Annotated in this window: 55 protein-coding genes and 1 other RNA gene (1 of these 56 running past the window's edge); 21 read left to right on the top strand and 35 right to left on the bottom strand. The window is 66.6% G+C overall.

The genetic code is table 11. The features are described 5' to 3' along the window. From AC1DT6_RS29160 to rnpB, 4 genes are all read left to right on the top strand, one after another. On the top strand, window positions 1–508 hold the end of the coding sequence (locus AC1DT6_RS29160) for a glycerate kinase type-2 family protein (RefSeq protein ID WP_441629210.1). 824 nt of this gene lie to the left of the window's left edge; the window shows 508 of its 1,332 coding nt (coding positions 825–1,332); its start codon lies beyond the left edge, outside the window; the stop codon is at window positions 506–508. Window positions 509–557: 49 nt separating this feature from the next. Then, window positions 558–1,592: a dihydroorotase gene (gene pyrC / locus AC1DT6_RS29155; protein ID WP_447429197.1), complete on the top strand. Its 1,035-nt coding sequence runs from the start codon at window positions 558–560 to the stop codon at window positions 1,590–1,592. A 95-nt stretch (window positions 1,593–1,687) separates the two neighbouring features. After that, window positions 1,688–2,512: a DUF3025 domain-containing protein gene (locus AC1DT6_RS29150; protein WP_477103884.1), complete on the top strand. Its 825-nt coding sequence runs from the start codon at window positions 1,688–1,690 to the stop codon at window positions 2,510–2,512. Between the two features lie 66 nt (window positions 2,513–2,578). Next, window positions 2,579–2,922, top strand: an RNA gene (rnpB, locus tag AC1DT6_RS29145) — RNase P RNA component class A. 70 nt (window positions 2,923–2,992) lie between these two features. Here rnpB and AC1DT6_RS29140 read toward each other — a convergent pair. Continuing rightward, window positions 2,993–3,415: an OsmC family protein gene (locus tag AC1DT6_RS29140; RefSeq protein WP_441629166.1), complete on the bottom strand. Its 423-nt coding sequence runs from the start codon at window positions 3,413–3,415 to the stop codon at window positions 2,993–2,995. A 737-nt stretch (window positions 3,416–4,152) separates the two neighbouring features. Between AC1DT6_RS29140 and rplM the strand changes: the two genes are divergently transcribed. The 5 genes from rplM to erpA all read left to right on the top strand — a co-directional run bounded on the left by rplM (window position 4,153) and on the right by erpA (window position 6,913). Further along, a complete protein-coding gene (gene rplM / locus AC1DT6_RS29135) occupies window positions 4,153–4,581 on the top strand; it encodes a 50S ribosomal protein L13 (RefSeq protein WP_017226025.1) in 429 nt (142 codons plus the stop codon). Window positions 4,582–4,592: 11 nt separating this feature from the next. After that, window positions 4,593–4,985, top strand: coding sequence for a 30S ribosomal protein S9 (gene rpsI, locus AC1DT6_RS29130; protein ID WP_045237843.1), 393 nt, complete (start codon window positions 4,593–4,595; stop codon window positions 4,983–4,985). 260 nt (window positions 4,986–5,245) lie between these two features. Beyond that, a complete protein-coding gene (locus AC1DT6_RS29125) occupies window positions 5,246–5,986 on the top strand; it encodes a DUF6776 family protein (RefSeq protein ID WP_441629164.1) in 741 nt (246 codons plus the stop codon). A gap of 35 nt (window positions 5,987–6,021) precedes the next feature. Then, window positions 6,022–6,435, top strand: coding sequence for a bactofilin family protein (locus AC1DT6_RS29120; RefSeq protein WP_045237844.1), 414 nt, complete (start codon window positions 6,022–6,024; stop codon window positions 6,433–6,435). A 109-nt stretch (window positions 6,436–6,544) separates the two neighbouring features. Next, window positions 6,545–6,913, top strand: a complete 369-nt coding sequence (gene erpA, locus AC1DT6_RS29115) for an iron-sulfur cluster insertion protein ErpA (protein ID WP_017225530.1) — start codon at window positions 6,545–6,547, stop codon at window positions 6,911–6,913. Window positions 6,914–6,996: 83 nt separating this feature from the next. Here the strand turns inward: erpA and AC1DT6_RS29110 are convergent, their stop codons facing one another. Next, a complete protein-coding gene (locus AC1DT6_RS29110; protein WP_441629162.1) occupies window positions 6,997–7,794 on the bottom strand; it encodes a phytanoyl-CoA dioxygenase family protein in 798 nt (265 codons plus the stop codon). Window positions 7,795–7,886: 92 nt separating this feature from the next. Between AC1DT6_RS29110 and AC1DT6_RS29105 the strand changes: the two genes are divergently transcribed. Beyond that, window positions 7,887–8,798, top strand: a complete 912-nt coding sequence (locus AC1DT6_RS29105; protein ID WP_276290161.1) for a LysR family transcriptional regulator — start codon at window positions 7,887–7,889, stop codon at window positions 8,796–8,798. Window positions 8,799–8,817: 19 nt separating this feature from the next. On the opposite strand, the gene AC1DT6_RS29100 is transcribed toward AC1DT6_RS29105, so the two are convergent. Continuing rightward, window positions 8,818–9,960, bottom strand: coding sequence for an anhydro-N-acetylmuramic acid kinase (locus AC1DT6_RS29100; protein ID WP_441629158.1), 1,143 nt, complete (start codon window positions 9,958–9,960; stop codon window positions 8,818–8,820). A gap of 16 nt (window positions 9,961–9,976) precedes the next feature. Next, a complete protein-coding gene (locus AC1DT6_RS29095; protein WP_276290159.1) occupies window positions 9,977–11,353 on the bottom strand; it encodes a M23 family metallopeptidase in 1,377 nt (458 codons plus the stop codon). Between the two features lie 228 nt (window positions 11,354–11,581). Between AC1DT6_RS29095 and tyrS the strand changes: the two genes are divergently transcribed. The 5 genes from tyrS to AC1DT6_RS29070 all read left to right on the top strand — a co-directional run bounded on the left by tyrS (window position 11,582) and on the right by AC1DT6_RS29070 (window position 15,364). Beyond that, window positions 11,582–12,823 carry a tyrosine--tRNA ligase gene (gene tyrS, locus AC1DT6_RS29090; RefSeq protein ID WP_276290158.1) on the top strand — a complete coding sequence of 414 codons (1,242 nt, stop codon included), beginning with the start codon at window positions 11,582–11,584 and terminating at the stop codon, window positions 12,821–12,823. A gap of 19 nt (window positions 12,824–12,842) precedes the next feature. Beyond that, a complete protein-coding gene (gene dtd / locus AC1DT6_RS29085) occupies window positions 12,843–13,313 on the top strand; it encodes a D-aminoacyl-tRNA deacylase (RefSeq protein ID WP_477103878.1) in 471 nt (156 codons plus the stop codon). 31 nt (window positions 13,314–13,344) lie between these two features. After that, on the top strand, window positions 13,345–13,905 hold the full coding sequence (locus tag AC1DT6_RS29080; RefSeq protein ID WP_441629152.1) for a dihydrofolate reductase family protein: 561 nt from the start codon (window positions 13,345–13,347) through the stop codon (window positions 13,903–13,905). A gap of 47 nt (window positions 13,906–13,952) precedes the next feature. Then, window positions 13,953–14,612, top strand: coding sequence for a YbhB/YbcL family Raf kinase inhibitor-like protein (locus AC1DT6_RS29075; RefSeq protein WP_441629150.1), 660 nt, complete (start codon window positions 13,953–13,955; stop codon window positions 14,610–14,612). A gap of 77 nt (window positions 14,613–14,689) precedes the next feature. Beyond that, window positions 14,690–15,364, top strand: a complete 675-nt coding sequence (locus tag AC1DT6_RS29070; protein WP_477103877.1) for a histidine phosphatase family protein — start codon at window positions 14,690–14,692, stop codon at window positions 15,362–15,364. Between the two features lie 19 nt (window positions 15,365–15,383). Here AC1DT6_RS29070 and AC1DT6_RS29065 read toward each other — a convergent pair whose 3' ends face one another. The 16 genes from AC1DT6_RS29065 to AC1DT6_RS28990 all read right to left on the bottom strand — a co-directional run bounded on the left by AC1DT6_RS29065 (window position 15,384) and on the right by AC1DT6_RS28990 (window position 30,493). Then, window positions 15,384–16,109, bottom strand: a complete 726-nt coding sequence (locus tag AC1DT6_RS29065; protein WP_477115149.1) for a queuosine precursor transporter — start codon at window positions 16,107–16,109, stop codon at window positions 15,384–15,386. A gap of 118 nt (window positions 16,110–16,227) precedes the next feature. Beyond that, window positions 16,228–16,812 (bottom strand): BPSL1445 family SYLF domain-containing lipoprotein, encoded by a 585-nt coding sequence (locus AC1DT6_RS29060; protein WP_441629144.1) that lies wholly within the window; start codon window positions 16,810–16,812, stop codon window positions 16,228–16,230. 311 nt (window positions 16,813–17,123) lie between these two features. Further along, complete coding sequence (gene ruvB, locus AC1DT6_RS29055; RefSeq protein WP_045237856.1) at window positions 17,124–18,191, bottom strand: Holliday junction branch migration DNA helicase RuvB; 1,068 nt, start codon at window positions 18,189–18,191, stop codon at window positions 17,124–17,126. A gap of 127 nt (window positions 18,192–18,318) precedes the next feature. Further along, window positions 18,319–18,900 carry a Holliday junction branch migration protein RuvA gene (ruvA, locus tag AC1DT6_RS29050; RefSeq protein ID WP_045237857.1) on the bottom strand — a complete coding sequence of 194 codons (582 nt, stop codon included), beginning with the start codon at window positions 18,898–18,900 and terminating at the stop codon, window positions 18,319–18,321. Between the two features lie 158 nt (window positions 18,901–19,058). Further along, window positions 19,059–20,234 (bottom strand): glycerophosphodiester phosphodiesterase, encoded by a 1,176-nt coding sequence (locus AC1DT6_RS29045; protein ID WP_441629141.1) that lies wholly within the window; start codon window positions 20,232–20,234, stop codon window positions 19,059–19,061. A gap of 59 nt (window positions 20,235–20,293) precedes the next feature. Continuing rightward, the gene (gene ruvC / locus AC1DT6_RS29040; protein WP_045237859.1) at window positions 20,294–20,839 is read right to left on the bottom strand and encodes a crossover junction endodeoxyribonuclease RuvC; all 546 of its coding nucleotides are present in this window, start codon (window positions 20,837–20,839) and stop codon (window positions 20,294–20,296) included. A 429-nt stretch (window positions 20,840–21,268) separates the two neighbouring features. Next, a complete protein-coding gene (purH, locus tag AC1DT6_RS29035; protein WP_477103876.1) occupies window positions 21,269–22,843 on the bottom strand; it encodes a bifunctional phosphoribosylaminoimidazolecarboxamide formyltransferase/IMP cyclohydrolase in 1,575 nt (524 codons plus the stop codon). Window positions 22,844–22,859: 16 nt separating this feature from the next. Further along, on the bottom strand, window positions 22,860–23,093 hold the full coding sequence (locus AC1DT6_RS29030; protein WP_477115148.1) for a Fis family transcriptional regulator: 234 nt from the start codon (window positions 23,091–23,093) through the stop codon (window positions 22,860–22,862). Continuing rightward, window positions 23,090–24,166 (bottom strand): tRNA dihydrouridine synthase DusB, encoded by a 1,077-nt coding sequence (dusB, locus tag AC1DT6_RS29025; protein ID WP_035867993.1) that lies wholly within the window; start codon window positions 24,164–24,166, stop codon window positions 23,090–23,092. The genes AC1DT6_RS29030 and dusB overlap by 4 nt, the downstream gene beginning before the upstream one ends. A 199-nt stretch (window positions 24,167–24,365) precedes the next feature. After that, complete coding sequence (locus AC1DT6_RS29020; RefSeq protein ID WP_441629135.1) at window positions 24,366–25,634, bottom strand: UbiH/UbiF/VisC/COQ6 family ubiquinone biosynthesis hydroxylase; 1,269 nt, start codon at window positions 25,632–25,634, stop codon at window positions 24,366–24,368. Next, window positions 25,615–26,124, bottom strand: a complete 510-nt coding sequence (locus tag AC1DT6_RS29015) for a hypothetical protein (protein ID WP_441629133.1) — start codon at window positions 26,122–26,124, stop codon at window positions 25,615–25,617. Before AC1DT6_RS29015 ends, AC1DT6_RS29020 begins: the two co-directional genes overlap by 20 nt. Beyond that, window positions 26,121–27,503 (bottom strand): aminopeptidase P N-terminal domain-containing protein, encoded by a 1,383-nt coding sequence (locus tag AC1DT6_RS29010; RefSeq protein ID WP_477103875.1) that lies wholly within the window; start codon window positions 27,501–27,503, stop codon window positions 26,121–26,123. The genes AC1DT6_RS29015 and AC1DT6_RS29010 overlap by 4 nt, the downstream gene beginning before the upstream one ends. Window positions 27,504–27,585: 82 nt before the next feature. Beyond that, window positions 27,586–28,326: an N-acetylmuramate alpha-1-phosphate uridylyltransferase MurU gene (gene murU / locus AC1DT6_RS29005; RefSeq protein ID WP_477103874.1), complete on the bottom strand. Its 741-nt coding sequence runs from the start codon at window positions 28,324–28,326 to the stop codon at window positions 27,586–27,588. 17 nt (window positions 28,327–28,343) lie between these two features. Beyond that, window positions 28,344–28,682: an AzlD domain-containing protein gene (locus AC1DT6_RS29000; protein WP_441629127.1), complete on the bottom strand. Its 339-nt coding sequence runs from the start codon at window positions 28,680–28,682 to the stop codon at window positions 28,344–28,346. Next, window positions 28,679–29,353 (bottom strand): AzlC family ABC transporter permease, encoded by a 675-nt coding sequence (locus AC1DT6_RS28995; RefSeq protein ID WP_276289810.1) that lies wholly within the window; start codon window positions 29,351–29,353, stop codon window positions 28,679–28,681. The genes AC1DT6_RS29000 and AC1DT6_RS28995 overlap by 4 nt, the downstream gene beginning before the upstream one ends. Before the next feature lie 105 nt (window positions 29,354–29,458). After that, entirely contained in the window at window positions 29,459–30,493 is a 1,035-nt protein-coding gene (locus AC1DT6_RS28990; RefSeq protein WP_441629125.1) for an aminoglycoside phosphotransferase family protein, read from the bottom strand. A gap of 156 nt (window positions 30,494–30,649) precedes the next feature. Here AC1DT6_RS28990 and AC1DT6_RS28985 point away from each other — a divergent pair, with 156 nt between their 5' ends. The 5 genes from AC1DT6_RS28985 to trpS all read left to right on the top strand — a co-directional run bounded on the left by AC1DT6_RS28985 (window position 30,650) and on the right by trpS (window position 37,656). Further along, entirely contained in the window at window positions 30,650–33,058 is a 2,409-nt protein-coding gene (locus AC1DT6_RS28985; protein WP_477115147.1) for an LPS-assembly protein LptD, read from the top strand. Window positions 33,059–33,067: 9 nt separating this feature from the next. Next, window positions 33,068–34,564: a peptidylprolyl isomerase gene (locus AC1DT6_RS28980; protein ID WP_477103883.1), complete on the top strand. Its 1,497-nt coding sequence runs from the start codon at window positions 33,068–33,070 to the stop codon at window positions 34,562–34,564. A 27-nt stretch (window positions 34,565–34,591) separates the two neighbouring features. Continuing rightward, the gene (gene pdxA / locus AC1DT6_RS28975) at window positions 34,592–35,641 is read left to right on the top strand and encodes a 4-hydroxythreonine-4-phosphate dehydrogenase PdxA (protein WP_477103873.1); all 1,050 of its coding nucleotides are present in this window, start codon (window positions 34,592–34,594) and stop codon (window positions 35,639–35,641) included. A gap of 20 nt (window positions 35,642–35,661) precedes the next feature. Further along, window positions 35,662–36,480 carry a 16S rRNA (adenine(1518)-N(6)/adenine(1519)-N(6))-dimethyltransferase RsmA gene (gene rsmA, locus AC1DT6_RS28970; RefSeq protein ID WP_441629119.1) on the top strand — a complete coding sequence of 273 codons (819 nt, stop codon included), beginning with the start codon at window positions 35,662–35,664 and terminating at the stop codon, window positions 36,478–36,480. 153 nt (window positions 36,481–36,633) lie between these two features. Next, on the top strand, window positions 36,634–37,656 hold the full coding sequence (trpS, locus tag AC1DT6_RS28965; protein WP_441629117.1) for a tryptophan--tRNA ligase: 1,023 nt from the start codon (window positions 36,634–36,636) through the stop codon (window positions 37,654–37,656). 96 nt (window positions 37,657–37,752) lie between these two features. Here trpS and AC1DT6_RS28960 read toward each other — a convergent pair whose 3' ends face one another. The 15 genes from AC1DT6_RS28960 to AC1DT6_RS28890 all read right to left on the bottom strand — a co-directional run bounded on the left by AC1DT6_RS28960 (window position 37,753) and on the right by AC1DT6_RS28890 (window position 54,017). Then, the gene (locus AC1DT6_RS28960; RefSeq protein WP_441629203.1) at window positions 37,753–38,622 is read right to left on the bottom strand and encodes a DMT family transporter; all 870 of its coding nucleotides are present in this window, start codon (window positions 38,620–38,622) and stop codon (window positions 37,753–37,755) included. Between the two features lie 40 nt (window positions 38,623–38,662). Next, window positions 38,663–39,070 (bottom strand): lactoylglutathione lyase, encoded by a 408-nt coding sequence (gene gloA, locus AC1DT6_RS28955; RefSeq protein WP_035868018.1) that lies wholly within the window; start codon window positions 39,068–39,070, stop codon window positions 38,663–38,665. A 184-nt stretch (window positions 39,071–39,254) separates the two neighbouring features. Beyond that, window positions 39,255–40,136, bottom strand: coding sequence for a M48 family metallopeptidase (locus tag AC1DT6_RS28950; RefSeq protein WP_477103872.1), 882 nt, complete (start codon window positions 40,134–40,136; stop codon window positions 39,255–39,257). Beyond that, window positions 40,133–40,885, bottom strand: a complete 753-nt coding sequence (locus AC1DT6_RS28945; RefSeq protein ID WP_441629113.1) for a lysophospholipid acyltransferase family protein — start codon at window positions 40,883–40,885, stop codon at window positions 40,133–40,135. Before AC1DT6_RS28945 ends, AC1DT6_RS28950 begins: the two co-directional genes overlap by 4 nt. 17 nt (window positions 40,886–40,902) lie before the next feature. Further along, on the bottom strand, window positions 40,903–41,481 hold the full coding sequence (gene gmhB, locus AC1DT6_RS28940; protein ID WP_441629111.1) for a D-glycero-beta-D-manno-heptose 1,7-bisphosphate 7-phosphatase: 579 nt from the start codon (window positions 41,479–41,481) through the stop codon (window positions 40,903–40,905). Between the two features lie 29 nt (window positions 41,482–41,510). Then, entirely contained in the window at window positions 41,511–43,643 is a 2,133-nt protein-coding gene (gene glyS, locus AC1DT6_RS28935; RefSeq protein ID WP_477103871.1) for a glycine--tRNA ligase subunit beta, read from the bottom strand. Window positions 43,644–43,679: 36 nt separating this feature from the next. Continuing rightward, the gene (locus AC1DT6_RS28930; RefSeq protein WP_441629107.1) at window positions 43,680–44,327 is read right to left on the bottom strand and encodes a hypothetical protein; all 648 of its coding nucleotides are present in this window, start codon (window positions 44,325–44,327) and stop codon (window positions 43,680–43,682) included. Then, window positions 44,324–45,283: a glycine--tRNA ligase subunit alpha gene (glyQ, locus tag AC1DT6_RS28925; RefSeq protein ID WP_035868032.1), complete on the bottom strand. Its 960-nt coding sequence runs from the start codon at window positions 45,281–45,283 to the stop codon at window positions 44,324–44,326. Before glyQ ends, AC1DT6_RS28930 begins: the two co-directional genes overlap by 4 nt. Before the next feature lie 473 nt (window positions 45,284–45,756). Next, window positions 45,757–47,349 carry an apolipoprotein N-acyltransferase gene (gene lnt / locus AC1DT6_RS28920; RefSeq protein ID WP_477103870.1) on the bottom strand — a complete coding sequence of 531 codons (1,593 nt, stop codon included), beginning with the start codon at window positions 47,347–47,349 and terminating at the stop codon, window positions 45,757–45,759. After that, a complete protein-coding gene (locus tag AC1DT6_RS28915) occupies window positions 47,346–48,218 on the bottom strand; it encodes an HlyC/CorC family transporter (protein WP_035868036.1) in 873 nt (290 codons plus the stop codon). Before AC1DT6_RS28915 ends, lnt begins: the two co-directional genes overlap by 4 nt. A gap of 299 nt (window positions 48,219–48,517) precedes the next feature. After that, window positions 48,518–49,267: an rRNA maturation RNase YbeY gene (gene ybeY, locus AC1DT6_RS28910; protein ID WP_477115146.1), complete on the bottom strand. Its 750-nt coding sequence runs from the start codon at window positions 49,265–49,267 to the stop codon at window positions 48,518–48,520. 14 nt (window positions 49,268–49,281) lie between these two features. Continuing rightward, complete coding sequence (locus tag AC1DT6_RS28905) at window positions 49,282–50,280, bottom strand: PhoH family protein (protein WP_477103869.1); 999 nt, start codon at window positions 50,278–50,280, stop codon at window positions 49,282–49,284. A 69-nt stretch (window positions 50,281–50,349) separates the two neighbouring features. Further along, a complete protein-coding gene (gene miaB / locus AC1DT6_RS28900) occupies window positions 50,350–51,702 on the bottom strand; it encodes a tRNA (N6-isopentenyl adenosine(37)-C2)-methylthiotransferase MiaB (protein WP_035868040.1) in 1,353 nt (450 codons plus the stop codon). 96 nt (window positions 51,703–51,798) lie between these two features. Beyond that, window positions 51,799–52,173: a hypothetical protein gene (locus AC1DT6_RS28895; protein WP_441637326.1), complete on the bottom strand. Its 375-nt coding sequence runs from the start codon at window positions 52,171–52,173 to the stop codon at window positions 51,799–51,801. A 155-nt stretch (window positions 52,174–52,328) separates the two neighbouring features. Next, a complete protein-coding gene (locus AC1DT6_RS28890; protein ID WP_477103868.1) occupies window positions 52,329–54,017 on the bottom strand; it encodes a ClcB-like voltage-gated chloride channel protein in 1,689 nt (562 codons plus the stop codon). A 310-nt stretch (window positions 54,018–54,327) separates the two neighbouring features. Between AC1DT6_RS28890 and AC1DT6_RS28885 the strand changes: the two genes are divergently transcribed. Then, window positions 54,328–55,487, top strand: a 1,160-nt coding sequence (locus AC1DT6_RS28885; protein ID WP_477115145.1) for a DEAD/DEAH box helicase, incomplete at its 3' end; no start/stop codon positions are given.

Genomic DNA, 55,487 nt, shown 5'->3' with positions numbered 1-55,487 from the left:
GGCCGCTGCGGATCACTTCCGCGCGCAGGGTATCCAGCCGGTGGTGCTGGGCGACACGGTGACGGGCGAGGCACAGGAAGTGGCGCGTGTGTATGCTGCGCTGGTCCGCGAGATTCGCGCGTACAATGCGCCGTTCGCGGTCCCGCTGGCACTGATTTCCGGCGGTGAATGCACCGTCACGCTGCCGCAGGGCGGTGGCGGGGCGGCCGCAAAGCCCCGTGGCGGGCGTTGCTCGGAGTTCCTGCTGTCGCTGGCGCTGGAACTGGACGGCGCCGATAATGTGTACGCCATCGCGGCCGACACCGACGGCATTGACGGCTCCGAGGACAATGCCGGCGCGTTGCTGGACCCGTCCACGCTAGACCGCGCGCAGGCCGCCGGCGCCCCGGCGCGTGCCCGGCTCGACGCGCATGACGCCTGGGGCTTCTTCGAGTCCGCGGGCGATCTCGTGGTGACCGGCCCCACGCGCACCAATGTGAATGACTACCGCGCCATCCTGATTCTGTAATCCCAAGAAAAGAGCCAGCCGCAACCGGCGGCCGGTTCCCCCCGAAGCCATGACCCAGACTCTCACCATCACCCGCCCGGACGACTGGCACCTCCACCTGCGCGACGGCACGGCCCTGGCGGCCGTCCTGCCCGATACCGCGCGCCAGTTTGCCCGCGCCATCATCATGCCCAACCTGAAGCCGCCCGTGACCACGGTGGCGCAGGCCGCGGCCTACCGCGACCGCATCCTGGCCGCGCTGCCGGCGGGGCTGGCGTTCGAGCCGCTGATGACGCTGTACCTGACGGACAAGACCAGCGCCGAGGAGATCGTCGCGGCCAAGGCCAGCGGCTTCGTGCACGGGGTCAAGCTCTATCCCGCGGGCGCCACCACCAATAGCGACGCCGGCGTGACCGACCTGCGCCACTGCGCCGCCGCGCTCGAAGCCATGCAGCGCGTTGGCCTGCCGCTGCTGGTGCACGGCGAAGTGACCGACCCGGCAATCGATATCTTCGATCGCGAAGCCGTCTTTATCGACCAGGTGATGACGCCGCTGCGCCGCGATTTCCCCGCCCTGAAAGTGGTCTTCGAGCACATCACCACCAAGGACGCCGCCGAGTACGTGCGCGACGCCGAAGGCCCGGTCGCCGCCACCATCACCGCGCATCACCTGCTGTACAACCGCAACGCCATCTTCACCGGCGGCATCCGCCCGCACTATTACTGCCTGCCGGTGCTCAAACGCGAGACCCATCGCGAGGCCCTGGTTGCCGCGGCGGTATCGGGCAGCCCGCGCTTCTTCCTCGGTACCGACAGCGCCCCCCACGCACGCGGCCTGAAGGAACATGCCTGCGGCTGCGCCGGTTGCTATACCGGGCTGCACGCCATGGAGTTGTACGCGGAAGCCTTTGAGGCGGCCGGCGCGCTGGACAAGCTGGAAGCTTTCGCGAGCTTCAATGGCCCGGCCTTCTACAGCCTGCCGCGCAACAGCGGCACGCTCACCCTGAGCCGCGAGGACTGGCAACTGCCGGCCGAACTGCCCTACGGCGATACCACCCTGGTCCCGCTGCGTGGCGGTGAAACACTGCGCTGGAAAGCCCGCTAAGCCACGCTGGCGAAGCGGAAGCGGATGCTGTAGTGGATGTGAAGAACCAGGGCCGGGCTACGTCGGCTTCACATGATGCGGCCGCCGGGACCCGGCTGGCCGCGGCGGTGGCGGAGGTCGACTGGGCCCGGCCATGGTTTCGCCCCTTCGCCGCGCACGGCACGGCACTTGCCTCGGCGCTGCAGGGCGGCGCCGACTTGCGCGCTGCCCTCAGCGAAATGGCCACGCGGCTCGCGTTGCGCAATGCCCGCGGCGTGCCCTTGCGCTTCGTGCCGCAAGCGGAGCTGCCGGCAGGCACCGCCTACGAGGCGCATATCTTCGCCACCGGTACCGTGCCGACGCGCGACAACCTGCACGACTTCTTCAATGCCCTGATCTGGCTGCATTTTCCCCGGTCCAAGCGCGTGCTGAACCGGCTGCAGGCCCACGCCATCGCCGCGACCGGCGTGCAGAGCCGCCGTGGGAGCCTGCGCGATGCCGCCACCTTGTTCGACGAAAACGCCATCCTCTTCCTGAGTGCCGATAGCGGCCTGGAATCCGTGCTGCGCGGCTTTGGCTGGGAACATCTGTTCGTGGCGCGGCGATCGGTCTGGGTGGGTGGCGGCGACGCGGACTGCGACGGCGCCAGCTGCAGCGTGGTGCCGTTCGGTCACGCCCTGCTGGAAAAACTGGTGCGGCCTTACAAAGCCCTGACCGCGCACGCCTGGCCGCTGGCGGTTCCGCCGGAAGCCGGCGCCGCGCTGCCCGGCTCGCTGGACGATTCCGTGTGCGCCTCGCTCGAGGCCGCCGAACTGCACAGTGGCCGCTTTGCGCCATTACCGGTGCTGGGCATCCCCGGCTGGTGCGAAGCCAATTGCGATCCGGCCTTTTACGCGGATACCAGCGTGTTCCGCAGGGGGCGCCGCGCCCAGGCCGCCTAGCGGGCAAGGCGCGCGGGTGGCGGTTTTGCGGGCCAGGCGGCCAATCGGTGTTAGACTGCGGGCCGCAAAGCAGGCCAGACAATCGCTGCTTGCACCCGCAAGGTGTGCAAGGGGAGGAAAGTCCGGACTCCACAGGGCAGGGTGTTGGCTAATAGCCATCCACGGCAACGTGCGGAATAGGGCCACAGAGACGAGTCTTGCCGCCGGGTTCGCCCGGTGGGAAGGGTGAAACGCGGTAACCTCCACCTGGAGCAATCCCAAATAGGCAGGCATTGAGGCGGCCCGCTGAGCCTGCGGGTAGGGAGCTTGAGCCGGTCGGTAACGGCCGGCCTAGAGGAATGATTGTCACGTGCCGGCAACCGCAAGGAAGCCGGTGCGCACAGAATCCGGCTTATCGGCCTGCTTTGCTTCTCGAATTTCCCGGCGTGGCCAGCCGCCCATCCGCATGGGCGCGCGCTGGCCGGGCCTGCCGTGCGGGGCTTATGCCTCGACGATCTCCATCGTATGCGTGATTTCCGCCGTCTTGGCCAGCATGATCGAGGCCGAGCAATACTTGTCGTGCGACAGCTGGATGGCGCGCTCGACGGTGGCGGGGTTCAGGTTCTTGCCGCTGACCGTGAAGTGGAAGTTGATCCGGGTGAACACCTTGGGATCCTCGCCGGCACGCTCGGCTTCGAGCTTCACGCTGCAGCCGCGCACGTCTTGCCTGCCACGCTTCAGGATCAGCACCACGTCATAGGCGGTGCAACCCCCGGTACCCAGCAATACCATTTCCATCGGACGCGGCGCCAGGTTGTGGCCACCGCCTTCGGGCGCGCCGTCCATGGCCACGATATGGCCACTGCCCGTCTCGGCCACGAAGCTCATGCCGTCGGTGCCCATCCAAGTCACTTTGCATTCCATTTTGTTCGTTCCTGCGCTCTGGTGAGTGCGTATCCGATCACGAACACGCGATTTCGAAACTTGCTTTTTTGAGTATAGGGCACTTGTCCGGAAGTGCCGTAATTCGGCTATTTTGCCGAAAACTGAAGTTTTCCTCTAAGATGACAGTACGATGACAGTGTACGTTTCATCTAAGCATTTGATTTTATTGTATAAAAAGTAAAATCCTGTGCTCTGACAATTTTTTACAATGCGAAATGACATTTCGCACTGCAAATTCCCTTGCGCTGCGAAGGCGCTCGTGTATAATTTGAATCATTGAACGACGGCGCACACGGCGCCGCAGAGTGCGAAAGCGAACCGCACCACGAGCCAGCCCCGTCGATCTCCCAGTGTCTCCTCCACCCTCCTCCTTTGGTGGATTCAAACCCAAGCTCGATAGCTTGGGTTTTTTTTATTCTGCGCCCGCCGGCGCAAGCGCGCCGGCCCAGCCAAGTGCTCGTTGCGCTGCTTCTGGCCGTCGCCATCGGTTTGGCGACGAACCACCGGCGGCAGGGATGGCACCATCTTGACGCAATCCCCCAACTTTGCTTGTACTTGTGCCTGATTCCGCAGTATACTCGTCGGCTTTTCCGTCATGCCCGCGGGAAAGAATTCAGGGAGAGCCTGCACACACAAGCAGGAAGGTCAGATCCTAAGGGTCGACCGACGACGCAAGTCATGTTTCGGGCAGGTTCTACAAAGTCTCAGGAAAAATCATGAAGACCTTTTCCGCAAAGCCTGCAGAGGTTAAGCGCGACTGGTACGTGATTGACGCGACGGACAAAGTCCTCGGCCGTGTTGCCAGCGAAGTGGCACGCCGACTGCGCGGCAAGCACAAGCCGGAATTTACTCCGCACGTCGACACGGGTGATTACATCATCATCGTCAACGCAGCCAAGCTGCGTGTCACGGGTACCAAAGAAACCGACAAGAAGTATTATCGTCACTCGGGCTACCCGGGCGGCATTTACGAAACGACGTTTGGCAAGATGCAGCAGCGTTTCCCGGGCCGCGCCCTGGAAAAAGCTGTCAAGGGCATGTTGCCGAAGGGCCCGCTGGGCTATGCAATGATCAAGAAGCTGAAGGTTTACGCCGAAGCTGATCATCCGCATGAAGCACAGCAGCCTAAGGCGCTGGAAATCTAAGGGGGCCATCCATGATCGGAAATTGGAATTACGGTACTGGCCGCCGCAAGAGCGCCGTGGCTCGCGTCTTCATCAAGTCGGGCAAGGGCGATATCATCGTCAACGGCAAGCCCATCAGTGAATATTTCGCTCGCGAAACCTCGCTGATGATCGTGCGCCAGCCGCTCGAACTGACTGCCAACGTAGAGACCTTCGACATCAAGGTCAACGTGACCGGCGGCGGTGAAACGGGTCAAGCCGGCGCAGTGCGCCACGGCATCACCCGTGCACTGATCGACTACGATGCCACTTTGAAGCCGACGCTGTCCAAGGCCGGTTTCGTCACGCGCGATGCGCGTGAAGTGGAACGTAAGAAGGTTGGTTTCCACAAGGCGCGTCGTCGGAAGCAATTCTCGAAGCGTTAATGTGTGTTCGGCGGATCCGGTGCAACCGGATCTGGCTGCGCAAGAAAAACCGCACGGTTCGCCGTGCGGTTTTTTTTTTGCCGTGCCTGGCTACAAGACGCGGGAGTTGCGCTCAATGACGGGTTTTAACCACCTTTTACAAATACTTTGCATCTCCCCGGATACAATCCCTGCTCCTGTCGCCCGGAGAACCCGCCGATGAACCGTTGGCCAGACAACCCGCACCGCGCCGGCCTGCCTGCGCTGTGCACCCGTGGCGAATGAAGTACCGTTTGCCGCGCCCGCGCCGGAGTTCGCTGTCCAGGCGCCTGGCGGTACGTTCGCATCTGCCGTGGCCGATGCGCGCGCTGGCCGCGGTCCTGGTTGTCGTTGTGGGGGCGCTTGTCGCAGGGTGGGCGTATGACGCCGGCCGGCGGCTGACGGGCGCGGCACCGGACATCACGGCGGAGAACGCGGCGCTGCGGCAGCAGGTGGCGTCGATGGCGGCGCAGCGTGAACGCTTGCAGGCGGTGGCCAATACGGCCGAAGCACAGCTGCAGATGGCGCGTGCCGCCCAGGAAGGCCTGGCCCAGCAGTTGAAGGCGGCGGAAGGCGAGGTCGCCCAGGTCAAGGAGGATCTGGCCTTCTTCGAAAGCCTGTTGCCGGCCAGCGGCAATACCTCCGGCATCCATGTCCGGAGTTTTCGCGTCAGTCTCGATGAGGCCGACGCACTGAAAATGCATTATCGCTTGCTGATAATGCAGGGTGGATCCAAGGCTTTTTCATCCTTGCCTGAATTCCGGGGTGAGTTACAGTTGGTCGTTTCGCTGATGCGGGATGGCAATCCGGTCACTTTGAGCCTGCCCGAAGCCGGGACCAGCGCGCTGCCGGGCTTGCGCCTGACGCATTACCAGCGGATCGAAGGTGCTTTCGCGCTGCCCGCCGGTGCCGTGGCGCGGGCGGTGACAGTACGAATTTTGCAAAACGGTCAGTTGCGCGCGACCCAGACGGCAATGCCGTGAGGCTTGCGCTGGGCCAGCAACGAGAAGAGGGACCTATGTTGTTTTCCAAGAAGAAAGGCCTGGCGATCGATACCCTGATTGGCCAGCACAGCGTGATCGAGGGCGACCTGACATTTTCGGGTGGTCTGCGCCTGGATGGACGGGTGCGCGGCAATGTGACGGCTGCCGCCGATCAGACCAGCATGCTGGTCATCAGCGAAAAAGGCGTGGTTGAGGGCGAAGTCCGCGTCGGCCACCTGATCCTGAACGGTACCGTCACCGGCCCGGTGCACGCCACCGAACTGCTGGAGTTGCAACCGCATGCGCGCGTGCAAGGTGAAGTGCACTACGCTGCGCTCGAAATGCACCAGGGCGCGTTAGTGGAGGGACGTCTGGTGCCGCTGGGCGGCGGCGAACCCAAGGCACTCCCCAACCTGCTCCTCGCCTCGGGTGCGCAGGAATCCGCCTGATACCGCATCTCCGGTCAGTCCGGGCAGCAGAACCCCTTGAATTCACAGGGTTTCGGCACGATCTTGCCAGAGCGCTTAAAATACAGGCGTATCTAAATAGGAGAACCCCATGAACGCAGTCGCAGAGGCACCCGTTACCGAGGACATGCCGGCCCCGTTCGTCTTTACCGACAGCGCTGCCGACAAGGTCAAGCAGTTGATCGAGGAAGAGGGCAATGCCGATCTGAAACTGCGCGTGTTCGTGCAGGGCGGCGGTTGTTCCGGCTTCCAGTACGGCTTCACCTTCGATGAAGAGGTGAACGAGGACGACACTACGCTGGACAAGAACGGCGTCACGCTGTTGATCGATTCGATGAGCTACCAGTACCTGGTGGGCGCGGAGATCGATTACAAGGAAGACATCAACGGCGCCCAGTTCGTGATCAAGAACCCCAACGCAAGCACCACCTGCGGCTGCGGCTCTTCGTTCTCGGTGTAAGGCTCGCCAGCGCGCCGCGGATTCGGCGGCAATAGAAAAGCGCACCTCGGTGCGCTTTTTTGTTGCTCAGGACCGCCGACGGCTTATTGATCTCGGCGCCACACAACCGGAAACCAGTCCTCGCGCATCCGCTCGCCGCTGCGCAGTCCGATTCCGGGGAAGGGCGGCGAGGTGCGCCCCGGCCGCTCCAGGTAGCGCACGTCGTCGCCCAGGAAACGGGCCGAGAAGGCGCGGCGGCGCCCCGTGCCGGCATTGCCCGCGGCGCCATGCACCGTGCGGAAGTCGAATACCACGGCATCTCCCGGCTCCAGTTCCGGCATCAGGATGGCGTGGCTGCCGTCGTCCACGTCCGGCATCTCCATGAACTGGTCGTCGCCGGCATAGAAATTCTCATTGCTGGCCCAGCGCTTTGGCCGCACCAGCTTGGGCCAGCGGTGCGAGCCCAGCACCACGCGCAAGGTGTTGGCCGTGGTGACCGGGTCCAGCGGGATCCAGTAGCTCGCGGTCTGCAATCCGTCCACGCAGTAATAAGGCAGGTCCTGGTGCCAGGGCGTGGGCTTGGCCGTGCCGGGTTCCTTGACCAGGATGTGCTCGTGGAACACTTGGACCGCCTCGGCCTGCATGATCTGCCCGGCGATCGCGGCGGCCGGGGAGTGCTCGATGAATCGGGCGAAGGGCGCGATGCGCTGCCAGTTACAGTAATCCTCGAAGAAACGGCCGCGTTCGCCGGTACCCACGTTCTCGATGGCGAAGGGGCCGGGCTCGGCGAGATTCTGCTCGAACCCTTCACGCAGCGAAGTCACCCAATCGGCGAAGGCGCCGCGCAGTACCAGGGCGCCGTCGCGCTGGTATGTCTCGATGTCGTCTGCAGTGATTTGCATGATGGTCCCTTGGGTGGCTGGTCCGGGACGAGTATCGGGCCAGGGCATCAATAGGAAAAGAATATATTTCCTATGTTGTAGTATAGGAAATCATGATCGCGTTCTCCTTCCGCCAGCTTGAGTACTTCGTCGCCGCCGCAGAGCACGGCAGCATCAGCGCCGCGGCTCGCGCCCGTCACGTATCGCAGCCCTCGGTGTCACAGGCGGTGGCCCAGCTCGAAGAGGTGCTGGGCGAAACCTTGTTCCGGCGTCAGGTGAGCCGCGGGCTGGAATTGACGCCGGCGGGACAGCGGTTGCTCGGGCGCGCGCGCGATATCCTGGCGCTGGCGGCCGGCCTGGCCACGGAGGGCGCCGGAGAGGCGGCGCGTGGCCTGAGCGGGCAGCTTTCTCTGACGTGTTTCCAGGACCTCGGCGCCTATTACGCGCCCCGGCTGCTGGCCGGATTCCGCCGCCTGCATCCGCACGTTGCCGTCACGCTGTTCGAAGCCGACCTGGCCACGGTGCACCGCGCGCTCACTGCCGGAAAGGCGGAACTGGCGCTGACCTACGATCTGGGTTTCGACCAGCGCATCCCGCGCTGGATACTGGCCCGGCTGGAGCCCTACGCGTTGCTGCCCGCCGGCCATGCGCTGGCCGGGCAGCCGAGCGTGAGCCTGAAGGACCTGGCGGGCGAGCGGCTGATCCTGGAGGACATCGCGCAGACACGCGAGTACTTCCTCTCGCTGTTCTGGGCACATGGCCTGCGGCCGCAACTGCACCAGTACACCCAGACCTTCGAGATGCAGCGCGGGCTGGTGGCGCATGGCTATGGCGTAGCCCTGTCGTGCACGCGGCCGGCGGGCGATCACAGCTATGACGGCCGACCCATCGTCTGCCTGCCGCTGCGCGAAGCCGTGACGCCCCAGCGCGTAGTGCTGGCGCGTTCGCCGGCAATGCGGCCTTCGCCGGTCGCCGAAGCGTTCATCCAGTGGGTTTGCGAGGCGGGGCACGCCGAGCCGGCATAGCGGCGCAGATGCCCGCGTGCTATCGCGGGTAGAGCGCGCCCAATACGCGCGGACCGGCTGCGCCGGTGACGGTCGGCACATTGCCGGGTGCTCGCCGCAGCATCTGGCGCGCCAGCCAGGCAAAGGCGATGCCTTCCACCTGCGATACCGGTACGCCCAGGTCGTCCGAGCTTTGCACCGTCACGCCGGGGAGCGCCCGCGCGAGCAGCGCCATCACGAAGCTATTGCGGGCGCCGCCGCCGCAGACGATCAGCCGCATGGCGTCGGGCGCGTGCGCGCGGACATCTCGGGCGATGGCCTCGGCCGTCAGCGCGGCCAGCGTGGCTTGCACGTCGGCGGGATCAAGCGGCTGGCCGAGCTGGGCGAGATGGCTCTCCAGCCAGGCGGGATGGAAGAGGTCGCGGCCGGTGCTCTTGGGCGGGGCCACGCTGAAGTAGGGCTCGGCAAGCAGGCGCGCCAGCAAGGCCTGGTCGACCTTGCCGCTGGTTCCCCAGGCGCCGTCGGCGTCGTAGGGCAGGCCGTGGTGCCGGTCGATCCAGTAGTCGAGCAGCACATTGCCCGGACCGCAGTCGAAGCCGGTGACGGGACGTGCCGCATCGCTTTCGCCAGCGGCCGGCAGCACGCTGATATTGGAAATGCCGCCGATATTGCAGGCCACCCGCGTCTCGGCTGCATCGCCGAAGAGGGCCTGGTGCAGCGCAGGTACCAGGGGCGCGCCCTGGCCGCCGGCGGCCACGTCGCGGCTGCGAAAATCGGCCACCACATCGATACCGGCAAGCTCGGCCAGCAACGCCGGCTGCTGGCTCTGGCGCGTGTAGCCGATGCCGTCGTAGAGGCCGGGCCGGTGGCGCACGGTCTGGCCATGCGCGCCGATCGCCGCGATGGCGGACGGTGCCATGCCGGCATCGCGCAGCAGCATCGCCACACAAGCGGCATAGACGCGCGCCAGCCCGTTGGCGGCCAGCGCCTCGCGGTGTATTTCATCGTCGCCTGGCTGCTGCAGCGCCGCGAAGGCCTCGCGCAGTTCGGCTGGGAAGGGCTGGTGGGCGGCCGCGAGGACCGCGGGACGCGGTCCCGAGAAATCCACCAGCACGCCGTCCGCGCCGTCCATGCTGGTGCCGGACATGATGCCGATAAAGCAATCCGGGGGTGCGGTCTGCATGCTGGCTGCGGCTCGTTTAGTTGTTGGCGGAAGCCACGTTGTAGGTGCGCAGCGCGTTGATGCGGCTCAGCATCTCGCTCGTATAGCTCAGGAACTGCTGGCGCGCCGGGCCCGACAGCGCGGGCGTGTCGAGCGCGGCGATGGCCAGCGGGTTCAGCGGCACGTCGTTGACGCGGAACTCATAGTGCAGGTGCGGGCCGGTGGCCCAGCCGGTCTGGCCAACGTAGCCGATGACCTGCCCCTGCGACACGCGCTGCCCGCGCTGCATGTTGGCAAAGCCGGACAGGTGGGCGTAGTAGGTGGAGTAACCGCTATGGTGCTTGAGGATGACGATGTTGCCGTAACCGTTCTGCTGGCCGACAAACTCGACCTGGCCGTCGCCCGCGGCCATGACCTTGGTGCCTGAAGGCGCGGCAAAGTCCACGCCCTTGTGTTGTGCCCATTGATGGTGCAGCGGGTGGTCGCGTCCGCCGAAGCCCGACGATACGCGCGAGAACTCCACCGGCGAGCGCAGGAACGGCCGCTTCATGCTGCGACCGTCAAAAGTGTAGTAAGCGCCCTGCGTGCTGCCTTCCGGGGCATACCAGAGCGCCTGGTGCAGCTGGTTGTTGTTGATCAGCTCGACCGCGACCACCCGGCCATTGCGCACAAAAGTACCGTCGCGGAATCCGGCTTCGTACACGATGCGGAAGCGGTCGCCGCTGGTGATGTCGTGATGGAAGTCGATCACGCCGGAGAAGATCGAAAGCATCTGCTGCACGATGTCGTCGGGCACGCTGGCCGCATCCATGGCCTTGAAGAAGCCGCCTGTGGCGATCGCGCCGGACAGCATCTCGTAGTGCAGTTCGTTTTTCACCGATTGCACGCGCGCCTTGTAGACCGGTTCGTCGTCGCCGACGCGCTCGATGACCAATTCGCGCGAGGCCTTTGCGTCACCTCCGAGGTTGGCCTGCAGCGACATCAGCAGGTTGTTCTCGTCGACCTCGGCCTGCACGGTCTGGCCGGGGTTGAGCTCGAACAGGCCGCGCGCCGTGGTGTTGCGGCGGATAAAGGCCTGCGCATCGGGGTCGTCCACGCCGAGCCGCTTGAGCAGGCTGGCAATGGTATCGCCGCGCTGCATGCGCTCCTCGCGCACAAAGGTGGCGTCGGTTTCGGTAAGCTGTTCTAGCTGGGCGCGCAAATCCGGCAGCCGGATGGCCTCCCGTACACGTGGAGCCTGGGGGTCGTCGTAAGCGTTACGGGGGGCCACGCCCATGGCGGCGGCCATGCCCAGCGTGAACACCGTGCCAACCGCTGCCGTCAACTGCTTGCGCCTTCGGGCGTGCAGGGCATTGGTCGGATCGACTAGAACCACCAGCTCACGCGCGAAAACTTCGCGGAGTCTGGACCACATCACGTAAAATTCACTCTTTGGTTCGGGCTGCGCTGCCGCGACGATTTTTTGCCTCGTCTGCCTTCCTCCCCCGAGGTGCGGCGCCTGCCATATTGGTTTGCCGCCTAGAATGGCGGTTGGCCCACGGGATTGTTCCCGTCAGCACAAGAAGCGCGGATTATACCAAAACCGGCCGCAAGCCGTTTTTGAGCCCCGTCTGAATTTTCATGTTTTTCAAAGACTTACGTCATGACTGAAGTTTCCTCCGGCGCTGCCACCTCCTACCCCCTCACGCCCTCCGTGATGCACGCGCTGGAGGTGTCCAAACGCGGTTGCGACGAACTGCTGGTCGAATCCGAATGGCTGGCGAAGCTCGCGCGCAGCGAGGCCACCGGTGTGCCGCTGCGCATCAAGCTGGGCCTGGACCCGACCGCGCCCGATATCCATATCGGCCACACGGTGGTGCTCAACAAGCTGCGTCAGTTGCAAGACCTGGGCCACCAGGTGATTTTCCTGATCGGCGACTTCACCTCCACCATCGGCGATCCTTCCGGGCGCAACGCCACCCGTCCGCCGCTGACCCGCGAGCAGATCGAGGCGAATGCCCAGACCTACTACAGCCAGGCCAGCCTGGTGCTCGATCCGGCCAGGACGGAGATCCGCTACAACAGCGAGTGGTGCGACCCGCTGGGCGCGCGCGGCATGATCCAGCTGGCCGCCAAGTACACCGTGGCGCGGATGATGGAGCGCGACGACTTCACCAAACGGTTCCGCACTGGGATTCCCATTTCGGTGCATGAGTTCCTTTATCCGCTCATGCAGGGCTACGATTCCGTCGCGCTCAAGGCCGACCTGGAGCTTGGCGGCACCGACCAGAAGTTCAACCTGCTGGTCGGGCGCGAACTGCAGAAGGAATACGGCCAGGAGCAGCAGTGCATCCTGACCATGCCGCTGCTGGTGGGCCTGGACGGCGTGGAGAAGATGTCCAAGTCCAAGGGCAACTACATCGGCGTGGCCGAAGCGCCGGGCGAGATGTTCGGCAAGCTGATGAGCATCTCGGACGACCTGATGTGGAAGTACTTCGAGCTGCTGTCGTTCCGGCCCATGAGCGAGATTGACCTGATGAAGCAGGAGATTTCCCTGGGCCGCAACCCGCGCGACTGCAAGGTGATGCTCGCGCAGGAGATCGTCACGCGCTTCCACAGCGCCGCCGATGCCGACCGCGCGCTGGAAGATTTCAACCACCGCGCGCGCGGCGGCGTGCCCGACGATATCCCCGCGGTCAGCCTGACCGGCGCACCGCTGGGTATCGCCCAGTTGCTCAAGCAGGCCAACCTGGTGCCGTCCACCTCGGAAGCCAACCGCAATATCGAGCAGGGCGGCGTCAAGATCGACGGCGCCATCGTCAGCGACAAGGGTTTGAAGGTGGCTGCCGGCACCTATGTCGTACAGGTGGGCAAGCGCCGTTTCGCGCGCGTGACGCTGGCTTGAGCCCGGCCGGGAACCGCGCATGATCGCGCTGATCCAGCGGGTCGCACAGGCCCGCGTCACCGTCGGCGGACGGACCACCGGCGAGATCGGCGCCGGGCTGCTGGCGCTGGTGTGCGCCGAGCGCGGCGATACCGAGGCGCAGGCCGAGCGCCTGCTCGCCAAGTTGCTGGCCTACCGCATATTCTCCGACACCGACGGCAAGATGAACCTGCCGGTGCAGGACATCGATGGCCGCGGTACGCGCGGCGGCCTGCTGGTGGTGTCGCAGTTCACGCTGGCCGCCGATACCAACAGCGGCACGCGGCCAAGCTTCACCCCGGCCGCGGCGCCGGCGGACGGCGAACGCCTGTACAACCATTTCGTGGCCAGGGCGCGCGCTGCGCATGGCGAGGTGCAGACCGGCGAGTTCGGCGCCATGATGCAAGTCAGCCTGATCAATGACGGGCCCGTCACGTTCTGGCTGCGGGTACCGCCCGCCGCCGCGCGCTGATGCCGTAGCCGCCGCGCCCACAGGATCGCCGATGACCCAGACCGTTACCCTTTTCATTGCCACCAGCCTCGACGGCATGATTGCCTCGCCCGACGGCGGGGTGGACTGGCTGTTTACCGCCGGCGACTACGGCTTCGAGCCCTTCCTCGCCAGCGTCGACCGTATCGTGTCGGGCCGTGTCACCTACGAGCAGAGCCTCGGCTTTGGGCCGTGGTCCTATGGCGACCGCCCCTTCCACGTGTTCAGCAGCAGCGCCGAACCGCTAGCGCGGCCCGAAGGCGGACCCTGGCGGATCGAACAGGAGGCCGAGCCGGTGCAGCAATGGCTGGCCCGCTTCAAGCATGAGCACAAGGACCGCGACGGGCACATCTGGCTGCTCGGCGGCGCGCAGGTGGCGCAGGCTTGCCTGGCCGCCGGCCTGGTCGATGCGATGGAACTGTTCGTCCATCCCGTCGTGCTGGGGCAGGGCATTGCCCTGTTCACCGGCAGCGGGCGTTCGGACTGGCGCCTGGAGGCGCATCGCGCTTTCGACGACGGCCTGCTACAACTCAGCTACCGCCTTACCTCACCGCCGGGACCGGCCACGGCCTGATCCCGCACGCCGCGCCGCGCGCGGYGCCTACCAGCAAGGAGAGACACATGAAACTCTGTAGCAAGGCTTTTGCCGACAACGGGCCCATTCCCGTCGAATTCGCCTTCTGTGCGATCGATCCCGCCACGCACGTGACACTGTCGAGCAACCGCAATCCCGACCTGCACTGGGACGAGGCCCCGGCCGAGACGCGCTCCTTTGTGGTGATCTGCCATGACCGCGACGTGCCCAGCCGTGGCGATGACGTCAACCAGGAAGGCCGCGAAGTGCCCGCCTCGCTGCCGCGCGTGGACTTCTTCCACTGGGTGCTGGTGGATATTCCGCCCGGCCTGCGCACGATTTCGGCCGGCAGCCACAGCGATGGCGTGATCGCTCGCGGCAAGCCGGGCCCCGAGGCAACCGGCGGCACCGCCGCCGCGGGCGGCCTGCGCCACGGCGTGAACGACTACACCGGCTGGTTCGCCGGCGACCCGGACATGAAGGGCGATTACTACGGCTACGACGGCCCCTGCCCCCCGTGGAACGACACCCTGGTGCACCACTACGTGTTCACCGTCTACGCGCTTGACCTCGACCGCCTGCCGCTGGATGGCACCTTCACGGGGGCGCAGGTGCGCGAAGCGATCCAGGGCCACGTACTGGCGCAGGCAGCGATCACGGGCACCTATACCCTCAATCCGAAGCTCGCCGGCCACCCGGCACAGTAAGCTACCGGCAGGCGGTGCGAAGGTACTGTCTGCCAGGGCCGCCACGAGACCGCGTAGCGTCGCGTAAAGGAAACGGCATGTCGCAATTGCCCGGGCCGCATTCGCTGGCCTTCACCCACCTGATCCTGATTCGTCACGGTGAGACCGCCTGGAACCGCGAGCGGCGCCTGCAAGGGCAGCTCGACATCCCGCTCAACGCCACTGGCGTGGCACAGGCAGATGCGCTGGCCCGGGCGCTGGCGGCAGAGCCGATCGACGCGGTCTACGCCAGCGACCTGTCGCGCGCAATGCAGACGGCGGCGCCGCTGGCCGGGGCGCTCGGCCTCGCAGTGCAGCCGGATCCCCGTCTGCGCGAACGCTGCTACGGTGCGCTCGAAGGCATGACCTACGCGGAAGTGGCCGAACAATTGCCCGAGGATTTCGCCAGGTGGCAGGCGCGCATCCCGGACTATGCGCCCGATGGCGGGGAGTCCTTGCTGGCCTTCCATGAGCGCGCGGTGGAAGCCGCGCTGGCGCTGGGGCGCCGCCATCCCGGCGAGCGCATCGCCCTGGTGGCGCACGGCGGTGTGCTGGACTGCCTGTACCGCGAGGCCAACGACATGACGCTGGAAGCGCCGCGGCGACATGAACTGCTCAACGCCAGCATCAACCGCCTGCGCTGCGACAGCGTGCGGCTGACGGTCATGCAATGGGCCGACGTGGACCACCTCGAAGCGCTGACCCTGGACGAAGTCGACCGCCGGGTCCCTTAGCCCCGCTGGCCGCTGCCCGTCAGACGCGCAGGCGGAAGGGCGTGAAATTGGTGTTGCGGTCGTAGTAGTCTTCGCGTTCGGCCTGCTTGAGGAATYGCACCACCTTGTAGGTGACCGGCGTCATCACCACTTCCCAGCCGGTCTTGAGGATGTATTGGGCGATGGCCACCTGGATCACCTTTTCCAGCGGCCATATGCCGTAGAAGGCGATCACGTAGAACAGCGAGGAATCGACCAGTTCACCGGCCAGCGTGGAGCCGATGGTGCGCGTCCACAGCCAGCGGCCTTCGGTCCACAGCTTCATCTTGGCCAGCACGTAGCTGTTGGCGAAGCTGCCGCAGCAGAACGCGATCAGCGAGCCCAGCGCGATGCGCCAGGTATTGCCGAAGACATCTTCCAGGCTCTTCTGGTAGTCGCCCATGAAGGGCGCCACCGGCATCTTCAGCACCACCAGGCTCATGAAGGTGGCGAACGCCAGGGCGGCGAAGCCGGCCCAGACCACGCGGCGGTCGCGCCCGTAGCCGTACACCTCGGTCAGCACGTCGCCAAAAATATAGGAAATCGGGAAGAACAGCACGCCCGCGCCGAAGGTCACCGGGCCGATCCACGGCAGCGTGACCTGGGCCGCCTTGGCCGCGCCGATAAGATTGGAGCAAAGCAGGACCGTGACGAACGCCACCATCACGAGGTCGTAGTAACGGTAGACGCGCCCGGTGTGGCCGGGCGTGGCTGTGGATGTGGTCATCGGGGTGTTCCGGGGGCGGCCTTGCCGCGATTATGCCAGCCACGCAAACACCGTGCCTGTGACGCAGGCGAACGCAGCCCTGGCCCGGAGGCCAAGGCTGACCGAAATGGCCCCGGGGCTAGATGTTCAGCTTGCCGATCTTGGAGCCATCCAGCGAGATGTCGAACATCAGGCCTGCATTGGTCTGCACGAAGCCGATCACCGGCTGCTGGCCGGTGATGGTATCGAGCTTGCCATTGGCTCCGACCTTGGCGAGCGCCACGCTGGCATCGGCGCCGACCGTCCAGCCGCTGCTGTTGACGAACTTGTTGTAGGCCTCGGGCGTCATGAACATCAGCACCACGGCCTTGGACTGGCCGCCTGCCGTCAGGCCGATCATGCCCGAGGTGGTGCGGTAATAGCCCACCGACGCTCCCTTGGAGCGCAGCACGCCTTCGCCATATTCGCCGCCGATCCCCAGGCCTGCCGACAGCACGCGCGGGAAGATCAGGATCCCCTGCGCGCGATTGGCCAGTTCGCGCGAGCCATCGACCGTCGAAAACAGCCGGTTGATTGCGCCATCGGCGCCCGCGTCGATCTCTTGCCTCTTTGCCGCGGCATCGGTTGGCGAATTGGTGCCCGTGGTGGTGCAGCCCGCGGCAAAGGCGGTGGCCACGACCAGGCCCGAGCCCGCCATCCGGGTAACAAACTGGCGTCGATTCATGTGCTCTCTCCTGTCTGGGAAAAGTTAGCCGGCCGTCTGGCGTCTGACGTCGCCGTGTTTCGGCGGTCGGGGCTAAGTCATTGTGGACAAGGAGGCAGCCGCCAGCAATGCACGACAAAAGAATTGTCTGCGGGGCTCGAAAGTATTTAATGCGGGGAGCGTCGGGAGGAATCCTATGCGTCGCCTGTGGCGGCCCGAGTGCGGGAAGCGGTCGCGAGGGCTACGGGGAGACCGGGCTACAACCGCCTGGCCTCAACGTCAGGATCCCCCCTTGCGTGCGCACGTTGTTGCAAGCGGTTGCTCTTTCCGGCTTACGCCGGCGGCAGCTCGCCGCTTTCGACGCTCTCGCCGGGCGCGGCCAGGCCGAAGTGGCGGTAGGCGGCGGCAGTGGCCATGCGGCCTCGTGGCGTGCGCTGCAGGTAGCCCTGCTGGATCAGGAAGGGTTCAAGCACGTCCTCGATGGTGTCTCGCTCCTCGCCGATGGCGGCGGCAAGGTTGTCGACGCCTACCGGGCCGCCGCTGAATTTGAGCAGGATCGCTTCCAGCAGCTTGCGATCCATCAGGTCGAAGCCGACTGCGTCCACGTCGAGCATGGCGAGGGCGGCGTCGGCGATGGTGCGTGTGATGTTTCCGTCTCCCTTGACCTCCGCATAGTCGCGCACGCGGCGCAGCAGGCGATTGGCGATCCGTGGCGTGCCGCGCGCGCGGCGCGCGATTTCCAGCGCGCCCATCGGGTCGATGCGGGCCCCCAGCAATTGCGCGGAGCGCGTGACGATGCGGCCCAGTTCCTCGGCGGTGTAGAACTCCAGCCGCGCGACGATGCCGAAGCGGTCGCGCAGCGGGTTGGTCAGCATGCCGGCGCGGGTGGTGGCGCCGACCAGCGTGAAGGGCTGCAGATCGAGCTTGACCGAGCGCGCGGCCGGGCCTTCGCCGATCATGATGTCGATCTGGTAGTCCTCCAGGGCCGGGTACAGGATTTCCTCGACCACCGGCGAGAGGCGGTGGATCTCGTCGATGAACAGGACGTCGTTGGCTTCCAGGTTGGTCAGCAATGCGGCCAGGTCGCCGGGGCGCTCCAGCACCGGGCCGGAGGTCTGGCGCAGGTTGACGCCCATCTCACGGGCAATGATGTGCGCCAATGTCGTCTTGCCCAGTCCCGGCGGCCCGAACAACAGGACATGGTCGAGCGCTTCGCGGCGGTTGCGCGCGGCATGCATGAAAATGTCCAGCTGGCCGCGCACTTTCTCCTGGCCGACGTATTCGTCGAGCAGCTTGGGACGCAGCGCCCGCTCGAACGCCTCCTCGTTGGGGGAGACGGCGGTAGGGGCGATCACGCGATCGGCGCTCCGGTCGGTGGCTAGCTTGTCGGTTTCGATCATGTTTCTGGTGCGGGCAAAGTGGTTGGATTGTAGCCCTTCCTGGCACGGCGCCGGCCGCACGGGCCCGGCGCAGCCAGCGCAGGCTCAATCCTGGAGGCCCCTCCGGCTTGCCCTCGATCCGGCCCGGTCAGCCCTTGGACAGGGATTTCAGCGCCAGCTTGATGCCGTCCGACACGCCGGTGCCCGCCGGCACCTGCTTGATGGCCAGCGCCGCCTCTTTCTCCGAATAACCGAGCGCCAGCAGCGCGTTGAGGATGTCGACGGCGTTGTCGTGCACCGGCGTGCTGCCAGGCGCGTGGCCAAGCTCGGCGCCGAGCTTGCCCTTGAGTTCGAGCAGCAGGCGCTCGGCGGTCTTCTTGCCGATACCCGGCACCCGCGTCAGGCGTCCGGCTTCCTGCAGCGTGATCGCCTGCGCCAGCTCGCTGACCGACATCCCCGAGAGCACCGCCAGCGCCATGCGCGCGCCGATGCCGGTGATCTTGATCAGTTCGCGGAAGGTGTTGCGCTCGGTGGCGCTGCCGAATCCGTACAGCAGGTGCGCGTCCTCGCGCACGATCTGCTGCGTCAGCAGGGTGACGGGCTGGCCGACGGCGGGCAGGTTGTAGAACGTACTCATCGGCACGTCGATCTCATAGCCGACGCCGTGGCAATCGACCAGCAGATGCGGGGGATTCTTCTCGATGAGTGTGCCGGCGATGCGTCCGATCATGGTGTGGTGTCTGCTGCGAATTGCGGCGCGCGCGCCTGGAATCAGTGAAGTGCGACAGCAGCGGCGCCCGAAGCGTCTCGCCATCGCGAAGCCCGCCAGTGTAGCCCAGCGTGCGGCGCGCCGGCGATCCGCGCGCCGCTTTCCCGGTTTGCTCCGGGCTAGCGTCCCGGTGTGTCCACCGCTTGCCGGCCCAGCGCCGGATCATCAGTGAAGAAGCCGTCGATACCGGCGGCGAGGAAGGCCTGTACCTCGCGCACCATGCCGGCGGGACTGCGCGTGGCATCGTCGCCGCCGGTGCGCAGGTTGCGCGGCAGGAAGCTGTTCTCCGGGCGGAAGGTATAGGGATGGACCAGCAGCCCGGCGGCGTGCGCGCTGCGCACCAGCGCGGTCGGCGTGCCGAGGTTGCCGCTGGCGTCGCGCGGCACCACGCTGGATTTCTCCGGGCCGATGCCGTTGGCGTAGCTGGCCACCTCGCGCAGCCCGACCGGCGTCATCATGTCGGCGAACGTGCGCGTATCGCCGGCCAGGCGCCAGTCGGCCGGGCGGTTCCTGGCGCCGCCCATCAATTGCACGAGCTTCACGTTGGGCATGCTGTTGCCCAGGCGCTGGTGCAGATCGCGCAGGTTGCCAGTCTCGAACGACTGCACGAACACCGGCGCGCTGCGCGTGTATGCGTGTGCCCGCAGCGTGGCCACCAGCTTTTCTTCCAGCGGCAGGCCGATGCCGCGGAAATAGCTCGGGTGCTTGGTTTCCGGATAGAGCCCGATCACCCGTCCGCTGCGCTGCGAAGCCCTGGCCACCATTTCGATGATTTCGTCGAAGGTGGGGATTTCGTACTTGTCGTTGTACTGGGTATTGGCCTTGCGCAACTGCGGAATGCGCTCGCGCGCGCGCAGCGTCTTCAGTTCGGCCAGCGTGAAGTCTTCGGTGAACCAGCCATCCAGGCGCTCGCCGTCGATCACCTTGATGCGCTTGCGGCTGGCGAACTGCGGCAACTCGGCTACGTTGGTCGTGGTGCCGATCTCGTTCTCGTGGCGGGCCACCAGCACGCCGTCGCGGGTCATTACCAGGTCAGGCTCGACTACATCGGCGCCGTCTTCGATGGCGCGCTCGTAGGAAGCCAGCGTGTGTTCCGGGCGCAGCGCACTGGCGCCGCGGTGTCCGATCACCAGGGCCTTGGGTGCGGCAGGCGCCGGGCTCGGGGCCGGAGTTGCGGGCGTGGTGGCAACAGGCGGCGCCGCGCAGCCGGAGAGGATCGCGGCGGCAAGCGCGGACAACAGTGCGGGCACGCGGAGGGATCGGGACGAACTCAAGGCGCGGAACGAGCGGGGCATGCGGCATCCTTTGACAGGGAACCGCTCGATTGTAAGAGACTTGCCGGTGCCGGCCGGGACTAGCCGATCAGGCGGCCGCGCCGTACGCGCATGCCTTTGCGTATCAGGTCCGGAGCCAGCCCGGTCAGCGCGTCGAGCGTGTTGCTGCCATTGGCATGGCAGATGGCCATGCCAAGCGCATCGGCGGCGTCGGAGCTGGGCCGGCCCGTCAAGCTCAGCAGGCGCATCACCATCTCCTGCACCTGCTCCTTGTTGGCGCGGCCGTAGCCGACGACTGCCACTTTCAACTGGAGGGCGGTGTACTCGAACACCGGCAGGCCGTAACTCACCAGGCCGCAGATTGCCGCGCCGCGAGCCTGGCCCAGCAGGAGGGTGGATTGCGGGTTGACGTTGACGAACACCTTCTCGATCGCTGCGCAATCGGGGGCGTAGGTGCGGGTGACTTCGCTGATGCCGTCGAAGAGGGTCTTCAGCCTTGCAGGCAAGCCGCTGTCGCCGTCGCTCTTGATGGTGCCGGAGGCGATGTAGGTTAGCTTGTTGCCGTGCTTTTCCAGCACGCCGAAGCCGGTGGTGCGGAGGCCGGGGTCGATGCCGAGGATACGCATGGGGTTTGTTGCTCGGCTAATGAGGGTGATTGCGTGATTGGGGGATTGTAGCGCTGAGTTTGCTTTTGGGGATTTTTGGGGGGTGTAGCTAAAGGCAACTGCTTGACTTCAAAGTCAAAGGCTTAAAGTCAAAAGCAGTTTCACCACCCCTGCGGGGCGGCGACCTACTTTCTTGTCTTGCCAAGAAAGTAGGCAAAGAAGGCGCCCCATACGGCCTGGTACACCTTGACGGCTCGCTTCGCATCGCGGGCTGGTGTGGCCCGCCCCTGGGGCGCTCCACACGGCTACACCGAATTTTGATCGGGCGATATCGCTGTTTCTTTGTGCTGGTTGGCGCCCTCTCCCGCTTGCGGGAGAGGGCGGGCGCTTGCTATGCCACGATGGGTTGTTTGCCCAGCCCGTGACAATCGCCCGGACCAGGCCCGGACCTCAATGCCGGAAGTGGCGGACGCCGGTCAGCACCATCGCCACGCCGCGCTCGTCCGCGGCGGCGATCACTTCGTCATCGCGCATGGAGCCGCCCGGCTGGATCACGCAGGTGGCACCTGCGTCCACCACCACATCCAGGCCGTCGCGGAACGGGAAGAACGCATCCGAAGCCACCGCCGAACCCGTCAGCGTCAGCCCTGCATTCTGTGCCTTGATGCTGGCGATCCGTGCCGAATCGACCCGGCTCATCTGGCCGGCGCCAACGCCCAGCGTCATCCCGCCGCCACAGAACACGATGGCGTTCGACTTGACGAACTTGGCCACGCGCCATGCAAACATCAGGTCGGCCATTTCCTTCGGGGTCGGCTGGCGCTTGGTCACCACGCGCAGTTCGTCCTGTTGCACGTTCCGGGCGTCCGGGCTCTGCACCAGCAGGCCGCCGCCGACGCGCTTGAAGTCAAACGGGTTGAGGCCCGCGCCCAGCGGGATTTCCAGCAGGCGCACGTTCTGCTTGGCGGTGAACACCGCGCGCGCGCCGGCGGTGAAGGACGGGGCGATCAGCACTTCGACGAATTGCTTGGCCACGATCTGCGCGGCGGCTTCGTCGAGTTCGGCATTGAAGGCGATGATGCCGCCGAAGGCCGAGGTCGAGTCGGTCTTGAAAGCCTTTTCATAGGCTTCCAGCGCGTTGGCGCCTACCGCCACGCCGCACGGGTTGGCGTGCTTGATGATCACGCAGGCGGCGCCGTTGGCGGGGCCGAAGGACTTGACGCATTCCCACGCGGCGTCGGCGTCGGCGATGTTGTTGTAGGACAGTTCCTTGCCCTGCAGCTGCTTGTAGTTGGCCAGCGCGCCTTCGGGTGCCTTCAGGTCGCGGTAGAACGCGGCCGACTGGTGCGGGTTCTCGCCGTAGCGCATTTCCTGCACCTTTTCGAAGGCCAGGTTGAGCGTCTGCGGGTAGGCGCTGCGAGTCTGGTGCGACTTGTCCGCGCCGAGGCTGGTCAGGTAGTTGGTGATTGCACCGTCATACTGCGCGGTGTGGGCGAACACCTTGGTGGCCAGGCGGAAATTGGTCTCGTAGCCGACGCTGTTGGCGTTGGCGCGCATTTCGGCCAGCACCGGCGCGTAGTCGGCCGGGTCCACCACGACGGTGACGTCGCGGTGGTTCTTGGCAGCCGAGCGCAGCATGGTGGGGCCGCCGATGTCGATGTTCTCGATGGCGTCCGGCAGCGTGCAGTCATCCTTGGCCACGGTCTGCTGGAACGGGTACAGGTTGACCACCAGCAGGTCGATGGTGGGGATGTTGTGCTCGGCCAGCGCGGCCATGTGCTCGGGCAGGTCGCGGCGGGCCAGGATGCCGCCATGCACCTTCGGGTGCAGGGTCTTGACGCGGCCGTCGAGCATTTCGGGGAAACCGGTGTAGTCGGCCACTTCCGTGACCGGCAGGCCGGCTTCGGCGAGCAGCTTGGCGGTGCCGCCGGTGGAGAGCAGCGTGACGCCGAGCGTGTTGAGCTCGCGGGCAAATTCGACGATGCCGGTCTTGTCGGATACGGAGAGGAGGGCTTGCTTGATCATGGCTGTGGGGAACACTTCAAAGTAAACCGTGCTGCTGCAACTTCTTGCGCAGCGTATTGCGATTGATGCCCAGGTAGGCGGCAGCGAGCGACTGGTTGCGCTCGGCGCGCGCCATCACTGCTTCAAGCAGCGGCCGTTCCACGGCTTCGAGCACCATGTTGTACATRTTSGACGGCTCTTCGCCGTCCAGGTCGCGAAAGTAGGYAYCCAGGCTGTCCCGGATGCAYTGGTCGATAGCGTTGCGGCTCATGCGGCAAGCAACTCCCCGTTATTGTTGTTGTTCGACTCGTTGCGTTTCTCTTCGTCGGCGTCGTCCGCGCCTTCCTCCACGTAGACCAGGCGCTCGGACAGCTGCGCCTGCTCGTCGAAGAAGGCGTTGACCGCGGCCAGCTGGGCCGTGGTGCTGTCCAGCGTGTTCATGCGGTGGCGGAACAGGTTGGCGCCGGCCAGGCCGCGCGTGTACCAGGCAATGTGCTTGCGCGCGGTGCGCACGCCGGTGAACTCGCCGTAGAAGTCGTAGTGATCTTCCAGATGCGCGTTCATGATGGCGCGGATTTCGGCGACTTCCGGCTGCGGCAGCAGCTCGCCGGTGGCGAGGTAGTGCTCGATCTCGCGGAACAGCCAGGGCCGGCCCTGCGCCGCGCGGCCGATCATGATGGCATCGGCGCCCGTCACGGCGAGCACATGCTTGGCTTTTTGCGGCGAGGTGACATCGCCATTGGCGACCACGGGAATCGAGACCGCTGCCTTGACCGCGGCAATGGTCTCGTACTCGGCTTCCCCCTTGTACAGATCGGCGCGCGTGCGGCCGTGCACGGTGAGCATGCTGATGCCGGCATCCTCGACCATGCGGGCCACGCGCAGCGCATTGCGGTTCTGGCGGTCCCAGCCGGTGCGGATCTTGAGCGTGACGGGCACGCGGTCGCCAACCGCGGCGACCACCGCCTCGACGATGCGAACCACCAGCGGCTCGTTCTGCAGCAGCGCCGAGCCGGCGGCGACATTGCACACCTTCTTCGCCGGGCAGCCCATGTTGATGTCGATGATCTGCGCGCCGCGATCCACGTTATAGCGCGCCGCCTCGGCCATCATGGCGGGCTCCGCACCCGCGATCTGGACCGAGATCGGCTCGACTTCGCCGGTGTGGTTGGCGCGGCGCATGGTCTTCTCGCTCTTCCAGAGCTGTGCGTTGGAGGCGACCATCTCGGACACCGCATAGCCCGCGCCGAGCTGCTTGCACAGCTGGCGGAAGGGCCGGTCCGTCACACCGGCCATGGGCGCGACGAACAGGTTGTTGCGGAGTTGGTGCGGTCCGATTTGCACGATATAAGACTGGCGAGGGCCGCCAGGCGGCCCGCAACGAGACAAAAATGAAAATGGCATACCCTGCCGAAACGTTGCTCGGCGTCATTCAGTGGGCATGTGCGAGGGCAGGATTTTACCGCCAAACGGCCCGGGTTGCTCAAGATTTGAGCAAATATTGCTCCGGTCCGGGTGGCAGGCGAGGGTGCCGGCGCCGCCGCTAGCGGCGCGTGCCGTACATCATCTGGCGCGCCAGCGCGTCCTTGAGCGGGCCCAGGCAGGCAAGCGCCGCCAGCGACGCGCCGCGCGCGTGGGCGGCGAGCGGGTAGGAGACGCCGAACACGCGGGGCAGCAGGTCGGTTACGCCGATGGTGATGGCGCGATCCCGCTTTTGTTGCGCCGCAAACGCCAGCAAGGCCTGCGGTCCGCAGCCGGTGCGCAGGGCGCCAGCCAGGGCAAATGCGTCGCGCAGGCCCAGGTTGAGGCCCTGGCCGGCGACGGGATGGAGTGTCTGCGCCGCATTGCCGACCGCGACGATGCGGCCCTGCACGGTGACTGGTGCGGCATTCAGTCCGAGCGGGAAGGCGTGCCGCTTGCCGATGCCGGTGAAGCGGCCCATGCGCGGGCCGAAGGCTTGCTCCAGCTCGGCGAGGAACTCGGCTTCGGGCAATGCCAGGCGGTGCGCCGCCCGCTCCGGCGGACAGCACCAGACCAGGGCGTAGCCGGGCGTGCCGTGCTCCTCGTGTGGCAGCAGGGCCAGTGGCCCTTCCTCGGTGAAGCGTTCCCAGGCCCAGCCCGGCTGCGGGCGCGAGCACGCCACATGGGCAACGATCGCGGTCTGGCCATAGTCGCGCCGGTATTTTTGACCCTGGACGCCGCGGGTGGACTGCTGATGGAACAGCCCGCCTTCGGCTTGCACAGCCAGGCGCGCGTTAAAGACGACGGGCTGGCGGTCATGCGTATGGCCGCTCAGGTGTACCAGCCCGACGCTTTCGTCTGCAATGCGGTCCGCGCCGGCTTGCGGGGCGCGCTGCTCCAGGCGATCGATGCGCGTGTCGTAGGCTCGCGCCAGGCGCTCGCCGTCGGTGCCGGGGGCGGCATGGATCGCCTGGCCCAGCGCGCGTTCAAGTGATTCGCACAGATCGCCGTAGCGCACCACGTAACCGAGCGCGGGAACATCGTAGTCGTCGCGGTGCAGCTTGACGTGGCCAAAGCGCCCGCGTTGCGACACGTGGATATGCTCGATCGGCGTGACCGCCCGGGGCCAGGCGCCGATCTGCTCCAGCAACTGGCGGCTGCCGTAGGACAGCGCAATGGCACGCGGGTCGCGCGCCGCGCGCGCCGGGGTGGCGGCGTCGATCAGCGTCAGGCGCCACGGGCTCCTGCGCAGCAGCAGGCATGCCAGCGCGAGGCCTACCGGCCCTGCGCCGACGATGGCGATATCCGGGAAGGCCGCGCCGGGGGCGCGTTCAGTGCTTGCCGGACTCATGCGCGCTGTCGTCAGGTTGGGCGGCCGGGTGACTGTCGTTGCCCACGTTGTCCGAGCTGGCCTCCACGGCCTGCGCGCCCCGCTTCCAGCAGTTGGCATCCGTGCGGTGCTTGCCCGCCGCGGCATCGCGCAAGGCGTTGTCCAGCTTCTGCTGGCTGAAACCGGGGAAGGCCTGCAGGCGTTCCACCAGCGCCGCGTGATTGACCGCGTTGAGCGGCACCACGCAGCCCCGGGGCGTGCCGTCGGCGGCCGGGTCGCCGACCAGGATCAGCCAGGCGGGGCCAGCCCACGGTTCACGGTTCGAGACCCGCACCACCACGCGTTCGATCGCGTCCCACTCAAGCTCTTCGCGCTGGCCGTCGGGTCGATGCACCACCACGCGGTCATCGTAGAGATTGACCACGAACGGTTGCGCGGGATCGTAGGAGGGCGCGCGGCTGGTTTCCACGCGATTGCCTACCGGAAGTACCTTGCGTAGCCAGCCAATCATCGTGCACCTCCCGCGTCGCGCATCAGCGCTTCAATTTCGTCAGCCTTGACCGGGGCGCCGCGCGTCATCAGCTCGCAGGCGCCATGGGTCACCACGGCATCGTCCTCGATGCGGATGCCGATATGCCAGAAGCGCTCCGGCACATCCGGTGCCGGGCGCACGTAAATGCCGGGCTCCACCGTCAGCACCATGCCGGGCTGCAGCGGACGCCAGGGGCGCTCGCCCTCTGCCGGCGCGGCGCCGGGCACGCGGTACTCGCCCACGTCATGCACGTCCATGCCGAGCCAGTGGCCAGTGCGGTGCATGTAGAACTGGCGGTAGCTGCCGTTGGCCAGCACATCGTCGATGCTGCCGCAGCGGTCGCGGTCGAGCAGGCCGGTATCGAGCATGCCCTGCGCCAGCACGCGCGTGGCGGCGTCGTGCGGCACGTTGTAGGGCACGCCGGCGCGGGTCTCGGCAATGGCGGCTTCCTGCGCGGCCACCACCAGGTCGTACAGCTCGCGCTGGGCCGGCGAGAAGCGGCCGGAGACGGGGAAGGTGCGGGTGATGTCGGAGGCGTAGCCATCGAGCTCGCAGCCCGCGTCGATCAGGCACAGTTCGCCGTCGCGCAGTTCCGCAGGGCCGGCGCGGTAGTGCAGCACGCAGGCATTGGGTCCGGCGGCGACGATCGAGTTGTAGGCGACGCTCTGCGCGCCRTGGCGGCGGAACTCATACAACAACTCGGCTTCCAAGTGGTACTCGCGCAGCCCCTGGCGCGACGTGCGCATGGCGCGCACATGGGCCTGTGCCGAGATCTCGGCGGCGCGGCGCATGGTGGCTATCTCGCCAGCGTCCTTGAACAGGCGCATCTCGTCGAGGATGGTGCGGATGTCGAATGCCGCCGACGGCGCCGTTACGCCGGCGCGTCCTTGCATGCGTACCGTTTCCAGCCAGCGGCGTACCTGCATGTCGGTGCGGGTGTTGGAGGCCAGCGGGTAAGCCACCACAGCGTGGTTGGCCAGCAGCGGCGGCAGCAGCGCATCGATCTCCTCGACCGAATGGGCTTCGTCGAAGCCGAAGGCGGCCTGCGCGCCTTCCGGGCCATAGCGGAAGCCGTCCCAGATCTCGCGCTCCTCGTGCTTGGGGCGGCAGAACAGGATGCTGCGCTCGGCGCCGGATGCCTGTGCCACCAGCACCAGCACCGCCTCGGGCTCGGTGAAGCCGGTCAGGTAATAGAAATAGCTGTCGTGGCGATAGGGGTAGTCGCTGTCGCGGTTGCGCATGGCTTCCGGCGCGGTGGGCAGGATCGCCACGCCGCCGCCGGCGGCGCGCAGTTGCTGCAGCACGCGGGCGCGCCGGTCGCGACAGGCGAGAAGGAGGGCGGAGTCGGGTGCGGACATGTGTGGGGCCACGTGGATGGGGAATAGGGCAGATTCTACCGCCGCCGGATTGCCGGCGGCGGTACTTGGCCTGGCAGGCCGCTCAGTGCAGGGGCGCGGCGGCCGCGCCGCGCCGGGCTTGTACCTGGGCATCCAGGGCCGCCAGCTGGGCCGGCGTGCCGACGTTTTCCCAGATGCCATCGAAGCGCTCCCCGCTGGCCAGGCCGGCGGCCACCGCCGCGCGGTAATAGGGCGTCATGGCAACTTTCTGCCCCGGCTCGATGGCGATGAACAGCCTGGTGTCGTACAGGCCGATATTGCCGAAGGTCAGGGCCGGAGCTGCCGGCGTTGGCGCGGGCAACAGCACGCCATCCGCACCCAGCGCGAAATCGCCGCCCGGATGGAACGGCGGATTGGGCACCATCACCAGGTGCATGCGTGGCTCGGGCGCGCCGGCCATGGCAAGCGCGCGGGGCAGCAGGGCGCGGAAGTCGAAGTCGGTGAAGATGTCGCCGGATACGGCCAGGAAGATCTCCCCGCGCGCGGGCGCGGCCGACAGCAGCGGCAGCGCCTGGGCAATGCCGCCGGCGGTTTCCAGCGCGCTGGACTCGGCCGAGTACGCCAGGCGCACGCCGAACCGGCTGCCGTCGCCGAGCGCTTGTTCGATCTGCCCGCCAAGCCAGGCGTGATTGATCACGATGTCCTTGAAGCCGGCACGCGCCAGCGCCTCGATCTTCCAGGCGATCAGCGGCTTGCCGCCGACCGCCAGCAGCGGCTTGGGGCAGGTATCGGTGAGCGGGCGCATGCGCTCACCGCGCCCGGCTGCAAAAATCATGGCTTTCAATGCACGGTCTCCGGCGCTTATTTCAGCGCGTGGTTCAGCAGGTACGTCATCGCGATCAGGGTGGCCATGCCGCCGGCGATGGTCCAGCCGATGCTGCGTGTTTTCGCTGCAATGACGATGGCCACCAGGCCGGCCACCAGGCGCGCGTTGCCGGGGCCGATATCGACCTGGCCGCCGCGCATCAGCAGGTCGGGCGCAATCAGCGCGGACAGCATGGCGGCCGGCACGAACTGCAGCGCGGTGCGGAACCACGACGGCAGCCGCACCCGGCCTTCCACGGCGATGAACGACAGGCGGATCAGGAAAGTGGCGAGGCCGGCGCCGATGAACACCAGCAACAAGGTCATCTCGCTCACGCGGCGGGCTCCGTGGAGGCCGGCTTGGGCTGCCCGCGGCCCTTGCCCAGCAGCAGCATGCCGGCGGCAATGCCTCCGAGTGCCGCCACCATCAGGCCAAGTTTGTGCGGCATGCCGAAACAGGCCACGGCCAGCGCCGTCGCCACCAGCGCCGCGGCGGCGTGGGAGCGGTGCTTGATGCCCGGCACGATGATGGCGATAAAGGTGAGCGGCAGGAAGAAATCGAGCGGCCAGTCGCGCGGAACCTGGGCGCCGACCAGCACGCCCGCCAGCGTCGAGACCTGCCAGCTGGCCCACAGCGCGAAACCCGCGCCAAAGAAGAACCAGTGGCGGTAGCGCTTGTGCGCGTCGTCGTCGGACAGGCGCCGCGTCATGGCGGCGAAAGCCTCGTCGGTCAGCAGGTAGGCGATCAGCGCCTTCCAGCGGCCCGGCAAGTGCGCCAGCGCGGGAGCCAGGGTGGCCGAGTACAACGCATGACGCAGGTTGACCATGGCCACGGTCACGGCGATCAGCACGGCCGGCGTGCCCGCCGCCCACAACTGCGTCAGGATCATCTGCGAGGCGCCGCCGAATACGATCGCGCTCATGGCGCAGGCCAGCCATGCGGGCATGCCGGCGTTGACTGCCAGCACGCCATAAATCAGGCCGAACGGCGCCACGCCGAGCAGCATGGGCGCCAGCGCGCGCACGCCCGCCCACCATTCGCCCCGGCGGGTGAGGGGCGGCGGAGGTTCGCTACCGGGCGTGATGAGCGTCACATGCGTCACTGCGGGATATCAGAACGTATAGCCGACAGGTCGCTCGACGCCGTCGAGCGCGTCGAACAGGCGTACCAGCTTGCGCAGTTCGATGTAGCGGCCGGCCACCTGGCGGGCGTACTTCAGCACCAGCGGCAGGTTGGCCAGGTAGCCGTCCTTGCCGTCGCGGTGGTACAGGCGGGCAAAAATGCCGAGTATCTTGAGGTGGCGCTGCAGGCCCATCCACTCGAAATCCCGGTAGAACTCGCCAAAATCGGCGGCCACCGGCAGCCCGGCCTTGCGCGCGCGTTCCCAGTAGCGGATCAGCCAGTCGAGCTGCTCCTGCTCGTCCCATTCGATGTAGGCATCGCGCCACAGCGAGACCGCGTCGTAGGTGATGGGGCCGATCACCGCGTCCTGGAAATCCAGGATGCCGGGGTTGGCCCCGCCGTCCAGCACCATCAGGTTGCGCGAGTGATAGTCGCGGTGGACATAAACCTGCGGCTGCGCCAGGTTGTTGGCCAGGAGCGTCTGCATCACTTCGGCCAGGCCGGCTTCCTGGTCGGGCGTCAGCGTGACGCCGAGGTGCCGTGCTACATACCACTGCGGGAACAGGTCGAGTTCGCGCTGCAGCAGCGCGCGGTCGTAGGCGGGCAGGGCGCCGGGCCGGGTCGCGAGCTGGATTTTCACCAGCGAAGCGGATGCATCGTCATACAACTGGCGCGCGCTGCCAGCGTCCAGGCGGGACAGGTAAGTGGTGTTTCCGAGGTCGCTCAGCAGCAGGAATCCTTGCTCTAGATCCTGCGCCAGTACCCTGGGCACGGTCACGCCGGCTGCGCCGAACAATTCCGCCACATGGATGAAGGGGCGGCAGTCCTCCTGCGCGGGCGGCGCATCCATCACGATGACGGTGGGATATTCCGGGTGGCTGGTGGTGGCACGGAAGTAACGCCGGAAGCTGGCATCGGCGGATGCCGGGGTGCAGGAATCGGGGTTGACGGGCCAGGATGGACCGAGTCCGGACACCCAGACTTTGAGCTGGTCGAGACGCGGGTCGAGTGGATGAGCTGCCATGCCGGAAAGGGAGAATAGGATGCCCCGTATAATACCCGACCAGACCCGGGCCCCGGGGCGGCTCCCAGGCGGGCCGTCCATGGCCCGACAGCCTGCTCCGGCGGCGGCTGGCGGCTGCTGTGCCGCCGCCGCCGCTCTGACTCATGACCCGCTCGCATGACCGAACAACGACGATCACCGAACCAGAAGGCAAGCAAGACATTGGCGCGACGCCCCGGAAGCGCATTGCGCCCGCTCGTGTTGGCCATGGCCGGCTGGTCGGTGGGCGTTCACGCGCAGGCCGTGAGTTCCGCCATCCCCGACCTGCCGGTGGCCGAGCCCGCCGCCGAACAGGTGCCCGAGACCCCGCCGGTACCCGGCGAGCTGGTGCCACGCCTGGCCGAACCGGGCAACGCCAAGACCAGGCCCGCCGAGCCGGACGACAATCCGCCCACCTTTGCCTCGGGCGACCGCATGACCGGCTATAACCAGCGCGGCGTGGAACTCGAAGGCAACGCGGAGCTGCGCCGCGCGGGCGGCGTGGTCAAGGGCGACAAGCTCACTTACGACCAGGACAGCGACGAGGCTTTCGTCCACGGCAACGCCCGTATTTCGCGCGACGGCTCGCTCGCGGTCGGGCCGGAAGCCCGGCTGAAGGTGGAGGCCAACGAAGGCTACATGCTGTCGCCGGACTACTATTTCCAGGAAACCGGCGGCTCGGGCAAGGCCGAGCGCATCGATTTCATCGACAAGAACCTCAGCACGATCAAACGCGCCACCTATACGACCTGTTCGCCCGACAATGCGGACTGGTATTTCAGTGCCCGCGAGCTGGATATCGACAGCGACCGCCAGGTCGGCACCGCCTACGGCGGCGTGCTGCGCTTCTTCGACGTGCCGATCATGGGGGCGCCGGTGTTCAGTTTCCCCTTGAACAGCGAGCGCCGCAGCGGCGTGCTTCCGCCGCTGTTCGGATATGGCTCCAAGTCCGGCGCGGACCTCACGGTTCCGTACTACTTCAATATCGCGCCCAACCGCGACCTGACAATATTCCCGCGTGTGTTGACTTCCCGCGGGGTGCAGCTGGGCTCCGATTACCGCTATATCGGCGAGGGTTATTCGGGACGCATCCGCGGCGAATTCCTGCCGGACGACCAGAAGACCAAGACCAACCGCTGGGCATACTCGGTCCAGCACTACCAGAACATCGCCAAGGGCCTGAACGCGTACGTCAACCTGAACAAGGTATCGGACGACCAGTACCCCGACGACCTGACCCGCTCGGTAACGCAGGCAACGCTGCGCCAGTACACGCAGGAAGGCGGAGTCAGTTACAACTGGCAGGATCTGACTGTATTGGCGCGGGTGCAGAAGTTCCAGACGCTGGCGCCGAGCCAGCCCTCGTACGAACGCGTGCCGCAGCTCAATGCGAAGTACATTCGCTACGACCTGGGCGGTTTCGATGTGCAGGTGGATACCGATTACACGCGCTTTCGCATTCCGCTGAGTACAAGCGGCACGCAGCAGCCCCAGGGCGAGCGGGTCTATTTCCAGCCCTCGATCAGCTACCCGATCCTCCGGCCGGGCTGGTTCGTCACGCCCAAGGTGACGTTCAGTGCCACCCAGTACCAGATGGAGCCGTCCACCAACACGCCCGGTGCGCCGAATACGCTGACCCGGACATTGCCGACCGTGAGCCTGGACTCGGGCATGACCTTCGAGCGCGACGCGCCGAGCGTGAGCCGGCTGTTTGGCGTCAACTACGTGCAGACGCTTGAGCCACGCCTGTTCTATGTCTACACGCCATTTCGCGACCAGAGCCAGTTCCCGCTGTTCGATACGGTACAGTCCGACTTTGGCTATGGTCAGATTTTCAGCGAGAACCCGTTCACCGGTTATGACCGCATCGCCGATAACAACAAGGTGACGGCGGGCGTGACCACGCGCCTGATCGAAGCCAGCAGCGGGATCGAGCGCTTCCGCGGCACCATCGCCCAGCGCTATGACCTGACCGGCCAGCGCGTGCAGCTCAACGGCACCGACCCTGCCGGCCAGACTRGTTATTCCGATCTGCTGGCCGCCACCACGATCCAGATGTTCAAGGGTTACTACCTCGATGCCGGGCTGCAGTACAACCCCTCGAGCGACCGTGTGATCTATTCGAATATCGCCTTCTCGTGGCGGCCCGAGGTGCGCAAGACGCTGAATATCGGCTATCGCTACCGCCGCCCGACCTCGGTGACGGACAATACCGCCATTGACCAGTTCGAGATTTCGAGCCAGTGGCCAGTGACCCAGCGCACCTATGGCATTGGCCGGGTAGCGTTCGACCTGAACGCGAGCCAGTTGGTCGATGCGCTGGCCGGCTTCGAATACGCGGCGGATTGCTGGGTGGGACGTGTCGTCTACCAGCGCTTCCGCAACACCACGCAGGGCTACACCGGGCGCATCTTCTTCCAGGTGGAGTTCCGCGGGTTGTCCAAGATTGGCTCCAATCCGCTGGATGTGCTGCGGCTGAACGTGCCGGGTTATGAGCCCGTCGTCGCCAGGCCTGTGATCCCATCCCAGCTCGACCACTATGAATGACGGACCATGATGAAACGTCAAGAATTCACCGCGATCTCCTCCTTGTCGTCCCGCCTGACCGGCTGGCAAAGCCTTTTGCTGAGCGCGCTGCTGGCCGCTTTCGCGCTGCCCGCCGCGGCGCAGCTGAAGGCTCCCGGGCAGAAGGCCACCGGCATTTTCATGCCCCAGGCCGGTGGCAGCGCCGCTGCTTCGCCCAGCCAGCCGCGCCTGGGCGTATCGCAGCCCGGCACGAGCGCCCAGCGCTCGCAACTGGTGGACGAGGTGGTGGCGATCGTCAACAGCAGTGTGATTACCCGGCGTGAACTGCTGGACCGCGCCGACGATATCGAATCGCAGTTGCGCCAGGCCAACCGGCCGGTGCCGGCGCGTGCCGACCTGCTGGGCGAGGTGCTGGAGCGCCTGGTGATGGAGCGCGTGCAGACGCAGGCCGCGCAGGAAGCCGGCATCAAGGTGACGGACCAGGAAGTCGACCGCGCCATCGAGTCCGTGGCGCAGCAGAATAAAATGAACGTGACCGACCTGCGCAGCCAGGTCGAGCGCACCGGGATGACCTGGACCAAGTACCGGGATGAGTTGCGCAAGCAGGTGCAGGTGATCCGCCTGCGCGAGCGCGAGGTGGATTCCAAGATCCAGGTCTACGACGGCGAGATCGACAACTATCTCGCGGCGAATGGTGCACCGGGCACTGCCGCTGCTGCCACTGGCCCCACCGAATACAACGTGGCCCAGATCCTGGTGCGCGTGCCGGACGATGCCTCGGAGGCGCAGAAGGCGGCCTTGCGCGCCAAGGCCGAAGGGCTGCTCAAGCAGGCCCAGGGTGGCGCGGATTTCGCCGAGCTGGCGCAGGCATCCGATGCGCCCGAGGCCGCCAAGGGCGGCTCGCTTGGCTTCCGCGAGATCGGCCGGCTGCCGGCGCTGTTCGCCAATGCCGTGCTTGACCTGCAGGTCGGTGGCGTGGCGCCGCAAGTGATCGAGAGCGCCAACGGCTTCCACGTGCTCAAGCTGCTGGCCAAGCGCAACGCGCCGGCGGCGTCGTCGAGCCCGGCCGCCGCCGACAAGATTACCCAGACCCAGGTACGCCATATCCTGATCCGCACCGGCCCCAACATGCCGGAGGCCGAAGCGCGCCGCCAGCTGGTCACGGTGCGGGACCGCATTACCCACGGCGGAGACTTTGGCGAAGCGGCCAAGCGATTCTCCCAGGACGGATCGGCGTCGAACGGTGGCGATCTCGGCTGGGTATCGCCGGGCGAGCTGGTGCCGGAATTCGAGCAGGCCATGAACCGGCTGCGCCCGGGCGAAGTGTCTGAACCCGTGGTCAGCCAGTTTGGTGTCCACCTGATCCTGGTGGTCAATCGCCGCGAGACCGAAGTTTCGCCGGAGAAGCAGCGTGATTTCGCCCGTGCCGAGGTACGCGAGCAGAAGCTGCGCGCGGCCTATGAAGACTGGCAGCGCCAGTTGCGCCAGGCCGCCTACGTGGAATACCGCGTCAACCGCCAGCGCTAAACACGCCAAACAGAAGACATCGCCGCCATGTCAGAGCCGCTCGCGCTAGCCATCACCACCGGGGAACCCGCCGGCATCGGTCCCGACATCACCGTGGGTGCCTTGCTGCAACTTGCGGGCGAGCATCCGCAAGTGCGCTTTCACGTGCTGGGCGACGCGCGCCTGCTGGCTACGCGTGCCGCGGCGCTGGGCGCGGCGCACGCCTGGGCGCGCAGGCTGGCGGACGGCAGCGTGGTGAGCGAAGACATCGCACTGGACGTGCCGTGCGAAGCCGGCCGGCTCGATGCGCGCAACGGGGCCTACGTGCTGGCCTTGCTCGATGCCGCGATTGACGGCTGCACCGGTGGCGCGCACGGCACGCCGCGCTATGCCGGCATGGTGACCGCGCCGGTGCAGAAGAGCACCATCAACGATGGCGGCGTGCCCTTCACCGGCCACACGGAATACCTTGCCGAACGCGCCGGCGTGCCGCGCGTGGTGATGATGCTGGCCGGCCCGCAGCCCGCGCATGCCAACGCCATGCTGCGGGTGGCGCTGGCCACCACCCACCTGCCATTGCGCGCGGTGCCCGATGCGCTGACGGTGGCCATGCTGGTGGAGACGCTGACCATCGTCGACGCCGACCTGCGCCGCCATTTCGGCATTGTCCGCCCGCGCATCCTGGTGACAGGCCTGAACCCCCACGCCGGGGAAAGCGGCCACATGGGCCATGAGGAGATCGACGTGATCATCCCCGCGCTGGCCCACGCCGTCGACGCGGGCATCGACGCACGCGGCCCATACCCCGCCGACACGCTGTTCCAGCCCCGCCACCTCGACGGGGCCGACTGCGTGCTGGCGATGTACCACGACCAGGGCCTGGCGCCGCTCAAGTACGGTACCTTCGGCCACGGCGTGAATATCACGCTGGGCTTGCCTTTTATCCGCACATCGGTCGACCATGGCACTGCGCTCGACCTGGCCGCGAGCGGCCGGGCCGAGCACGGTAGCATGATCGAGGCGATCCGCAGCGCCATCGCCATGGCCGGCCACGCCAACGGCCGGCCGCGCGCCGCGCCGCTGGCGGCAACACGCTGACGCCCGAGCGAGACCCAACTATGCGTTCCAACGTACACCAGGGCCATGTGGCCCGCAAACGATTCGGACAGAACTTCCTGGTCGATGACGGCATCATCCATGGCATCGTCAGTGCCATCGACCCGCAGCATGGCGATGTCCTGGTCGAGATCGGCCCCGGTCTCGGCGCGCTGACCCAGCCGCTGCTGGAGCGCCTGCCGCAGATGCAGGTGGTCGAGCTCGACCGCGACCTGGTGGAGCGCCTGCGGCGCCGCTACGGCGATCGCCTGGTGATCCACGCGGGCGATGCGCTGGCCTTCGATTTCGGCAAGCTGTGCGAAGCCGGCAGGCCGCTGCGCATCGTCGGCAACCTGCCGTACAACATCTCCAGCCCGCTGCTGTTCCATCTGGCCGAGTTCGCCGACCAGGTGCGCGACCAGCATTTCATGCTGCAAAAGGAAGTGGTCGAGCGCATGGTGGCCGAGCCCGGCAGCAAGGCTTTCGGGCGGCTGTCGATCATGCTCCAGGTGCGCTATCACATGGAGCATGTGCTCGACGTGCCGCCGGCGTCGTTCAATCCGCCGCCGAAGGTCGACTCCGCCGTGGTGCGCATGATTCCCTGGCCGCGGCAAGCCGACGGCCTGTTGCGCTCGCCTTATCCCGCCTGCAACCTGACGGTGCTGGGCGATGTGGTGGCCGCGGCTTTCTCCCAGCGGCGCAAGGTCCTGCGCAATACGCTGTCGATGCTGCGCGACCAGGTCGATTTCGACGCGCTTGGCTTCGACCTGGCCCGGCGCGCGGAGGAAGTTCCCGTCGCCGAATACGTTGGGCTGGCACGGCAACTCGAGGCCACGCCCTGATGATGCGCGCGCCCATGCCCCATTGGTGGCGCTGCTGAAGGCAGCGGCACGTCGTCATCCCCCGATCCCGACTCTAGCCGCCGCAGCCCGGTCGGCAGGCCTGTGCCCCCGCCGACCGGTGCCCGCGGCGCTTCTCTTACCGAAGGAAATGCCATGACTAGCGAAACGCAGGCGCCCCAGCGCAAGGTCATCCTCACCGGCGACCGCCCCACCGGCCAGCTTCACCTTGGCCACTACGTTGGCTCGCTCAAGAGCCGCGTGGCACTGCAGGACACCCACAAGCAATATCTGCTGCTGGCCGACACCCAGGCCATGACCGACAACGCGCACGATCCGGAAAAGGTGCGGCGCAACGTGCTGGAGGTGGCGCTCGACTACCTGGCGGTCGGCATCGACCCGGCCAAGACCACCATCACGGTGCAGTCGCACCTGCCGGCGCTGGCCGAACTCACCCTGATGTACCTGAACTTCGTCACGGTGGCCCGGCTGGAGCGCAATCCCACCATCAAGGAAGAGATCCAGGCACGCGGCTTCGGACGCGATATTCCCGCTGGCTTCCTGTGCTACCCGGCCTCGCAAGCGGCCGACATCACCGGCTTCAAGGCCCAGGTGGTGCCGGTGGGCGAGGACCAGGCGCCGCTGATCGAGCAGACCAACGAGATCGTGCGCCGCATCAACCACCAGGTTGGCCGCGAGGTCCTGCCCGAAGCCGCCGCGCTGATCCCGCGCTTCGGCCGCCTGCCCGGCGTCGACGGCAAGGCCAAGATGAGCAAGTCGCAAGGCAATGCGATCCCGCTCGCGGCCACGCCTGAGCAGATCAAGGAAGCGGTCATGCGCATGTACACCGATCCCAACCACCTCAAGGTGTCGGATCCGGGGCAGGTCGAGGGCAATATGGTGTTCACCTACCTCGATGCGTTCGACGAGGCGGTCGATGAAGTGGCCGAACTGAAGGAACACTATCGGCGCGGCGGACTGGGCGATATGGTGCTCAAGCGCCGGCTGGAGGGCGTGCTGCAGGCACTGCTGGCGCCGATCCGCGAGCGCCGCGAGGCACTGGCAAAGGATCCGCAGCACGTGTTCGATATCCTGAAGCAGGGCACGGAGCAGGCCCGCGTCGTTACCCAGGCGACGCTGGACGAAGTGCGCGAGGCGCTCGGCATGTTCAGCTTCTAACCCCGGCGCATCCGCGCGGGCGTAGCAAAAGAGCCGGCGCATGCCGGCTCTTTTGCATCTTTTGCGTCTATTGCGCGGTAAGCCGGGTGCGTTCGCTCAGGCCCGCCGGTTGACCAGCACGATGCCGGCCAGCACCAGCACCGCCGCCACGGCAAACCGCATGCCCACGGCATCGTGCATCAGCACCACGCCGAATGCCACACCGAACAGCGGCGTCAGGAACGAAAACACCGATAAGCGCGAAGCCAGATATTGGCGCAGCAACCAGAACCACGCCAGGTAGCTGGCAAAGGCTATCAGCACCGACTGGTAGAACAGGCTCGCCAGCACCAGGCCGTCAACCCGCGCATGCAGGTGCTGGCCGGCGGCAAGCGCCATGGCCAGCAGCATCACCGCCGACACGGCCAGTTGATAGAGCAGCGTCTTGCTGGCCGGCGCCGATGCCAGCCGGCTGGCACGTACCACCACCGTGGTGGCTGCCCACAGGAATCCGGCAAGGATGCCCAGCGCATCGCCCAGCAGCGTGCTGCCRCCATGCGCGGCAGGCGCGGCGATGCCATCGGCAAAAGCCAGCGCCATGCCGCAGAAGGCCAGCCCCACGCCAACCCACTGCCCGCGCCGCAGCCGTTCCCCGGCGACGGTCATGTGCAGCCCGAGCGCGGTGAAGATCGGCGCGGTATAGAGGAACACCGCCATGCGCGAAGCGCTGGTGTGGCCAAGGCCAACGAAGATGCAGAAGAACTCTGCGCCGAACAACAGGCCGGCCAGCAACCCCGCGCCCAGCGTGCCATCGCGCTGCCACAGCGGCGTGCGGCGCCAGGCAGCGAAGCCGAACACCAGCAAGGCCGCCACCGCTGAGCGCACGCCAGCCTGGAGCACCGCGCCCATCGACGGCGCTGTCACTTTGATCACCACTTGCTGCAACCCCCATGCCAGGCAGAGCACGACCATCAGGGTGATGGCCATGCCGTCGAGCGGGCGCCGGGTGAGCGGTTGGGCGCTCACTTCAGGGGCGGCTGGCGTCGCGCGTGGAATTGCGCTCGATCAGTTCGATCTTGTAGCCGTCCGGGTCTTCGACGAAGGCGATCACGGTGGTGCCGCCCTTGACCGGGCCGGCCTCGCGCACGACATTGCCGCCGGCGGCGCGGATGCGCTCGCAGGTGGCCGCCGCGTTGTCGGTCTCCAGCGCGATATGGCCGTAGGCGGTGCCCATTTCGTACTTGTCGACGCCGTAGTTATAGGTCAGCTCAAGCACGGCCGTTTCGGATTCCGGGCCGTAGCCGACGAAGGCGAGGCGGTACTTGTATTCGGTGTTGTCGCTTTCGCGCAGCAGTTGCATGCCGAGGATGCGGGTGTAGAAGTCGATCGAGCGTTGCAGGTCGCCGACGCGGAGCATGGTATGGAGGAGTCGCATTTTGGGAGAGATATGATTTTTCTTGAATGGGGCGGATATTCTAAACGGGATGCGCAAGGCGGGTATGCCGCTGGCGCTGATCGCCATTTTTCCGTTTGAAATCAAGGGTCTGATACTCGCATTGCAGGGTTGCGGCCGGCACCTTGCCACGCGCCTGGCGGAGTGCCAGGCCAGGAGGCCGGGCTCAGAACGTCGGCAGCAATTCCGGCGGATGCGCCCTCAATTGCGCCCGGGCATCCCGGAATTCCGGAAAGATCGATGCCACCGTATCCCAGAACCTGGGGCTATGGTTCATCTCCTTGAGATGCGCCAGCTCATGCGCGGCCACGTAGTCGATCATCGACAAGGGAAAATGCATCAGCCGCCAGTTCATCCGGATCTTGCCGTCGGCGGTGCAGCTGCCCCAGCGCGTCGCGGCCGATGTCAGCGCAAACGCGCTGTGCCGCACGCCGAGCTTGTCGGCGTAGATATCGAGCCGCTGCGCCAGCAGCCGCTTGGCCTGGTGCTGAAGCCACCCTTGCACGCGATCCTTGATCTGCTGCTCATCGGCATGCACAGGCAGCGCAAGATGAAGAATGCGGCTGTCGGCGTCGAACACCAGTACGCCGGTGGGCGATTCGAGTTTCAGCGTGATGGGCTTGCCCAGAAAGGGCAGGCTCGCGCCTTCGCGCCATTGCACGGTGGGCAGCACGCGCCGGGCTTCGCGATGCTGCCATTCCCCCAGCTTGTTGAAGATCCAGCGCTGTTTTTCGAAGATGGCGGACTCGATGTCGGCCAGCGTCACCCAACGCGGCGCCGTGATGGACAGGCCGCGGTCGTCCACGGTGAAACCGATGGTACGGCGCGACGAGCGCTTGAGCGTGTAGTGCACGCCGCGTTCGCCCACCAGCAGCCGCCGCGCATTGGGCTGCGGCTGTGGCCAAGGTTGCGAGGCGGGCGGGACCGGTTGCGCAGGCGTAACCCCCGGTGCCATGCCCGGTGCCATGTCGGCGCCGGCCAGGGCGTCTGACAGCGGCAGCTCCATCTGGGAGCCGGGGGCATCGGGGGACGGGCGCAGCAATTTCATGCGGGCGTTTTGCTCCGGTAGCTCTCGCCATCGATTCTACGCATATCTCGTTCGATCCACGCCTCAACCTCTTGGTTGACCTGGTCCGCGGTCTTGTTGGCCGAGGAAATCGGCGCGCCGACAGAGACCGTGATCATCCCGGGATATTTCAGGAACGAGTTGCGCGGCCACAGCCGCCCGGAGTTGACGGCCATCGGAATCACCCACGCGCCCGTTTCCACCGCGAGGCGGGCGCCGCCGCTCTTGTAGCGGGTCTTCTCCAGGCCGGATGGCGTGCGCGTACCCTCCGGGAACATGATGATCCAGGCGCCTTCAGACAGCCGCTCCTTGCCCTGCCGCACGGCGGAGGCGAAGGCGCGCGTGCCTTCCTTGCGGTTGATATGCACCATCTTGAGCATGCCCAGCGCCCAGCCGAAGAAGGGCACCATCAGCAGTTCGCGCTTGAACACGAAGCACATCGGCTTGGGCAGCGTGGCCAGGTAGGCGACCGTCTCCCACGCCGACTGGTGCTTGGACAGCACCACGACCGGCTTGTCGAGCATGCCGTCGAAATGCTCGCGGCCTTCGTAGCGGTAGCGAATGCCGCAAATCACGGCGGCCGCGGCGGTGACCATCCGCGGCCAGCCGCGCACGAAGCGGTAGCGGCGGTCGGCATTCATGAAGGGAAAGACAATGAAGCACGCGCAGGCATACGGCGGCGTCACTACCAGAAGGAACAACGCGAACAGCAAGGAGCGGAGGAAAATCATCGGTGCGGGAATTGGGTTCAGGAACCGGCCTGGCGCGGAGCGCCATCGCCGGTGAGCAGCCAGCGCGCGAAAGCGCGCAGGTCGTCGTGGATCAGCGTGCCGGGCGGCAGGCCGCCCTTTTTCTCGGTCTTGGCGCCTTTGCCGGTCAGCACCAGGTGCGGGGCGCAACCCACCGCCAGCCCCGCCTCGAGATCGCGCAGCGAGTCGCCTACCAGCGGCACGCCCTTGAGCTCTACGCCAAAGCGTTCGGCCAGCTGCTCAAGCATCCCGGCCTTGGGCTTGCGGCAATCGCAGCCGTCCGCCGCCGTATGCGGGCAGAAGAAGACCGCGTCGACGCGTCCGCCGAGATTGGCCAGCGCCTTGTGCATTTTCTCGTGCATGGCGTTGAGCGCGCTCATCTCGAACAGGCCGCGGCCGATGCCGGACTGGTTGCTGGCGATCACCACGCGATAGCCGGCCTGATTGAGCGCGGCGATCGCTTCCAGGCTGCCATCGATGGGGATCCATTCGTCGGGCGTCTTGATGAACTGGTCGCTGTCGAGGTTGATGACCCCGTCGCGATCGAGCACGACAAGCTTGGGCGGTGTCTGCGGCATGATGGCCTTCCGTTATGGTGCCCGGCCGCTCAGGCGGCCAGCTTGGAGATGTCGGCCACGCGATTGGCCAGCACGTGCAGCGAGGCCAGCAGCGCCAGCCGGTTGGCACGCAGTTGCGCGTCTTCGGCCATCACCATGACGTCGGTGAAGAACTGGTCGACCGCCGCGCGCAGCTGCGCGAGGTCGCGCAGCGCGGTGGCGAAGTCGCCGTTGGCGAAGGCGGCGTCCACCTGCGGGCGCACGCTTTCCACCGCCTTGTGCAGCGCGCTCTCGGCGGCTTCCTGCAGCAGCGCCGGCTGCACGGTGCCAATGGGGTCGGTGTTCTTGCGCAGGATGTTGGTGATGCGCTTGTTGGCCGCGGCCAGCGCTTCGGCTTCGGGCAGCGCGGCAAAGGTGCGCACCGCTTCCAGGCGGGCCAGGATGTCGTCCAGGCGCTGCGGGCGCAGGCTCACCACGGCTTCCACCTCGTTGGTGGTGTAGCCCTTGTCCTTCAGGTAGCCGCGCAGGCGGTCGTACAGGAAGTCGGCGATCGCGGCTTGCGCGGGCTTGACCGCGGCGATGCCGGCGAAGGCCTGCTGGGTGAGCTCCAGCAGTGCGTCGATCGACAGCGGCAGCGGCGTCTCGACCAGCATGCGCAGGATGCCGAGCGCGTGGCGCCGCAGTGCGAACGGATCCTTCTCGCCGGTGGGCGACAGGCCGATGCCCCAGATGCCGACCAGCGTCTCCAATTTGTCGGCCAGCGCGACAGCCAGGCTCACCGGGCCGGCGGGCAGGGCGTCGCCGGCAAAACGCGGGCGATAGTGCTCGGAGCAGGCCAGCGCCACGGATTCGGCTTCGTCGTCGTGACGCGCGTAGTAGGTGCCCATGGTGCCCTGCAGCTCCGGGAACTCGCCGACCATGTCGGTCAGCAGGTCGGCCTTGGCAAGTTCGGCGCCGCGCATGGCGGCCGCTTTTTCCACGGCAATGCCGGCGGCGCCCATCGCGTCGGCGATGTGGCCGGCGATCTGCTGCAGGCGCTGCACGCGGTCGAGCTGCGAGCCGATCTTGTTGTGGTAGACCACATTGGCCAGTTGCGGCACGCGCGAGGCCAGGGTCTTCTTGCGGTCCTGGTCGAAGAAGAACTTGGCGTCGGCCAGGCGCGGGCGCACCACGCGCTCATTGCCGCTGATGATGGATTCCGGCGTGTCCGTGGCCAGGTTGGAAACCACCAGGAAGCGGTTGCGCAGGTGGCCTTCGGCATCGGTCAGCGCGAAGTACTTCTGGTTGGTCTGCATGGTCAGGATCAGGCATTCCTGCGGCACTTCGAGGAAGACCTCCTCGAAATGGCAAGGATAGACCACCGGCCATTCCACCAGCGAATTGACTTCGTCGAGCAGGGCATCGGGCATGACGACCTGGTCGGCGCCGGCCTGCTCCAGCAGCGCGTTGCGAATGCGTTCACGGCGCTCGGTGTAGCTGGCCAGCACGCGGCCTTGCGATTCCAGCACGGCGGCATAGTCGCCGGCCCGGGCAATCTCGATCTCGCCGCCAGACAGGAAGCGGTGGCCCTGGGTGGTCCTGCCGGCCTGGAGCCCCAATGCACTGACCGGCACCACTTCGGTGCCGAGAAGGGCCACCAGACGGTGCGCGGGGCGCACGAAATGCACGGTGCTGCCGTCCGGACGCTGGTAGCTCATCACCTTGGGGATGGGCAGCCTGGCGATGGTGTCGTCCAGTGCCGCCTGCAGGCCGGCAACCAGTTCGGCGCCGCGCGCGGTGTAGCGGTAGAAGAAGGCGTCGGCCTTGCCGTCGGAGGCGCGCTCCAGGGTTTGCCAGTCGATCGCTTCGACGCCCACCGATTTGGCCAGCGCGGCCAGCTTCTTGGCCAGCGGCGCCGTCGGCTCGCCGTTGGCGTCCAGCGCCACCGTCAGCGGCAGCACTTTTTCGCGCTGCTCGCGGTCTGGCGCGCTGCGGCGCACGCCGGTGACTTGCGCGGCCAGCCGGCGCGGCGTGGCGAAAGAGGTGACGGCGGCGCCGTCATCCAGCAGGCCACGCTCGGACAGGCCGGCGAACAGGCCCTGCGCGAAGGCGTCGCCCAGGCGCGCCAGCGCCTTGGGCGGCAGCTCTTCGGTGAACAGCTCGATCAGCAGCGTATCGTTCGAATCGGTCAGGGTTTGCGACATGAATCGTTTCCAACAAGTTGTGGCACGCGCTGCGCCTTAGCAGCGCGGTGCAATAGTAGGTTCTACGCCGGACAACAGCCACAGGCCGTTTTGCTGGCGGAATTGCAGCGTGGTCGCTACGCACTGGCTGTCCGTGCTGCCGCCGCTGCTTGCGCTGCTGCCGCGGGTGCCGGGGGCGGGACGCGGTGCGAAGAAGCGGGCATCGAGCCGGCGCAGGCGCTTGTCGTAGCGGATCTCGTCGATGCGGCCGCTTACCCAGAAATCGATCTTGGGCGGCAGCTGCGCGGCCGAGTAGTACGTCTTGATCTGGCGGCGTACCCGGCCGTTCACTGTCTCGGTCTCGGTCCACGTGAGCGGGTAACGGATCGCGCTTTCATAGGCGCGCAGCGGCACGCGGTGCCAGCCCAGATCCCTGGAGCCCGACAGGTCGCACGAGAACGTGCGCACCAGCTGGGTCCACTGGTCCAGCGAGTTGTTCGGGCCGAAGGCGCCGTGCCAGTGCCGGTCGATGGCCTGCTGCAGTGCCTGCGGATTGGCTTCGCAGACATTGGACAGGTCGGCCGGCAGGTACAGCGCCTGCGGGCTCGGCACGGGCGCCGAGGCCTGGGCGGCGCCGGACGCTCCCAGGGCCAGCATCGCCAGGGCAGCGCATCCGCGCAGCGCGCCGCGCGCCGCGCGGGTCATGCGGCGGCCTCGCGTTCGCACATCGGAAAGCCGAGCGACTCGCGCGAGTCATAGTAGGCCTGGGCCACCAGCCGCGACAGGTTGCGGATGCGGCCGATATAGGCCGCGCGCTCGGTGACCGAGATCGCGCCGCGTGCGTCCAGCAGGTTGAAGGTGTGGGCGGCCTTGAGCAGTTGCTCGTAGGCGGGCAGCGGCAGGCGTTTGGCGGCGTCGGCCGGCGCGGCCTGCCCGGCATCCTGCTTCGCCTCGGCGGCGCCCATCAGGCGCTTGGCTTCCGCTTCGTGTTCGGCGAAGTGGCGGAACAGGATCTCGGTATTGCTTTGCTCGAAGTTGTAGGTGGATTGCTCCACTTCGTTCTGGTGATAGACGTCGCCATAGGTCAGGCGGCGCGTCTTGCCGTTTTCTTCCCACTCGGTCCACACCAGGTCATAGATGTTCTCGACCTTCTGCAGGTACATCGCCAGGCGCTCGATGCCGTAGGTGATCTCGCCGGTGATGGGCTTGCAGTCGATGCCGCCCACTTGCTGGAAATAGGTGAACTGCGTCACTTCCATGCCGTTGAGCCAGACTTCCCAGCCCAGGCCCCATGCGCCCAGCGTGGGATTTTCCCAGTCGTCCTCGACGAAGCGGATGTCGTTCTGCTTCAGGTCCAGGCCCAGCGCTTCCAGCGAGCCGAGGTACAGCTCGAGGATGTTCTCGGGCGCGGGCTTGAGCACGACCTGGTACTGGTAATAGTGCTGCAGGCGGTTGGGGTTCTCGCCATAGCGCCCGTCCTTGGGGCGGCGCGACGGCTGCACATAGGCGGCGCGCCACGGCTCCGGCCCGATCGCGCGCAGGAAGGTATGCACGTGCGAGGTGCCGGCGCCGACCTCCAGATCGATGGGTTGCAAGAGTGCGCAGCCCTGCCGGTCCCAGTAGGCCTGCAGGGTGAGGATCATTTGTTGGAAGGTCAGCATAAGCGAAGACTAGTAAGGGCCTGCACACAGGCCAGCAAGCAAGCAAGGGCGGGCGCCGGGCGGCAAAGTTGCCACGGCGCCTCACGAAGATCGTGCCAAACCCTGAATTCTATCGGTTTTTTTCAGGCTGCCCGCCATCGGCACGACCCTTGCATGAGTCACGACATCCAATCCCGCCCGCGGGGCTGGCATGTGGTGTCGGCGTTTTGCAACGAATCGGGTAAACACCGAAGCCCTCTAAAGCTCTGCCGGATACTGGCCGTTAGTGTTTTTGTATACAGTATTAAGCAGAGCTGTGCATAACAGCCGAAACCGTCCGAATCAATTCATCAGGGGGACACCGGTCATGTCGCTACTTTCTCGGAAGCCTTATCTCGTCGCCATCGCAGTGATGATAGCCGCCGCCTTGCTGTCGGCAGTGGCTGGCGTGGCAGCCTGACACGCCTGCTGGGCTGTCTGCGGCCCGGCCGCCGTCAGCGTTGCTGGCGGCGGCGCCAGGCCGCCAGGGCCAGCACCAGCAGGCAGGCTGCCAGCGCCGGACTATTTCCCCAGCGCACATATGGGGTGAAACCCTGTGTGCCCTGCACATTGGCGGTGAGCGTGCCGACCGTGAAGGTCGGCAAGCGCGCGGCCACCACGCCGTCCGGCGTCACCACGGCAGTCATCCCGGTATTGGTCGAACGCAGCATCGGCCGGCGCATCTCCAGCGCGCGCATGCGCGAGATCTGCAGATGCTGGTCCAGCGCAATGGTGTCGCCGAACCAGGCCAGGTTGGTCACATTGACCAGGATATTGGCCGGCACCGGCTGGCTGCGCAGCGTCTCGGCGATTTCCTCGCCGAACAGATCCTCGTAGCAGATATTGGGTGCCACCATGATGCCGCGCACCGGCAGCGGGGCCTGGTCCAGTCCGCCGCGGCGGAAGTCCCCGAGCGGCATCTTCATCATGTCCACGAACCAGTGGAAACCCAAGGGAATGAACTCGCCGAACGGCACCAGGTGGTGCTTGTTGTAGCGATACAGCCGTTCGGTCAGCGGACCCAGGCCGAAGACGCTGTTGGTGAAATCGACCGGCGAATCCGCGCCGGCGGCGCCAAACAGCACGGTGGTGCCGCTGGCCACGGTGAAGTCGCGCACCGCGATGGCGATGTCGACGGGCAGGTCCTGCAGGATCACCGGGAAGGCGGTCTCGGGCGTGACCACGAGATCGGCCGGGGCGGCCGTGATCAGGTCGCGGTATAGCTCGATGGAGCGCTGCACGCCGGCCGGTTCGAACTTGATGTCCTGTGCCACATTGCCCTGCAGCAGCCGCACGGCAATGGGCTTGCCGGCCGGGGTAGTCCAGGCGACCGGCACCAGCGCGGCGCCGCCCAGCGGCAGCGCCACGGCTCCCGCCAGCGCGAGCGCGCCGGTGCGCTTGCCGCCCGGGCCGGCGCTGCCGAAGCCGCGCACCGCTGCCACCAGCAATGCAGCCACAGTTGCCGCCAGCGCGCCGATGCCGTAGACCCCGATCAGCGGCGCGAAGCCGGCCAGCGGACCATCGGTATGGGCGTAGCCGCTCGACAGCCAGGGAAAACCGGTGAACATTACGCCGCGCAGCCATTCGGACAGCCCCCAGGCCGCGCCGAAGGCGAGCGGCGCCAGCAGCGTCACGGAGGCCGCGCGCGTCCGGCGCGCCATCAGCCAGTGCCATGTCGCGGCGGCCAGCGCCGGAAAGAGCGCGATGAAGCCGGCAAGCAGCAGCACGGCAAGCAGCGCCATCCAGGCTGGCATCTCGCCATAGACGTGCATGCTGATATAGAGCCACCACACGCCGGAGAGGAACCAGCCCAGGCCAAAGGCGTAGCCGGTCGCGGCCGCGCCGCGGGTGCGGGGCGCATCGGCGACCAGCGCCACCAGCCCAGCCAGCGACAGCAATTGCAGCCACCACCAGGTATGGGGCGCGTAGGCCTGGGTATGGGCGACGCCCAGGATGGCGGCCAGCAACAGTCGGGGCAGGCTCACGCCGCGCGCGTTGTCGCGCCCGGCGCTGGCGGCGCCGGGCCATGCCTGGAGCAAGCGCTTCATGCGCCGTCCACTTCGGGCGGGTTGAGCGGGGCCTCGCGGCGCACCAGCAGCAGGTGCGCCTGGCGGGCATCGGCGCGCAGGACTTCGAAGCGCATCGGGGGCAGTATCACCACTTCGCCGCGATGCGGCACGTGGCCAAGGTGGTTGCTCAGCAAGCCGCCCACGGTGTCGACGTCGTGATCGGAGAAGTGCGTGCCGAAGGTTTCGTTGAACTGCTCGATCTCGGTCAGGCCATGCACGCGCCAGCCGCCATCGGGCAGTTGCACGATCTTGTCATGATCCTCGTCAAGGTCGAACTCGTCCTCGATGTCGCCCACGATCTGTTCCAGCACGTCCTCGATGGTGACCAGGCCGGCGACGCCGCCATACTCGTCCACCACCATCGCGATGTGGTTGCGGTTGATGCGGAAGTCGCGCAACAGGATATTGAGGCGCTTGGACTCGGGGATGAATACAGCCGGGCGCAGGGTCTCGCGCAGGTCGAACTCCTCGTCGGTGTAGTACCGCAAGAGGTCCTTGGCCAGCAGGATGCCGATGATGTTGTCGCGGCTGCCTTCGTAGACAGGAAAGCGCGAGTGCGCCGTCTGCCGCATGAAGGGGATGAAGCTCTCCGGCGCGTCGGCGATATTGACGGTGTCCATCTGGCCGCGCGGCACCATGATGTCGCGCGCGGTGAGTTCGGAAACCTGGAACACGCCCTCGATCATGGAGAGGGAGTCGGCGTCGATCAGGTTGCGCGCATGCGCATCCTGAAGCACCTCGAGCAATTCAGCGCGGGTATCGGGCTCGGGGGAGATGAAATCCGAGAGCCGTTCGAGCAGGGATCGGGGACGGTCGGCTGACTTCGAACTGGGGTAAGGGTCGTTCATGGCGCGGCGAGCGCGGGGTGGATATCGGTTGAAGGATACACTAAAAGGGTTTGGGATCTGTGACGGGGGGGGTGGGGCGGGGTTTGAAACTGCGACTTCTGCGCTTCAACTGCTTAACTTCAAGGTCAAAAGCAACTGCAGTTTCACCACCCCTGCGGGGCGGCGACCTACTTTCTTGTCTTGCCAAGAAAGTAGGCAAAGAAGGCGCCCCATACGGCCTGGTACACCTTGACGGCACGCTTCGCATCGCGGGTGGGTGATTCCTGCCTTGGGGCGGGGATCACGGCTAAGCCTGTCTTCTAGACTTTGTTTTTGATGTTGCCGTCTGCCCGGTACGGGTCGGCGAAGCCTAGCGCTTGCAGCGTCTCCGTCTCGATGGCTTCCATTTCCTCCGCCTCGGCGTCCTCTTCGTGCTCATAGCCCTGCGCATGCAGCACGCCGTGCACGATCAGATGCGCATAGTGCGCCTCAAGCGGCTTCTTCTGCTCGCGCGCTTCCTGCTCCACCACCGGGCAGCACAGCACGATATCCCCGCTGACCGGATCGGACTCATGCTCGGCATAGGCAAACGTCAGGACATTGGTCGCGTAGTCCTTGCCGCGGTAGCTGCGGTTCAGGCTGCGGCCTTCTTCCTCGCCGACAAAGCGGATGGTCAGCGTGGCATCGGCGTACAGCGCCGACTTGGCCCAGGTCTGCACCTTGCGCTGCGTCGGCAGGCCGCGTCGTCCCTTGACACCCTCGCCGTACTGCAGCGCGAGTTCCAGCGACGGCGGCGTGGCGGGGGTGCCGGTGGTGGTGACCACGGGCGTGGCGGTGACGGCCACGGATAGCGCGTCATGGTTGTCCGGGCGCACCAGCAGGCCGGCCTGCTGGCGGTCGTCGGTGTGCTCGGCCAGCAGCGCGAGCACGCCATCGGCGGCTTGCGAGAGGTCCACGGTGATGCTGCGGCCGTCAGGCAGCTGCACGCGCACGGCGTGCGCCTGGGTCTTGCGCGCACGGCCGTCGGCGTCGAACAGGATCAGGCTGGCGGKGGAGGAGTTTGCGTTCACGATGTTGCGTTCGGTTAAGCGTCTCGGTGTTGAGCGTGATATTCGTCATAGGCATCGACGATGCGTGCCACCAGCGGATGGCGCACCACGTCGAGGCTGGTGAAGCGGGTCATGGCCACGCCGCGCACCTCGCGCAGCACATGCTGCGCTTCCACCAGGCCGCTCTTCTGGCCGCGCGGCAGGTCGATCTGGGTGGTGTCGCCGGTGATCACCGCCTTGGAGCCGAAGCCGATCCGGGTCAGGAACATCTTCATCTGCTCGGGCGTGGTGTTCTGTGCTTCGTCCAGGATGATGAAGGCGTGGTTCAGCGTGCGCCCGCGCATATAGGCCAGCGGCGCGATCTCGATCATCTGGCGCTCGAACATCTTCTGCGTGCGGTCGAAGCCGAGCAGATCGTACAGCGCGTCGTACAGCGGGCGCAGGTAGGGGTCGATCTTCTGCGCCAGGTCGCCGGGCAGGAAGCCCAGGCGCTCGCCGGCTTCCACCGCCGGGCGCGTCAGCACGATGCGCTTGACCGAGTCGCGTTCCAGGGCGTCCACCGCGCACGCCACGGCCAGGTAGGTCTTGCCGGTGCCGGCCGGGCCGATGCCCAGCGTGAGGTCATGCGAGAGCACATTGCGCAGGTAGTCGCGCTGCATTGGCGTGCGCCCGTGCAGGCCCGCGCGGCGCGTGTGAAGTACGGGCGATTCGTCCTCGAAGGCGTCGGCCTCGGCACCGCCGGCGCCGTCCGGCACATAGGCGCCGTGCGCGGCGACCTGGCGCGCTTCGACCAGGCCGAGCTGCACGTCGTCGATCGACAGCGCCGTGCGGGCCTGGTTATAGAAGCGCTCCAGCGCGGCGGCAGCGTCGCGCGCGTAGGCGCCGCGCACCGTCATGCGGTGGCCGCGGCGCAGGATGGTGACGTCGAGCGCCTGCTCGATCTGGCGCAGGTTCTCGTCAAGCGGCCCGCACAGGTTCTGCAGGCGGGTGTTGTCGTCCTTGGGGGCGACGAATTCGGCTGAGGGAATTTTCATCTGGGAACGAGTGGCGGCTTCTTGCGTCGCGCCCGCCGGCCACGGCCGGCAGGCGCAACCCGGCCTGGATTACTGGCGCACTACGATTTCGCCGCGCAGCGAGTGTGGGAAGGCTTCGGTGATGGCCACGTCCACCATCTCGCCGACCATGCGGTCGCGGCGGTCCTGGGGCACGCCCGGCAGCGCGAAATTCACCACGCGGTTGTTCTCGGTGCGGCCGTGCAGCTCGGTCGGGTCCTTGCGCGCCGGGCCTTCCACCAGGATGCGCTGCACCGAGCCGACCATGCCTTTGCTGATGCGCTGCACGTTTTCCTCGATGGTGGCCTGCAGGTGCTGCAGGCGCCGGAGCTTGACCTCGTGCGGCGTGTCGTCGGCCAGATTGGCCGCCGGCGTGCCGGGGCGCGGGCTGAAGATAAAGGAGAAGGAGGTGTCGTAGCCGATCTCCTCGATCATCGCCATCAGCTTGTCGAAGTCCGCCTCGGTCTCGCCGGGGAAGCCGATGATGAAGTCCGACGACAGCGACATGTCCGGGCGCAGCGCGCGCAGTTTGCGGATGATGCTCTTGTACTCCAGCACGCTGTAGCCGCGCTTCATGGCCATCAGGATGCGGTCGGACGCATGTTGCACCGGCAGGTGCAGGTGGTTGACCAGCTTCGGGCAGCGCTCGTACAGCTCGATCAGTCGCGGCGTGAATTCCTTCGGGTGGCTGGTGGTGTAGCGGATCCGCTCGATGCCGGGGATCTCGGCCACGTACTCGATCAGCAGCGCGAAGTCGGCGATTTCGCTGGTGTCGCCCATGGCGCCGCGGTACGCGTTGACGTTCTGCCCCAGCAGCGTGACTTCGCGCACGCCTTGCCCGGCCAGCCCGGCGACCTCGGCCAGCACGTCCTCGAACGGGCGCGAGACTTCCTCGCCGCGGGTGTAAGGCACCACGCAGTAGCTGCAGTACTTGGAGCAGCCTTCCATGATCGAGACAAAGGCGCTCGGGCCTTCGACCCGCGCCGGCGGCAGGTGGTCGAACTTCTCGATCTCGGGGAAGGAGATGTCCACTTGCGAATGGCCGGTCTGGCGGCTGCGGTCGATCATGGCGGGCAGGCGGTGCAGCGTCTGCGGGCCGAACACCACATCGACATAAGGCGCGCGCTTGACGATGGCGGCGCCTTCCTGGCTCGCCACGCAACCGCCCACGCCGATCACCAGATCGGGCTTGAGCGCCTTGAGCGCCTTCATGCGGCCGAGTTCGGAGAACACCTTCTCCTGCGCTTTTTCGCGCACCGAGCAGGTGTTGAAGAGGATCACGTCCGCATCTTCGGGGTTGTCTGTCTTTTCCAGGCCTTCGGCGGCGTGGAGCACGTCGACCATCTTGTCCGAGTCGTACTCGTTCATCTGACAGCCGTAGGTTTTGACGAAGACTTTTTTCATGGTGCCGATCTCAGTGGTTGACCTGGGGGCATCAGGGCTTTATGGGGACTCAACAAATCCGGGAGCCACGGCACGTTGCCGCGGCCCGGACGACGATCATTGCGCGGTTTTCTGTTCCTGCTCGCTCAGCACCCAGGCCGTCAGCAACTGGCCGTAGAGGTCGAGCTTGAACCGCACCGGCAGCTTCTGGCCGGCCACCGCCGCGATGGGCAGCAACTGGTTGTCGGTGCCGAACAGCCGCAGGCCGGGCGCCACGCCAACGGTCTTGCCGTCCAGCGTTGCCGATTGCGGTGCGCCGGGCGACGGCGCGGCGAGCACCAGCCGGGCTTTCGCCGCGTCGGCCGGGATCACCCGCAACGGCGCCTGCCCCTGTGCCGTTGCCGGCAGCAGAGCGGCGCACGTGGCGAGCGATGCGGCAAGCAGGGTCGCCCGCAGGAACAGGGCAGGGCGCGCGGCACGGTTGGCTGACATGGAGGCTCCGGCGAAAAACGGTTCGGGAAACGAAGGCGATGCGGGTTGTCCGCGGCAAGCGGCGCACCAGCCAAGTCTACGCGCACCGTGCCGCCGCGCCTGGCGCAGGCCGGGCAACCCGATATTCTACCCGGTCGCCCGCCGCCCGCGCTGGCCTAGAACAGTCCGGATGCTTCCTGCAGCACACGCCGCTTCGAGACCGTCCCCATCAGTTCGCGCCCGCCGTTATCGCGGATCACCGGGATGCGGTTGAGCGCGTGATGGGTGAACAGGCTCAATGCGTCGGGCAGGCGCGACTCGGGGGTGAGCGTGGGGAAGTCGCGTTCGCACAGCGTAAACAGGTCGGCATCCGGCTGCTCGCGCAGCGCGCGCTGCACGGCGTGGATCGACAGCGCGCCCAGCAGGCAGCCATTGGGCGCCACCATATACAGGTAGCGCGTGCCGGTCTCGGCGAACTTGTCGCTGGCCTGTTCCAGCGTCGCGTCCGGGCCGATCGTGGTGTCGGTGGGCTCGCACAGCCCGGCCAGCGTAAGCGCCCGCGCGCGGTCCGCCGCGGCCGAGGCTTGCGTACGCTCGGCCACCACGCTGTACAAGGACAAGGTCTGGCAGCGTGAGGCGGTGTAGTAGGCCGCCGCCGCGCCGATCATGCCGGGCAGCAGCAACGCCGGCGCCAGTGTCATCTCGAACACCATCAGCACTGACATCAGCGGCGCCTGGCTGGTGGCGGCCAGGAAGGCGCACATGCCCACCAGCGGCAGCAGCGGCGCGCCGCCGCCTCCCGGCACGGCGGGCGCCAGCAATTGCCCGAGCGCGGCACCCACGAACAGCGAAGGGGTGAACACCCCGCCCACCGCGCCCGAGCCCATGCTGAGCACGGTGGCCAGCAGCTTGGCCAGCAGCACGGCCGCCAGCGACACGCTCAGGGGATGCGCCATCAGGATCGACTGGATGGTGTAGTAGCCATTGCCTACCACCTCCGGCACCCAGATCGCCAGCACGCCCACCAGGGCGCCGCCCAGCGCCAGGCGCGGCACCATGCCGCCCGGCACGTGGGCGAAGGCGCCCTTGGCCAGGCTGGAGGCGCGCATGAAAAGGGCGCCCGCGACACCGGCCAGTACGCCCAGCAGCACAGCGGCGAGCAGCATCGGCGCGTGCAGCATGTCGGACGGCACATGCAGGCCCGGGTACAGCGGTTGCAGGCCGCCGTGCAGCTGGCTGACCACGGTGCCTGCCACCGAGGCCAGGAACAGCGGCATCAGCCGCTGCACCGCCACCGCGCCGAACACCACCTCGGCGACAAAGACCGCGGCCGACAGCGGCGTGTGATACACCGAGGCCAGCCCCGCGGCCGCGGCGCAGGCCGTGAGCATGCGCCTCAGGTTGGTGTCGCCATCGGGGCCGGCTCTGCCGCGCGCCGACGGGAACAGCGAGCCGCACAGCGCGGCGAGCTGGATCATCGCGCCCTCTTTACCGACCGAGCTGCCGGTGACGATGGAGCAGAACGACGACAGCGCGCGCAGCAATGTGATGCGTACCGGCAGCCGCCCCGTGCCGCTGGCGACTGCTTCCATATAGTCGGAAACGCCGGGCTGTGCCGCATTGAGCCTGGCCGCGGCGGTCAGCAGCAAGCCCGCGACCACGCCACCGAGGGTCGGGATCAGCACCCGCCAGGCCAGCGCCAGCCCGGCAAATACGGTGACGATATCCGCATGCGTGCCRAACATCACATAGCCGCTGGCGTCCAGCGCTTCCTTGAACAGGGTGGTGACGATGGCGGCGGCGATCCCTACCGGGATGGCTGTAAAGAGAGTGACTTCCTGGTCTTCGATGAACCTGAACCGCATCGTGACGTCATCCGGGGGGGAGGATGGAGCCGGGCCGGGCATGCCCGTGCCCGCGGGGGCACGGCCAGGCGGGACCAGGGCGTGGCTGGCCGCCATGATAGCGCAGCGCCACCCGGACCCATCGGGCCCATCGGGGCGCCTGGCGCGCGCGATAGCGCCAGGCTGGTACACTAGCGGCCTTTCCTCCTAAAGAAGCGGGGGCAGTCGCCTCGTTTCGCCGGTCGCTCTTTTCCGGTTTTCGGTTTTCTCACTCACGTCGCCCCCGCGATTGGCGCACCACATGCGCAAAGGGCGGCCGAAGCGTCAATTCATGTCTTTTTCCGATCTTGGCTTGTCCGACAAGCTTATGCGTGCCGTGGCCGAACAGGGCTATACCACGCCGACTCCGATTCAAGCGCAGGCGATTCCCGCCATCCTCAAGGGGGGCGACCTGCTTGCCGGCGCGCAGACCGGCACCGGCAAGACGGCCGGCTTCACGCTGCCGCTGCTGCAACTGCTGTCCGAATCCCCGGCTGCCCGCGAACCCGCGCGCGGACAGCGCCTGCCGGTGCGTGCGCTGGTCCTGACCCCCACCCGCGAACTGGCGGCCCAGGTCGAGGAAAGCGTCCGTAACTACGGCAAGTACCTCAAGCTGCGTTCGATGGTGATGTTCGGCGGCGTGGGCATCAATCCGCAGATCGAACAACTCAAGCGCGGTGTCGATATCGTGGTGGCCACGCCTGGCCGCCTGCTCGACCACCTGTCGCAACGCACCATCGACCTCTCGCACGTGGAAATGCTGGTGCTGGACGAAGCCGACCGCATGCTGGACATGGGCTTTATCCACGACATCCGCAAGATCCTCAACGTCCTGCCGCCGAAGCGCCAGAACCTGCTGTTCTCGGCCACCTTCTCCGACGAGATCCGTGGCCTGGCCGACCGTCTGCTCGACAATCCCGCTTCCATCGAAGTCGCGCGCCGCAACACCACGGCCGAGACCGTGGCGCAGCGCGTCTACCCGGTGGACCGTGAGCGCAAGCGCGAACTGCTGGCCCACCTGGTGCGCGAGAACGACTGGCACCAGGTGCTGGTGTTCACCCGCACCAAGCACGGCGCCAACCGCCTGGCCGAGCAGCTCGACAAGGAAGGCCTGTCGGCGCTGGCGATCCACGGCAACAAGAGCCAGTCGGCCCGCACACGCGCGCTGACCGAGTTCAAGGCCGGCACGCTGCGCCTGCTGGTGGCCACCGATATCGCCGCGCGCGGCATCGACATCGACCAGCTGCCGCACGTGGTCAACTACGACCTGCCCAACGTGCCCGAAGACTACGTGCACCGTATCGGCCGCACCGGCCGTGCCGGCGCCGAGGGCGAGGCGATCTCGCTGGTCTGCGTGGATGAAACCGCCTTGCTGCGCGACATCGAGCGGCTGATCAAGCGCCAGATCGAACAAACCATCCTGCCGGGCTTCGAGGTCGATCCGAGCATCCC

Source organism: Cupriavidus sp. 01L45 (assembly GCF_056399885.1).
This window is presented reverse-complemented; position numbering and strand designations above follow the sequence as displayed.

What these genes read in the sequence shown, in the direction of transcription:
- purH (WP_477103876.1), bottom strand. Translation starts at nt 22,843, where the DNA reads ATGATCAAGCAAGCCCTCCTCTCCGTATCCGACAAGACCGGCATCGTC.
- miaB (WP_035868040.1), bottom strand. Translation starts at nt 51,702, where the DNA reads ATGAAAAAAGTCTTCGTCAAAACCTACGGCTGTCAGATGAACGAGTAC.
- ruvA (WP_045237857.1), bottom strand. Translation starts at nt 18,900, where the DNA reads ATGATCGGACGCATCGCCGGCACACTCATCGAGAAGAATCCCCCGCAT.
- glyQ (WP_035868032.1), bottom strand. Translation starts at nt 45,283, where the DNA reads ATGCTGACCTTCCAACAAATGATCCTCACCCTGCAGGCCTACTGGGAC.
- AC1DT6_RS28905 (WP_477103869.1), bottom strand. Translation starts at nt 50,280, where the DNA reads ATGAAAATTCCCTCAGCCGAATTCGTCGCCCCCAAGGACGACAACACC.
- erpA (WP_017225530.1), top strand. Translation starts at nt 6,545, where the DNA reads ATGAACGCAGTCGCAGAGGCACCCGTTACCGAGGACATGCCGGCCCCG.
- AC1DT6_RS28945 (WP_441629113.1), bottom strand. Translation starts at nt 40,885, where the DNA reads ATGATTTTCCTCCGCTCCTTGCTGTTCGCGTTGTTCCTTCTGGTAGTG.
- AC1DT6_RS28995 (WP_276289810.1), bottom strand. Translation starts at nt 29,353, where the DNA reads ATGCTGCTCGGCGTGGCGCCGTTCGGCCTGATTTATGGCGTGCTGGCA.
- AC1DT6_RS28930 (WP_441629107.1), bottom strand. Translation starts at nt 44,327, where the DNA reads ATGACCCGCGCGGCGCGCGGCGCGCTGCGCGGATGCGCTGCCCTGGCG.
- AC1DT6_RS29095 (WP_276290159.1), bottom strand. Translation starts at nt 11,353, where the DNA reads ATGTGGTCCAGACTCCGCGAAGTTTTCGCGCGTGAGCTGGTGGTTCTA.
- ruvC (WP_045237859.1), bottom strand. Translation starts at nt 20,839, where the DNA reads ATGCGTATCCTCGGCATCGACCCCGGCCTCCGCACCACCGGCTTCGGC.
- ruvB (WP_045237856.1), bottom strand. Translation starts at nt 18,191, where the DNA reads ATGATCGAAACCGACAAGCTAGCCACCGACCGGAGCGCCGATCGCGTG.
- AC1DT6_RS28980 (WP_477103883.1), top strand. Translation starts at nt 33,068, where the DNA reads ATGAAACGTCAAGAATTCACCGCGATCTCCTCCTTGTCGTCCCGCCTG.
- AC1DT6_RS29075 (WP_441629150.1), top strand. Translation starts at nt 13,953, where the DNA reads ATGAAACTCTGTAGCAAGGCTTTTGCCGACAACGGGCCCATTCCCGTC.
- pdxA (WP_477103873.1), top strand. Translation starts at nt 34,592, where the DNA reads ATGTCAGAGCCGCTCGCGCTAGCCATCACCACCGGGGAACCCGCCGGC.
- AC1DT6_RS28990 (WP_441629125.1), bottom strand. Translation starts at nt 30,493, where the DNA reads ATGGCAGCTCATCCACTCGACCCGCGTCTCGACCAGCTCAAAGTCTGG.
- AC1DT6_RS29125 (WP_441629164.1), top strand. Translation starts at nt 5,246, where the DNA reads ATGAAGTACCGTTTGCCGCGCCCGCGCCGGAGTTCGCTGTCCAGGCGC.
- AC1DT6_RS29080 (WP_441629152.1), top strand. Translation starts at nt 13,345, where the DNA reads ATGACCCAGACCGTTACCCTTTTCATTGCCACCAGCCTCGACGGCATG.
- rpsI (WP_045237843.1), top strand. Translation starts at nt 4,593, where the DNA reads ATGATCGGAAATTGGAATTACGGTACTGGCCGCCGCAAGAGCGCCGTG.
- rplM (WP_017226025.1), top strand. Translation starts at nt 4,153, where the DNA reads ATGAAGACCTTTTCCGCAAAGCCTGCAGAGGTTAAGCGCGACTGGTAC.
- AC1DT6_RS29015 (WP_441629133.1), bottom strand. Translation starts at nt 26,124, where the DNA reads ATGATTGGCTGGCTACGCAAGGTACTTCCGGTAGGCAATCGCGTGGAA.
- tyrS (WP_276290158.1), top strand. Translation starts at nt 11,582, where the DNA reads ATGACTGAAGTTTCCTCCGGCGCTGCCACCTCCTACCCCCTCACGCCC.
- gmhB (WP_441629111.1), bottom strand. Translation starts at nt 41,481, where the DNA reads ATGCCGCAGACACCGCCCAAGCTTGTCGTGCTCGATCGCGACGGGGTC.
- glyS (WP_477103871.1), bottom strand. Translation starts at nt 43,643, where the DNA reads ATGTCGCAAACCCTGACCGATTCGAACGATACGCTGCTGATCGAGCTG.
- AC1DT6_RS29110 (WP_441629162.1), bottom strand. Translation starts at nt 7,794, where the DNA reads ATGCAAATCACTGCAGACGACATCGAGACATACCAGCGCGACGGCGCC.
- AC1DT6_RS29045 (WP_441629141.1), bottom strand. Translation starts at nt 20,234, where the DNA reads ATGCCCCGCTCGTTCCGCGCCTTGAGTTCGTCCCGATCCCTCCGCGTG.
- rsmA (WP_441629119.1), top strand. Translation starts at nt 35,662, where the DNA reads ATGCGTTCCAACGTACACCAGGGCCATGTGGCCCGCAAACGATTCGGA.
- lnt (WP_477103870.1), bottom strand. Translation starts at nt 47,349, where the DNA reads ATGAAGCGCTTGCTCCAGGCATGGCCCGGCGCCGCCAGCGCCGGGCGC.
- trpS (WP_441629117.1), top strand. Translation starts at nt 36,634, where the DNA reads ATGACTAGCGAAACGCAGGCGCCCCAGCGCAAGGTCATCCTCACCGGC.
- pyrC (WP_447429197.1), top strand. Translation starts at nt 558, where the DNA reads ATGACCCAGACTCTCACCATCACCCGCCCGGACGACTGGCACCTCCAC.
- AC1DT6_RS28915 (WP_035868036.1), bottom strand. Translation starts at nt 48,218, where the DNA reads ATGAACGACCCTTACCCCAGTTCGAAGTCAGCCGACCGTCCCCGATCC.
- AC1DT6_RS29100 (WP_441629158.1), bottom strand. Translation starts at nt 9,960, where the DNA reads ATGCAGACCGCACCCCCGGATTGCTTTATCGGCATCATGTCCGGCACC.
- gloA (WP_035868018.1), bottom strand. Translation starts at nt 39,070, where the DNA reads ATGCGACTCCTCCATACCATGCTCCGCGTCGGCGACCTGCAACGCTCG.
- dtd (WP_477103878.1), top strand. Translation starts at nt 12,843, where the DNA reads ATGATCGCGCTGATCCAGCGGGTCGCACAGGCCCGCGTCACCGTCGGC.
- AC1DT6_RS29120 (WP_045237844.1), top strand. Translation starts at nt 6,022, where the DNA reads ATGTTGTTTTCCAAGAAGAAAGGCCTGGCGATCGATACCCTGATTGGC.
- AC1DT6_RS29070 (WP_477103877.1), top strand. Translation starts at nt 14,690, where the DNA reads ATGTCGCAATTGCCCGGGCCGCATTCGCTGGCCTTCACCCACCTGATC.
- AC1DT6_RS29060 (WP_441629144.1), bottom strand. Translation starts at nt 16,812, where the DNA reads ATGAATCGACGCCAGTTTGTTACCCGGATGGCGGGCTCGGGCCTGGTC.
- AC1DT6_RS29105 (WP_276290161.1), top strand. Translation starts at nt 7,887, where the DNA reads ATGATCGCGTTCTCCTTCCGCCAGCTTGAGTACTTCGTCGCCGCCGCA.
- AC1DT6_RS28895 (WP_441637326.1), bottom strand. Translation starts at nt 52,173, where the DNA reads ATGTCAGCCAACCGTGCCGCGCGCCCTGCCCTGTTCCTGCGGGCGACC.
- AC1DT6_RS28950 (WP_477103872.1), bottom strand. Translation starts at nt 40,136, where the DNA reads ATGAAATTGCTGCGCCCGTCCCCCGATGCCCCCGGCTCCCAGATGGAG.
- AC1DT6_RS29140 (WP_441629166.1), bottom strand. Translation starts at nt 3,415, where the DNA reads ATGGAATGCAAAGTGACTTGGATGGGCACCGACGGCATGAGCTTCGTG.
- AC1DT6_RS29020 (WP_441629135.1), bottom strand. Translation starts at nt 25,634, where the DNA reads ATGAGTCCGGCAAGCACTGAACGCGCCCCCGGCGCGGCCTTCCCGGAT.